Below are 56,413 nucleotides of genomic sequence, written 5' to 3'. Positions count from 1 at the left end.
GTTACCAATCAGATCGTCCGCGGCATGCTGGGCAGCCTGCTGGGCGGACGCAAGCGCTAAAAAAAAGCCCCCTCATCGTTGAGGGGGCTTATACGTTCCGGGCTTAACCCGCTAGGCCTTGCGCATCATCAGCCAGAGGCTTATCAGGAAGAAGCTGGCGCTCGGCAACAGCGCGCCGATGATCGGCGGTATGCCATATACCAGGGTCAGCGGGCCGAAAATCTGGTCCAGCACGTAGAAGATAAAGCCGAAGCTAATCCCCGTCACCACCCGCACGCCCATCGGCACGCTACGCAGCGGACCAAAGATAAACGACAGCGCCATCAGCATCATCACCGCCACCGACAGCGGCTGGAAGATTTTGCTCCACATATTGAGCTGGTAGCGTCCCGGATCCTGGCCGCTGGACTTCAGGTATTTCACATAGTTGTGCAGACCGCTGATCGACAGCGCATCCGGATCCAGGGCAACCACGCCGAGCTTATCCGGCGTCAGGTTGGTTTTCCAGGTGCCGCTCACCATCTGCGACCCGGTCACCTGCTTTGGATCGGTCAGGTTGGATTCATCCACCTGCGACAGGCGCCACACTTTATTTTCACTATCGAACTTTGCCGAGGCGGCATAGCGCACCGACTCTAAACGACGCTCCGGATTGAAGGCATAGATGCTGACGCCCCCCAGCTCATCGTTGCCTTTCACGCGTTCGATATAGACAAAGTTGTGGCCATCTTTCGCCCACAGCCCTTGCTGAGTCGACAGCAGCGAACCGCCGTACATCTGCTGGGCGCGGTAGTTGCGCGCCATTTGCTCGCCCTGGGGCGCCACCCATTCGCCGATCGCCATGGTCAACAGCACCAGCGGGATCGCGGTTTTCATTACCGCCAGCGCCACCTGCAGCCGGGTGAAACCGGATGCCTGCATCACCACCAGCTCGCTGCGTTGGGCCAGCATCCCCAGCCCCAGCAACGCGCCAAGCAGCGCCGCCATCGGGAAGAAGATCTGGATGTCCTTCGGCACGCTGAGGATGGTGTAGAGACCAGCGCCCAGCGCATCGTAACTACCCTGCCCGGACTTTTTCAGCTGATCGACAAACTTGATAATGCCGGAGAGCGACACCAGCATGAACAGGGTCATCATGATGGTGTTGAAAATCGTCTTACCGATATAACGGTCAAGTACGCCAAACGCCTGCATCAGGCCGCTCCTTTATTAAAACGGGCACGGAAGCGGCGCATCGGCACCGTATCCCACAGGTTTAACAGCACCGCCAGCGCAAAATAGAGCAGGTTAATCGCCCACATCCAGATAGCCGGGTCCATTTTGCCTTTGCCGCCATTCGACTTAATCGACGTTTGCAGCAGGAAAAACACCAGATAGAGCAGCATCGCCGGCAGCATCGACAGCACGCGGCCCTGACGCGGGTTCACCACGCTGAGCGGCACGACCATCAGCGCCATAATGAAGACGGTCGCCACCAGCGTGAAGCGCCAGTGCAGCTCGGCGCGCGCGCGGTCGGTGTGGGTTTGCCACAGGGTGCGCATATCCATCTGTTCGGTATTGTCCGGATCGGAGGTCACCGCCTGGTGGCCGATGATAGCCTGATAGTTATTGAAGTCGGTGATGCGGAAGTCGCGCAGCATCGCCGTGCCTTCAAAGCGGGTGCCCTTGTTGAGGGTCACCACCTGCGAACCGTCTTTCTGCTGCGACAGTTCGCCAGAATCCGCGACCACCACGGAGGGGCGCGCATTGCCTTTCGGACGCAGCTGGGCAAGGAAGACGTCATGGAAGCGACTGCCGTTGACGCTCTCGATAAACATCACCGCGTTACCATCGCTGGCCTGCTGGAACTGGCCCTGGGCCAACGCCGCCATGCCGGGGTTGGCTTTGGCTTCGGCCAGCACTTCGTCCTGATGGCGCGACGACCACGGCCCCGCCCACATGACGTTGACCGCCGCCACCGCGCCGGTGAACAGCGCGAGGATCATCGCCGCCTTGATCAGCACGGCTTTGCTCAGGCCGCAGGCGTGCATCACCGTAATTTCACTTTCGGTGTAGAGTTTGCCCAGGGTCATTAGCAGGCCAAGGAACAAACTTAACGGCAGGATAAGCTGCGCCATCTCCGGGATGCCGAGCCCCAACAGCGAGAGCACCAGATTGGTTGGGATATCGCCATCCACCGCAGCGCCGAGGATCCTGACTAATTTCTGGCAAAAGAAAATCAGTAACAGGATGAATAGGATCGCCAACTGGCTTTTCAGCGTCTCACGAACCAGATATCTTATGATTATCACTATAAATACGCCCGTAAAAACCCGTTTTATTGCAGGAAAATTGCTTGTTTCATGGCTTAAACGTCATTTATTCTCTTTGGTCGTCGAAAACATCGCTAAGATTAAATGACTCATCGGTTCTGCATGTCAGGATCTTTTCTGACGAACCCAGGCCTTAATAACGTTAAGATTAACACGAAGTCACCGCAACAGCGGACATGAGTTACGAAAGCTTGCAATTATATACTCAATGGATTTCGAGTTGTAAGAAGGCAGCAGGGCTGTGACCCCCGGCGCGCGCGTTATGCCCGCGTCAGGTAAGCAGGCGCAGCCGGCGCATCTGCAACTTGAAAGGCGACGAGTATAGCCGTAGCCACCACTGTTGTCTTTAAGATTCAGGAGCATAGTGCATGGAGTTCAGTGTAAAAAGCGGTAGCCCGGAGAAGCAACGGAGCGCCTGTATCGTGGTCGGCGTCTTTGAACCACGTCGCCTCTCCCCCATCGCCGAACAGCTCGATAAAATCAGCGACGGCTACATCAGCGCCCTGCTACGTCGCGGCGAGCTGGAAGGCAAACCTGGCCAGACGTTATTGCTGCACCATGTGCCAAACATTCTGTCTGAGCGCATTCTGCTGATTGGCTGCGGTAAAGAGCGTGAGCTGGATGAGCGTCAGTATAAGCAGGTCATCCAGAAAACCATCAACACCCTGAATGATACCGGCTCAATGGAAGCGGTCTGCTTCCTGACCGAGCTGCACGTCAAGGGCCGCAACAACTACTGGAAAGTTCGCCAGGCCGTTGAAACCGCCAAAGAGACGCTGTACAGCTTCGACCAGCTGAAGACCAACAAAAGCGAGCCGCGTCGCCCGCTGCGTAAAATGGTCTTTAACGTGCCGACCCGTCGCGAGCTCACCAGCGGCGAGCGCGCCATTCAGCATGGCCTGGCGATCGCCGCCGGCATCAAAGCGGCGAAAGATCTTGGCAACATGCCGCCGAACATCTGTAACGCCGCCTATCTGGCTTCCCAGGCGCGTCAGCTGGCTGACACCTACAGCAAGAACGTCATCACCCGCGTGATCGGCGAACAGCAGATGCGCGAGCTGGGGATGAACTCCTATCTCGCCGTCGGCAATGGTTCGCAGAACGAGTCGCTGATGTCGGTCATCGAGTATAAAGGCAACCCGTCTGAGGACGCGCGCCCTATCGTGCTGGTCGGTAAAGGCCTGACCTTCGACTCCGGCGGTATCTCCATCAAGCCTGCCGAAGGCATGGACGAGATGAAATACGACATGTGCGGCGCCGCGGCGGTGTACGGCGTGATGCGGATGGTTGCCGAGCTGCAGCTGCCGCTGAACGTCATCGGCGTGCTGGCGGGCTGTGAAAACATGCCTGGCGGTCGCGCCTATCGTCCGGGCGACGTCCTGACCACCATGTCCGGCCAGACGGTGGAAGTGCTGAACACCGACGCCGAAGGCCGCCTGGTGCTGTGCGACGTGCTGACCTACGTCGAGCGCTTCGAGCCGGAAGCGGTTATCGACGTCGCAACGCTGACTGGCGCCTGCGTGATTGCCCTCGGCCATCACATCACCGGCCTGATGTCGAACCATAACCCGCTGGCCCATGAGCTGATCGGCGCCTCCGAACTGGCGGGCGACCGCGCGTGGCGTTTGCCGCTGGCCGACGAGTTCCAGGATCAGCTGGAGTCCAATTTTGCCGATATGGCAAACATCGGCGGCCGTCCTGGCGGCGCCATTACCGCTGGCTGCTTTCTGTCGCGCTTTACCCGTAAGTACAACTGGGCGCACCTCGACATCGCCGGTACCGCCTGGCGTTCCGGTAAGGCCAAAGGCGCCACGGGTCGTCCGGTAGCGCTGCTGTCGCAGTTCCTGCTCAATCGTGCGGGTTTTAACGGCGAAGAGTGATTGCCGTCTGATGCCCGGTGGCGCTACGCTTACCGGGCCTACGGAAAGATGCCGTTTGTAGGCCGGGTAAGCGTAGCGCCACCCGGCTTTGCATTTAAATCCACGACAAGAAGCCCCATATATGAAGAATGCAACGTTCTACCTTCTGGACAACGAAAACACCGTCGAAGGCCTGAGCGCCGTCGAGCAGCTGGTGTGTGACATTGCCGCAGAACGTTGGCGCAACGGCAAGCGCGTCCTGATCGCCTGTGAAGATGAGCAGCAGGCTATTCGCCTCGACGAGGCGCTGTGGTCGCGGCCGCCGGAAAGCTTTGTGCCGCATAATCTGGCGGGAGAAGGCCCGAGAGGCGGTGCGCCGGTGGAGATTGCCTGGCCGCAGAAACGCAACAGCAGCCCACGGGACATTCTGATCAGTCTGCGGCTTAACTTTGCAGATTTTGCCACCGCTTTCACAGAAGTGATAGACTTTGTCCCTTACGAAGAAAATCTGAAACAACTGGCGCGCGAACGCTATAAAGCGTACCGCATGGCTGGTTTCAACCTGAACACGGCAACCTGGAAATAATGGAAAAGACATACAACCCACAAGATATCGAACAGCCGCTTTACGAGCACTGGGAAAAGCAGGGCTATTTCAAACCGAATGGTGATGAAAGCCAGGAGAGCTTCTGCATCATGATCCCGCCGCCGAACGTCACCGGCAGTTTGCATATGGGTCATGCCTTCCAGCAAACCATCATGGATACCATGATTCGCTACCAGCGCATGCAGGGCAAAAACACCCTGTGGCAGGCCGGTACCGATCACGCGGGTATCGCCACCCAGATGGTGGTTGAGCGTAAGATTGCCGCGGAAGAAGGGAAAACCCGTCACGACTACGGCCGCGATGCCTTCATCGACAAAATCTGGCAGTGGAAAGCGGAATCCGGCGGCACCATTACCCGCCAGATGCGCCGCCTCGGCAACTCCGTGGACTGGGAGCGCGAGCGCTTCACCATGGACGAGGGGCTTTCCAATGCCGTGAAAGAAGTCTTTGTTCGCCTGTACAAAGAAGATCTGATTTACCGCGGTAAACGCCTGGTTAACTGGGACCCGAAACTGCGCACCGCCATCTCCGACCTCGAAGTGGAGAACCGCGAATCGAAAGGTTCCATGTGGCACATCCGCTACCCGCTGGCCGATGGCGCGAAAACCGCTGACGGTAAAGATTACCTGGTGGTCGCCACTACCCGTCCGGAAACCCTGCTGGGCGATACCGGCGTGGCCGTTAACCCGGAAGATCCGCGTTACAAAGATCTGATTGGCAAATTCGTGGTGCTGCCGCTGGTTAACCGTCGCATCCCGATCGTGGGCGACGAACACGCCGACATGGAAAAAGGCACCGGCTGCGTGAAGATCACCCCGGCGCACGACTTTAACGACTACGAAGTGGGTCGTCGTCATCAGCTGCCGATGATCAACATCCTGACCTTTGACGGCGACATCCGCGAAAGCGCGGAAGTCTACGACACCAAAGGTAATGAATCCGACGTCTATTCCAACGAGATCCCGGCTGAATTCCAGAAGATGGAGCGTTTTGCCGCGCGTAAAGCGATGGTTGCCGCCGTCGACGCGTTGGGCCTGCTGGAAGAGATCAAACCGCACGACCTGACCGTCCCTTACGGCGACCGCGGCGGCGTGGTTATCGAACCGATGCTGACCGACCAGTGGTACGTGCGCGCGGACGTGCTGGCCAAGCCGGCAGTAGAAGCCGTTGAGAATGGCGACATTCAGTTCGTGCCGAAGCAGTACGAAAACATGTACTTCTCCTGGATGCGCGATATTCAGGACTGGTGTATCTCCCGTCAGCTGTGGTGGGGTCACCGTATCCCGGCATGGTATGACAACGACGGCAACGTCTACGTGGGCCGTACTGAAGACGAAGTGCGTCAGGAAAACAACCTGAGCGCCGACGTTGCGCTGCGTCAGGACGAAGACGTTCTCGATACCTGGTTCTCTTCCGCGCTGTGGACCTTCTCCACCCTCGGCTGGCCGGAAAACACCGACGCCCTGCGTCAGTTCCATCCGACCAGCGTGATGGTGTCCGGCTTCGACATCATCTTCTTCTGGATCGCCCGCATGATCATGATGACCATGCACTTCATCAAAGATGAAGATGGCAAGCCGCAGGTACCGTTTAAGACCGTCTACATGACCGGTCTGATCCGCGACGACGAAGGCCAGAAGATGTCCAAATCCAAGGGTAACGTTATCGACCCGCTGGATATGGTTGACGGCATCACCCTGCCGGAGCTGCTGGAGAAACGTACCGGCAACATGATGCAGCCGCAGCTGGCGGAAAAAATCCGCAAGCGTACCGAGAAGCAGTTCCCGAACGGCATCGAGCCGCACGGCACTGACGCCCTGCGCTTCACCCTGGCAGCGCTGGCCTCTACCGGCCGCGACATCAACTGGGATATGAAGCGTCTGGAAGGTTACCGTAACTTCTGCAACAAGCTGTGGAACGCCAGCCGCTTCGTGCTGATGAACACCGAAGATCAGGATTGCGGCTTCAACGGCGGCGAGATGGTGCTCTCCCTGGCCGACCGCTGGATCCTCGCGGAATTCAACCACACCGTGAAAGCGTATCGCGAAGCGCTGGATAACTTCCGCTTCGATATCGCCGCCGGCATCCTGTACGAGTTCACCTGGAACCAGTTCTGCGACTGGTACCTGGAACTGACCAAGCCGGTGATGAACGGTGGCAGCGAAGCGGAGCTGCGCGGGACTCGCCATACGCTGGTGACCGTGCTGGAAGGTCTGCTGCGCCTGGCGCATCCGATCATTCCATTCATCACCGAGACCATCTGGCAGCGCGTGAAAGCGATCTGCGGTATTACCGCCGACACCATCATGCTGCAGCCGTTCCCGCAGTACGATGCTTCTCAGGTCGATGAAGCGGCGCTGACCGACACCGAATGGCTGAAACAGGCGATCGTCGCCGTGCGTAACATCCGTGCGGAAATGAACATCGCCCCGGGTAAACCTCTGGAACTGCTGCTGCGCGGCTGCAGCAAAGAGGCCGAGCGTCGTGTGAACGACAACCGCAGCTTCCTGCTGAACCTGGCGCGTCTGGAAAGCATTACCGTGCTGCCTGCCGATGATAAAGGTCCGGTCTCCGTGACCAAGATTATCGACGGCGCCGAGCTGCTGATCCCGATGGCGGGCCTCATCAATAAAGAAGATGAGCTGGCGCGTCTGGCGAAAGAAGTGGCCAAAATCGAAGGTGAAATTGGCCGCATCGAGAGCAAGCTGTCCAACGAAGGCTTTGTCGCCCGCGCGCCGGAAGCGGTGATCGCTAAAGAGCGCGAGAAGCTGGAAGGCTACGCGGAAGCGAAAGCGAAGCTGATTGAGCAGCAGGCGGTGATCGCCGCGCTGTAATTGCTCGCGGCTGTCATTGCTCGCGATAAAAAAAGGCCGGAGCTTGCTCCGGCCTTTTTACATTACAGGAACGGCAGCATCGGAAAAAAACCGCCGCACAGTTTGTCAGATACCGTCGGCTGCGGTGGCGCCGCGGGCTGCAGATCGAGCGAATCGAGCTCACCGACCATCGTCGTGTTTTCAGCAATATAGCGCAGCAAATCAATCTTAAACCAGGGATAGGCCAGCCCCAGCGTCATCGGCGTGAGAAACGTCAACGCCAGTAAACGCGGAGTAAGACCGAAAAACGTCAGGGTGGAACGAAAATGAACGCTGTCCCCCAGCACCAGGTTATTCATCGCGTGATTACGTAAAGCCACACGAAGGTATGCCATGGATAATACGATACCGATAGTGAGGAATACATATCCCCCTAATACCGCCCCAAGATGCCGCAATGCCATAAACAGTGCCGAACCTTCACTGCACAGACCAAACATACAGCCCGTCAGCAGTTGAGCGAATGCGGAAAATAAAAAGCCAATAAAAATGACGATAAACGGCAACAAAATCGCCGTTGCCCATAAAAAAATCACCACACAACGCTTAGTACTCACATAAATATTAAATTTATTTTTGCCTAAGGTTGCGCCTTTGCCGATGAGATCAAGCCAGTGGCTGTAAACCACACCGCTGGTTATCGCCATAATAACCAGCGACAGCAAAAACAGCACAACGATCCCCAGCAGCATGCTATTTAGGCCATTGTAAAAGGGACGACTCCCCAGCATGGCGAACACCACCGCCGTTAGCACGTATATCAGCAAGGGTAAGCCGAGCATAATCCACCACCCGCGCAGCAGATGACACTGAACCCCAAAGCGAATATTCGCGAAAGAGGTCATGGTGGCATGGTAGCTTAACCCCTTAATTATCATTACCGGCAGCAGGATAAGAAATGCCAGTGTCTCCAGCCCTTCGCTACCGGGAGAGAAAATGGCAAGCGCTAAGCTGAGTAAAAGCAGCACGACAAATATCAACAGCCAGCTGAGTAAAATCGTGATACCGCGCCCGTGATAGGCAAAGCGGGCGCCATTAACCTCCATATTCTCACAAAGATAACGGCGACTCCGTACCCATGCCCATGGAATAAATAACCCACAAGTTATTACAGAAAAAATAATATTAACCAGACAAATAATAAAATAGCGCCCGGCCTGACCATGAAAAACAAAAGAATGGCCAGAACGCTGCAATTGTCCTGAAATCATACTCATAAAAAAGTCGTCCTTGTACTTTAAAACATATATAAAAATAATAAATAATGCGCATCGGCATTAAGCGAGCAGAATATATTATTTTGAATTTTCCCGGCAATACATTTCACGCGCACCTTGCGCCTGTAAACGAATAATGGTATTAAAGAAATGTATGGTTATTTAAGCTAAAATTGAGTGATTCTATGAATCTTGCCGCGCCACAGACCTTTACTTTACGCCGTATCGCGGTACAGGATAACGCTGCGATAGCGGCCGTCATCCGCCAGGTATCGGCAGAATATGGCCTGACCGCCGATAAAGGCTATACGGTCGCCGACCCGAATCTCGATGAACTGTATGAGCTGTACAGCCAGCCGGGCTCTGCCTATTGGGTGGTGGAGAAAGAGGGTGAAGTGGTTGGCGGCGGTGGCGTCGCGCCGCTCGCCTGCAGCGAGCCGGATATCTGCGAGCTGCAGAAAATGTATTTTATGACCAGCGTCCGCGGCCAGGGGCTGGCGAAGAAGCTGGCGCTGTTGGCGCTGGACTACGCCCGCGAGCAGGGGTTTAAACGCTGCTATCTGGAAACCACCGCCTTCCTGACGGAAGCGATCGGCTTATATGAACATCTCGGCTTCGAGCACATTGACGGGCCGCTGGGTTGCACCGGCCACGTTGACTGTGAAGTACGGATGCTGAAAACGCTTTAACGCCTCGATATCGCAGGTGTCCCCGGTAGCGTTACGCTTACCGGGGCTACAGTTCGGTAGCCCGGCTAAGCGTAGCGCGAGCCGGGGGATGTCCCGTGCTCGCGGTGCCGTTTTTTTGTCGGGTGGCGGCTAACGCCTTGCCCGACCTACGGCCCGTACCATTGCGAGCTGAAGCTCTCAACGCTATCTCTCTCCCCATGGCTACTGAAACTGCCGGTGTTAGTGGCTACCGGGGCTACAGGGCCCGAATACCGAGGGTTACGCCGCTACCGGCACACCGCTGTGAAAGCGGAACTCGGCCTCCGGCCTGAGGATCAGCGCCGCTTCCGCCTCGCCAAGCTGGCGCACCCGCTCGCTAATATCGTCTCCGGCAATCTTCTGCGCCAGATCCAGATAGTCCTGATAGTGACGCGCCTCGGAGCGCAGCAGCGACAGATAAAACTTCTGCAGCTCGTCATCCAGCCACGGCGCCAGCGCCGCAAAGCGTTCGCAGGAGCGGGCCTCGATATAAGCGCCGCAGATCAACTTATCGATCAGCATCACCGGCTCGTGCGAACGCACCTCCCGCCGCATGCCGCGGGCATAGTTGCTGGCGGTGATTTTGACGTAGGGGATATCGCGCGCCAGCATCATCTCCCGCACCTGCCAGAAGTGATGTAGCTCCTCTTTAATCAGCAAAATCATGCTGTCCAGCAACTGGCGGCCCCACGGGTCGTCGGTCTGCGGCATGGCGCTTTTGTTGATCCGCTTATGCAGGGCGACGAAATCCGGCTCCGGCCCCCAGCGGTAGGTGAAGTCTTCATACGGCTTCAGGCAGGCCAGCAGCTCGTCGGCGTCGGCTTTATCAGCCACGTAGCGACGCACCAGCAGCATGGCGTTCTGCGCCGCTTTCAGTTCGCACACCATATGGTCGGTCAGCAGCAGCGGCAGGTTTTCCGGCTTGCGAGCTTCGTCAATCCACGCCTGCGGCGTCGGGCAGTGCAGGAAGTTGATAATCGGGGAGAGTATCTGCGGGTAATCCATGGAGGTTCCTTGCTATACGGCGGCAGGCGCCGCCGTATCCATCTGCGACTTAGTGACGAACACCATCGTCGTCTTCATCGACAAAATCTTCGTCATCGTCGCCGTCTTCTTCACCGTTCGGGTCCTCATAGTAGGTGCCCCAACCGTCATACTCGACGTCATATTTTTCTGCCAGCGTCATCAGCTGTTCTACCTGGGCATCGATCAGGTCTGCGTTCAGTGCGCATTCGCTCAGAATATCGCAGCAGATGACCATGTCACCCTCTTCCACTTCCAGCTCTTCGGGCTCGGTCACTTCATAGCCCAGCTTGAACGCTTCCACCGCCACTTTCTCCAGGGTTTCGAAATCGTCTGCAGAGAGGTGATGCTCAATCGTGTACAGTGCGTCCGGATCGCTGCCATCCTCCAGCAGCTCTTCGATAATCAGACGCGTCTCTTCACGCTGTTCTTCCAGGTGTTCCGGGTTTGCCATGGCTCGTTCCTCATAATGTGCGGCAGTTGTCCCTATTGTCACATACCGCCGTCATTGCCTCCACTTCTCAGTGAAAGATTTCGATCACAGACTTGCAAATGAATATTCATACATATAAATTGAATTTTAATTCAATTAGTGGCCTATGCCAGGTGAGGGAACCATGTCTGCGTTTTACCAGAAGCATTTTTTAAAGTTACTCGATTTTACGCCTGCAGAAATCACCGCCCTGCTCGAGCTGGCGGCAAAGCTCAAAGCCGATAAGAAAAACGGTATCGAAGTCCAGAAACTGGCAGGGAAAAACATCGCGCTCATCTTCGAAAAAGACTCAACCCGTACACGATGCTCTTTCGAAGTTGCCGCATACGACCAGGGCGCCCGCGTGACCTATCTGGGGCCAAGCGGTAGCCAGATTGGCCATAAAGAGTCGATCAAAGATACCGCCCGCGTGCTCGGGCGGATGTACGATGGCATTCAATATCGCGGCCACGGCCAGGAGGTGGTGGAGACGCTGGCGCAATACGCCGGCGTGCCGGTGTGGAACGGCCTCACCAACGAGTTCCACCCCACCCAGCTGCTGGCGGACCTGCTGACGATGAAAGAGCACCTGCCGGGCAAGGCCTTTAACCAGATGACGCTGGTCTACGCCGGCGATGCGCGCAACAACATGGGCAATTCGATGCTCGAAGCCGCAGCGCTGACCGGTCTGGATCTGCGCCTGGTAGCGCCATCTGCCTGCTGGCCGGAGTCTCAGCTGGTGGAGACCTGTACGGCACTGGCCAAACAGCAGGGTGGCAACATCACCCTGACGGAAGATATCGCCGCGGGGGTGAAAGGCGCCGATTTTATCTATACCGACGTCTGGGTCTCGATGGGCGAGGCGAAGGAAAAATGGGCCGAACGTATCGCCCTGCTGCGCGATTATCAGGTTAACAGTGCGATGCTGGCGCTGACCGGCAATCCGCAGGTCAAGTTCCTCCACTGCCTGCCGGCATTCCACGACGACCAGACCACGCTGGGCAAACAGATGGCCGCCGATTACGGCCTGCACGGCGGCATGGAAGTGACTGACGAGGTGTTTGAGTCGGCGGCGAGCGTGGTGTTTGACCAGGCGGAAAACCGGATGCATACCATCAAAGCGGTGATGGTGGCGACGCTGGGTAAGTAGCCCTTCGCTTGTGGCCACATCCCGGATAGCACGGCGCTTATCCGGGATTCGGCTCACCATTTTACGCCATCAACATCTTCACTACCGCTTTGCGCACCTTCGCCGGGGCGCCTACGGCGCACAGCGGTTTATGCACTTCACCGGGATAAAACACCACAAAATCCCCTTCGTTGAGGATCACCGTTTTCTCCTGCTGGCCTTCGGCAAGAAAAGCGATGTCTTTCTCCGCCAGCCAGTCGGTCTGTGGCTCTCCTGCCGGTAAGGCACTGAAAGTCATCCCCTCGATGCCGCGGAGCACAATCTGGATATCGAGATAGCGGGCATGATATTCCGCCCGGCGCGCGGCCTGCGGCTCAGTGGTATCTTCGGAAATCAGATAAAACAGGTTATTGCCGTCGATATCGTGTTTACCCAGCGGCGTCGCCTCGTTGACATGGGCGATGACGTGCTCAATGGCCTCGCGCAGCGCGGCAGGCAGCCATGGCTGCAGATGGTGGATATTGCCAATAATCATCACTTACCTCGAATATAAAACAGCATTTCATTTTACTGTTTTATACCCCCATTGCCACTGCCATACCAGTACAGTTTCACGGTTCTTTGCGCTGGCGCACTTTTCTGCAGGCAAACGATTACCTGTTTGTGAATGAATCGCTTGATCGTCATAACGGTCTGCGTATAATGCCAGTCGTTTTGCCGGGAGGAAGCATGGCCAATTGCGTACGACATTCTGTCTTAGCGCGTCTGAACGCAGACGCTGGCCTGGCGTTTTTCTTTCCGTTGCTCATTGGATTCCCGAAGCCCCTTATTTAAGGGGCTTTTTTTTTGCCCAGGCGTCAGGAGATAAGCATGGCTAACCCGCTATATCAAAAACATATCATTTCCATAAACGATCTCAGCCGCGAAGACCTCGAACTGGTGCTGGCGACTGCGGCAAAGCTGAAAGCCAATCCGCAACCCGAGCTGCTGAAGCATAAGGTTATCGCCAGCTGTTTCTTTGAAGCCTCGACTCGTACCCGTCTCTCTTTTGAAACCTCGATGCACCGTCTGGGTGCCAGCGTGGTCGGCTTTTCTGACAGCGCCAACACCTCGCTGGGCAAAAAAGGGGAAACCCTGGCGGATACCATCTCCGTCATCAGCACCTACGTTGACGCCATCGTGATGCGCCATCCGCAGGAGGGCGCCGCGCGCCTGGCGACCGAATTTTCCGGCGGCGTGCCGGTGCTGAACGCCGGCGACGGCGCCAACCAGCATCCGACCCAGACCCTGCTCGATCTGTTCACTATTCAGGAGACCCAGGGACGCCTCGAGAACCTCAACGTGGCGATGGTCGGCGATCTGAAATACGGCCGTACCGTCCACTCCCTGACCCAGGCGCTGGCGAAATTCAGCGGCAACCGCTTCTACTTCATCGCCCCGGACGCGCTGGCCATGCCGCAGTACATCCTCGATATGCTGGATGAAAAAGGTATCGCCTGGAGCGTGCATAGCGCCATCGACGATGTGATGGCGGAAGTGGATATTCTGTACATGACCCGCGTGCAGAAAGAGCGTCTGGATCCGTCGGAATACGCCAACGTGAAAGCGCAGTTCGTCCTGCGCGCCGCCGACCTCGAAGGGGCGCGCGCCAACATGAAGGTGCTGCACCCACTGCCGCGCATTGACGAAATCACCACCGATGTCGATAAAACGCCGCACGCCTGGTACTTCCAGCAGGCCGGCAATGGCATCTTCGCCCGCCAGGCGTTACTGGCACTGGTACTGAATAGCGAGCTGGCACTGTAAGGGGGAAATGAGAGATGACACACGACAATAAACTGCAAGTAGAAGCCATTAAACGCGGCACCGTGATTGACCATATCCCGGCGCAGGTCGGCTTTAAGCTGCTCACCCTGTTCAAACTGACCGAAACCGACCAGCGTATCACCATCGGCCTGAACCTGCCCTCCGGTGAGATGGGCCGTAAAGATTTAATTAAAATCGAAAATACCTTCCTCACCGACGAGCAGGTCAACCAGCTGGCGCTGTACGCCCCGCAGGCGACAGTAAACCGCATTGATGAGTACGAAGTGGTGGGCAAATCCCGCCCGAGCCTGCCGGATCGCATCAACAGCGTGCTGGTCTGCCCGAACAGCAACTGTATCAGCCATGCTGAACCGGTTTCTTCCAGTTTTGCAGTGAAAAAACGCGCCGATGATATCGCACTCAAATGCAAATACTGTGAAAAAGAGTTTTCTCATTATGTGGTGCTGGCCAACTAAATGCGGTTGGTATTGGTGGTAGGCCTCCCTATAATGGCTACCACCCTACGCTTCGTCCTTCAGGCGGCGTCTGCGCCGGCGGCACAGCGCTTACCCTCTGGCGGCAACCTGAATGATTTTGCGTAACATTACTCAGTTCATCTGGAGATAACATGAGCAAAACTATTGCGACGGAAAATGCACCAGCAGCAATTGGCCCATACGTTCAGGGCGTTGACCTGGGCAGCATGATCATCACCTCTGGCCAGATCCCGGTCGACCCGAAAACCGGCAGCGTCCCGGAAGACGTGTCCGCGCAGGCGCGCCAGTCGCTGAACAACGTGAAAGCGATCGTTGAAGCTGCAGGCCTGACCGTCGGCGACATCGTCAAGACCACCGTTTTCGTGAAAGATCTCAACGATTTCGCTACCGTTAACGCCACCTACGAAGCGTTCTTCACCGAGCACAATGCCACCTTCCCGGCGCGCTCCTGCGTGGAAGTCGCACGTCTGCCGAAAGACGTGAAGATCGAGATCGAAGCCATCGCGATCCGTCGCTAATCGCTTCACTGCCCTCACCCCAGGCGCTTGCGTCATCCACGGGGTGGGGGAATTACCCTATTTTATCTTCGTTGCCCGCAACAGTTTCTCCAGCGGATAGACCGCCGCAATCACCAGTTCATCCTGGGTTTTCGCCGCACTATCCAGTTGCGCCTGAATGGAAGCGTACTCTTTATCGTCCAGCGTTCCCTGCCGTACCACCAGATCGGTCAAGCGCAGCCCCAGACTCGCCAGCTTATCAACCTGCTGCACAACGGGTTTCATCGCTGCCAGCTGATAGTTGCCGTCGGTCAGCGCCAGCGCATCGCCACTGTTGTTCTGCCAGCGGGTAAAGACGTGGCGCAGCGCATCAGCGCTCTCAGTATCCTCGGCATCGCTGATCAGCCGCTCCGCCCACTGATTCAGGCTGCGTACAGTGTCGCTCTCCGCCGGTAGCGCATCGGCCAGCCGGTTAAGCGGTTCGAATTGATGATAATTGTTCGCCTGGAACTTCAGGTGCTGGCGGGTGTAGTAGTGCGCTGGCTCCAGCGCCTCGGCGAGGATCTGCAGCGCCAGCGTATGGCCGCTGTTCGCCAGCCGGGTGAACTGCTCCAGTTGCTGGGCATGTTGCTGCAAGCCGACGGAGACCGTTGACCAGCTATCCATCGCCTGCAGGCGCTGATACATATTGTCGCTGTCTTTGACGTCCTCGGCCGACCAGAGCCGCTCCGCCACCGCAAAAGCCCGCGGCCACAGCTTGATGTCGATCACCGGCGCGGCGACGTTCTCCGCCCACAGCGCCGCCTCACCGCCGAGCAGATTCTTCTGTTGCTGCGCGTCGGGCAGCGTCGGCTGAATGCCCTCCGGCACAGCGTCCAGCCGCTTGCCGTCAACCGGATAGCGCGTGTTGCCGAGGAGGAAGTAGCCGCCGAGCGTGTCGTCGTTAATGGTCAGCACCGGGCGGGTTTCCCCCATCCAGGTATCGACGCGGAATGTCACCTGATTGTCGCCGAGCCATTCGATATCCTGCACCGCGCGGCGTGATTTACCTTTAAAATCAATAAATCCGCGCCAGCCGCTATCGCCTTTTACCAGCGTAAAGCTGCCCTCTACCGCGCTGCCCTTCAGGCGCGACATCGAAAACTGCCAGCTCTGAGCGCTGTCGCTATCAGTTATCGTATCCACACCGTTGAGCCCCTGCGGAATAATTTCATTACGATAGTGATAAGCGGTGTACTGCGGCTGATCGAGATAAAAACCGGTGGAGAGAATGCCGCGATAGCCGTGTTTAGCGACGTCGCCCAATGCGTCCTGCCCCTGCCACGACTGGATCAGAATGCTCTTCGGCAAATCAGGATGGTAAATCTCATCCCAGCCGACCATCTGCCGGTGATGTTTTTCGAGTAGCGTCTCCAGCCGCCGGTTGAAGTACGCCTGCAGCGCGTGGCTGTCCGCCAGCCCCTTCTCTTTGAGGAATTTCTGGATGGCCGGATTGGCGCGCCACTGGCTGTCATCCACTTCATCGCCGCCAATATGCAGATACGGATCGGGGAAGATAGCCGTCAGTTCGCTGACCATCGCCTCGGCAAAGGCGTAGGTCGCTTCTTTCGTCGGATCGAGTACCGGTTTCAGCACGCCCCAGTGGCGCTCCATCGCATAGGGTCCCGGCGCGCTCGTCAGTTCCGGATAAGCCACGGCGATCGCCGAGGCGTGTCCCGGCATATCGATTTCCGGCACCACGCGAATGCCGCGTTCGGCGGCGTAGCGCACGATATCTTTCATCTGCGCCTGGGTATAAAACAGGCCGTCGCTGGCCTGCTGCTGCAGCTTCGGATAGCGGCTGGAGGCGAAACGCCAGCCCTGATCGTCGGTCAGATGCCAGTGCAGCACGTTAAGCTTTGCTGCCGCCATGCCATCAATCTGCCTTTTGAGCGCCGACAGCGGCATAAAGTGGCGGGCGGAATCCAGCAGCAGTCCGCGCCACGGAAAGCGCGGCGCATCATCAATAGTGACGTAAGGAATAGTGGTGCCGTCAGGGCCGTTTTGCACCAGCTGCAGCAACGTTTCCATGCCGCGCAGCGCGCCAAAACGCGTATTCGCTTTCAGGGTAGCGCCCTCAGCGTTAACCTCGAGCTGATAGCTTTCGTCGCTATCCGGCTGCGGCAGGAAAGGCACTTTCTTACTGACGATAACGTTAATGGTTGGGCTTTTCGCCGGCGCCGTCTGCGGCTGTAGCGTCCAGCCCGTTTGCCGCGCAAGGCGTTCTCGCCAGCGGTTAGCCGCCTCGCCCAGATCGTCGCCGCTGACGTTGAGCGTTAGCTGATTATTTAGCGCCAGCGCCCCCTGCGCCTGCGGGCGCTCCACATGGGCGGGCCACGGCATCAGCGGCAGATCGCCGGCCGGGGCGGCAAGCGCCATGCTGCTCAGTACTATTCCGCTGGTTAGCAGACTGTAACGCACGGTGTTAAGCATCAATGTTCCTTTTTATGACGGGCCAAAAAAAAGCAAAACATTGGGTTAACATGCGCACAAAATTGCGTCAACACATGGCGATGACGGACTTCACAACTTGATGAGATTTAAGAGAAATACCGGTAAGCCCCTCTGCCGAACGGCAAAGGGGCGAAACCATTACTGCCAGCCGTAGCGACGGCTGTAGAACCCTTTGACGGTTTGGGTCAACACCATGTAGCCCGCCAGGATCACCACCAGCCACGGGAAGTAGCTCAGCGGCAGCGCCTGCAGCTGCAGGTAGCCCGCCAGCGGCGAGAACGGCAGCGCAATGCCCACGGCCATCACCACCAGCGTCATGGCGAACAGTGGCCACGCGGCGCGGCTCTGAACGAACGGAATACGCCGGGTGCGGATCATGTGCACAATCAGCGTCTGCGACAGCAGCCCTTCAATAAACCAGCCGGACTGGAACAGAGTCTGCATCTCCACTGTATTGGCGTGGAACACCCACCACATCAGGCCGAAGGTGAGGATATCGAAAATCGAGCTGATCGGTCCGAAGAAGACCATAAAGCGCCCGAGATCGGCCGGGTTCCAGCGCTGCGGTTTACGGATCTGCTCATCATCGACGTTATCGAACGGGATCGCCACCTGGGAGACATCGTACAGCAGGTTCTGAATCAACAGGTGCAGCGGCAGCATCGGCAGAAACGGCAGGAAGGCGCTGGCCACCAGCACGCTAAAGACGTTGCCGAAGTTGGAGCTGGCGGTCATTTTGATGTACTTGAGCATGTTGGCGAAAGTGCGGCGGCCTTCGATCACCCCCTCCTCCAGCACCATCAGGCTTTTTTCCAGCAGAATGATATCCGCCGCCTCGCGGGCGATATCCACCGCGCCATCAACCGAGATGCCAATATCCGCCGCGCGTAACGCTGGGGCGTCGTTGATGCCGTCGCCCATAAAGCCCACCACGTGACCTTCGCGTTTCAGCAGCGTCACGATGCGCTCTTTATGCAGCGGCGCCAGGCGCGCGAACAGCGTAGTGCGTTTCGCCAGCGCTGCCAGGTCGTCGTCGCTCATGGCTTCAATCTGGCTGCCAATCACCACTTCGCCCGCATCCAGCCCCACTTCATGGCACACCTTCGCCGCCACCAGTTCGCTATCGCCGGTGAGGATTTTCACCGTGATGCCGCTGGCCTTCAGCGCCTTCAGCGCCGGGGCGGTGGTCTCTTTCGGCGGATCGAGGAAGGCGATATAGCCTTCGAGGATCAGGTCGGATTCATCGGCGCGCTGGTAGTCGCCTTCGCGCGCCGGCAGGTATTTGGTCGCCACCGCCACCACCCGCAGTCCCTGACGGTTCAGGGTATCGGTCACCCGGCGGATGCGGCGCAGCATGGTGTCGTCCAGCGGTACGATTTCGCCGTTATAGCGCACCTGAGTAGAGACGTTGAGGATCTCCTGCAGCGCCCCTTTACAGATCAGCTGATGCGCGTCGTCCTGCTCTTTCACCACCACCGACATGCGGCGGCGTTCGAAGTCGAACGGGATCTCATCCACCTTTTGCCAGCGCTCTGCAAGGCCGCGGGCGGCCTCTAGCTCCACCCCTTCCAGCACCGCGGTATCGAGCAGGTTTTTCAGCCCGGTCTGGTAATGGCTGTTGAGCCAGGCGGTATGCAGCACTCTCTCGCTGGACTTCCCGGAGACATCGGTGTGGTTCTCCAGCACGATCTTGTCCTGAGTCAGGGTGCCGGTTTTATCGGTGCAGAGAATATCCATCGCACCAAAGTTCTGAATGGCGTCGAGGTGTTTGACGATCACTTTTTGTTTCGACAGCTTCACCGCCCCGCGCGCCAGCGTCGAGGTGACGATCATCGGCAGCATCTCCGGCGTCAGGCCGACCGCCACCGACAGCGCGAACAGCGCCGCTTCCCACCAGTCGCCTTTGGTGTAGCCATTAATCAACAGCACCACCGGGGCCATCACCAGCATAAAGCGGATCAGCAGCATGCTGACCCGGCTGATGCCCTTCTGGAAGGCGTTCGGTTCGCTCTCCTGCTCGCTGACGCGCCCGGCCAGCTGGCCGAACCAGGTGTTGCCGCCGGTGGCGTAGACGATGGCCTGCGCCGAGCCGCTCACCACGTTGGTCCCCATAAAGCACAGGGTGTCGCATTCCAGCGGGTTCTGCTGCAGCGGGTCGCGACTGCGCGCGACTTTCTCCACCGGCAGCGATTCGCCGGTCAGCGAGGCCTGAGCGACAAACAGATCGCGTGCCTGAATAATGCGCAGGTCCGCCGGGATCATATCTCCCGCCGACAGCTTGACGATATCTCCTGGCACCAGTTGGTCGATGGGCAGTTCAAGCCAGCGGCTCTCTCCCTGCTCGTTCACCACCCGCAGCACCGTGGCGGTATTGCTGACCATCGCCTTTAGCGCATCCGCCGCTTTGGTCGAGCGCGCTTCCTGGATGAAGTTAAGCAGCGTCGAGATGCCGACCATCAGCGCGATAACGCCCGCGGCGAACAGATCTTCGGTGGAATAGGAGACGATGCCGAGCACCGTCAGCAGCAGGTTGAACGGGTTGCGATAGCAGGTCCACAGATGCACCCACCACGGCGAGGGCTTCTGCGCCGGGATCTGGTTGTCACCATGTTTGAGGATCTTTGCCGCCACTTCGCCTTCATTGAGCCCTTCAGGGTGGCTGTCAAAGGCGCGCCAGATCTCCTGGTCATCCATCGCCGCAACGTCCAGGCAGCGCTTGCCGAGCGAGTCCGGGATCGGCACGCTGGTCAGGTTACGGGCATCAGGCAGCGGATCGCGCTGGACCAAACGGCGTGGCAGATGGCGGCTAAGCTGCGCGAACAGCTGCCGGGTATAATTCTTCAACATAAACAGTCCCTCCGCGCTCGCGCGAGCGAACGCAGCGTTGCCAACAGGCGTAGCAAAGCCTACCTGTCAGGCATGTAATTTTTATGGCAGGGACATCAAGGACGTCACTGCTTTACGCTTTCCGGTAAAGCAGTGTTAAACAGGCTTACCGGAAAGAAAGGTTGCTCCATCGAGGATGAGGAGTGGGATCGGGGTCCATAAATTCTCCGGTAAGTGAATATAAACGGCGCGGATTATAACGCGCTCGTTGAGACATGTGTGGCATTTATGGCGATGATAAGCCCGCGCAACTAAACCGAACGTAAACCAGACTTTGCTCATTGCGGTTTGGTTGAGTAGCATTAGGCTCACTTCTACCATCCCTGACGAGAATTCCGCATGCAGAACCGGCTGACCATCAAAGATATCGCGCGTTTAAGCGGCGTAGGAAAATCGACGGTATCCCGCGTCCTCAACAACGAGAGCGGGGTCAGCGAACGGACCCGCGAGCGTGTCGAAGCGGTGATGCAGAAGCACGGTTTCTCCCCTTCCCGCTCCGCCCGCGCCATGCGCGGCCAGAGCGATAAAGTGGTGGCGATTATCGTCACCCGTCTGGATTCCCTGTCGGAAAACCTTGCCGTGCAGACCATGCTGCCCGCCTTTTATGAGCAGGGTTACGATCCGATTATGATGGAGAGTCAGTTCTCTCCTGGACTGGTGGAAGAGCATCTCGGCATGCTCGCCCGGCGTAATATTGACGGCGTGGTGCTGTTCGGATTTACCGGCATTGATGAGGCGATGCTCGCCCCCTGGCGCGATACGCTGGTGCTGATGGCCCGCGACGCTCCCGGTTTCGCCTCGGTGTGCTATGACGACGAAGGCGCCATCACGCTGCTGATGCAGCGACTCTACGATCGCGGACATCGCCACATCAGTTTTCTTGGCGTCCCGCACAGCGACGTCACCACCGGAGAACGCCGCCATCTCGCCTACCTCGCCTTCTGTAAAAAGCATCGCCTGACGCCCACCGCCGCTCTGCCGGGCTTGGGCATGAAGCAGGGGTATGATACCGTCGCCAGCGTGCTGACGGCCGAAACCAGCGCCCTGGTCTGCGCGACGGATACCCTCGCCCTCGGCGCCAGCAAGTATCTCCAGCAGCAGGGCCGCGCTGCGCTGCAGCTCGCCAGCGTCGGCAGCACGCCGCTGATGAAGTTTCTCCACCCGGAAATCTTGACCGTCGATCCCGGCTATGCCGAGTCCGGACGCCGGGCCGCCCGGCAGTTGATCGAGCAGATCGCCGGCAGCGTCGATCCCCGCCAGATCGTGATTCCCGCCGCCCTGAATTAATCTCGTTCGGACGATTTATGTGATCGTCGCCGGGTTTCGGGAACGTTCCCATTTTGCAAATCAAACGAAACGGTTAGGATGCCCTCAAGGTAAAAAACGGCATCTCTCCCCTCTGTTTTTGAGGCTTCATCATGAGCAAAGTAAACCAGCAGGACATCGATAAACTGATCGAACTGGTGGGCGGGCGCGGCAACATCGCCACCGTCAGCCACTGTATTACCCGTTTGCGCTTTGTGCTGAACGACCCGGCCATCGCCAAACCAAAAGAGATTGAACAGCTGCGCATGGTGAAGGGATGCTTCACTAACGCCGGGCAGTTCCAGGTGGTCATCGGCACCGAGGTGGGCGATTACTACAAGGCCCTGCTGGCTACCACCGGCCAGACCTCCGCCGATAAAGAGCAGGTCAAGCAGGCCGCGCGGCAAAATATGAAGTGGCATGAGCAGTTGATCTCGCACTTTGCCGAGATCTTCTTCCCGCTGCTGCCGGCGCTAATCAGCGGCGGTCTGATCCTCGGTTTCCGTAACGTCATCGGCGACTTACCCATGAGCAACGGCCAGACGCTGGCTCAGATGCACCCGTCGCTGAAAACCATCTATGACTTCCTGTGGCTGATTGGCGAAGCGATCTTCTTCTATCTGCCGGTGGGGATCTGCTGGTCAGCAGTGAAGAAGATGGGCGGCACGCCGATCCTCGGGATCGTCCTTGGAGTCACCCTGGTTTCCCCGCAGTTGATGAACGCCTATCTCCTCGGCCAGCAGGTGCCGGAGGTGTGGAATTTCGGCCTGTTTACGATTGCCAAAGTCGGCTACCAGGCGCAGGTGATCCCGGCCCTGCTGGCGGGCCTGACGCTCGGCTTTATCGAGACGCGCCTCAAGCGCATCGTGCCTGACTACCTCTACCTGGTCATTGTCCCGGTCTGCTCGCTGATCCTCGCGGTGTTCCTGGCGCACGCCATCATTGGTCCGTTCGGCCGCCTGATCGGCGACGGCGTGGCCTTCGCGGTACGCCACCTGTTAACCGGCAGCTTTGCGCCGATCGGCGCCGCGTTGTTCGGCTTCCTCTACGCGCCGCTGGTGATTACCGGTGTCCACCAGACCACCCTCGCTATCGATATGCAGATGATCCAGAGCATGGGCGGCACCCCGGTGTGGCCGCTGATTGCGCTGTCCAACATTGCCCAGGCATCGGCGGTGGTCGGCATTATTATTGCCAGCCGTAAACAGAATGAACGCGAAATCTCGGTGCCGGCGGCAATCTCTGCTTACCTCGGGGTTACCGAACCAGCGATGTACGGTATCAACCTGAAGTACCGCTTCCCGATGCTGTGCGCGATGATCGGCTCCGGCCTCGCCGGCCTGCTGTGCGGCCTGAACGGCGTGCTGGCGAACGGCATCGGCGTCGGCGGCCTGCCGGGCATCCTCTCCATCCAGCCAACCTACTGGCAGGTGTACGCCATGGCGATGGCTATTGCGGTGGTGGTGCCGATTATCCTGACCACCGTGGTGTATCAGCGCAAGTACCGTCAGGGCACCTTGCAGATTGTCTAACTTCTTCTTTCGGGGCGCCTTTGGCGCCCCTCGTTGCAGCAGGAAAGCACTATGAATCATCTTCCCCACTGGTGGCAAAACGGCGTTATTTATCAAATCTATCCGAAGAGTTTTCAGGATACCACCGGCAGCGGTACCGGCGATCTGCGCGGCGTCACTTCCCGCCTCGACTATCTGCAGAAGCTTGGGGTCGACGCCATCTGGCTGACGCCGTTCTATGTCTCACCGCAGGTGGATAACGGCTACGATGTGGCGAACTACACCGCTATCGATCCCTCCTACGGCACGATGGCCGACTTTGACGCCCTGGTGGCGGAGGCGAAGGCCCGTGGTATCCGCATCGTGCTGGATATGGTACTGAACCATACCTCGACCGAGCATGAATGGTTCCGTCAGTCGCTGAATAAGGAGAGTCCCTACCGGCAGTTCTATATCTGGCGCGACGGCGAACCGGACGCGCTGCCGAACAACTGGCGCTCCAAATTTGGCGGCAACGCCTGGCAGTGGCATGCCGACAGCGGACAGTATTATCTGCACCTGTTCGCCATTGAGCAGGCGGATCTCAACTGGGAGAACCCGGCGGTACGCGCTGAGCTGAAAAAGGTCTGCGAATTCTGGGCCGACCGCGGCGTTGACGGTCTGCGCCTGGACGTGGTGAACCTGATCTCGAAAGACCAGACCTTCCCCTGCGATGCGGAGGGTGATGGCCGCCGCTTCTACACTGACGGCCCGCGGGTGCATGAATTCCTGCAGGAGATGAGCCGCGATGTCTTTACTCCCCGTAACCTGATGACCGTCGGCGAGATGTCCTCCACCTCGCTGGAGCACTGCCAGCAGTACGCCGCGCTGGACGGCCGCGAGCTGTCGATGACCTTTAACTTCCACCATTTAAAGGTCGATTATCCCGGCGGTGAAAAATGGACCCTCGCCCGCCCGGACTATGTGGCGCTGAAAGCGCTGTTCCGCCACTGGCAGCAGGGGATGCACAATCGGGCGTGGAACGCGCTGTTCTGGTGTAACCACGATCAGCCGCGCATCGTGTCGCGCTTTGGCGACGAAGGCGAGTACCGGGTGCCGGCGGCGAAGATGCTGGCGATGGTGCTGCACGGCATGCAGGGCACGCCCTATATCTATCAGGGCGAAGAGATCGGCATGACCAACCCGCACTTCAGCAACATCAGCGACTATCGCGACGTCGAAAGCCACAATATGTTTATCGAACGCGCAGCGCAGGGGCAAAGCCCGGACGAACTGCTGGCAATCCTCGCCAGTAAGTCGCGCGACAACAGCCGCACGCCGATGCCCTGGCACGCCGGCGAGAACGGCGGCTTTAGCGACGGTGAGCCGTGGATCGGCCTTGGCGATAATTACCAAGAGATCAACGTTGAGGCGGCGCTGGCGGACCCCGATTCGGTGTTTTATGCCTATCAGCAGCTGATTACGCTGCGTAAAACCCTGCCGCTGCTGACCTGGGGCGATTACCAGGATCTCCTGCCGGAACATCCATCGCTGTGGTGCTATCGCCGTCAGTGGCAGGGGCAGACTCTGGTGGTCGCCGCCAACCTGAGCCGTGAGTTCCAGCCATGGCAGCCGCCAGAAATGTCCGGCGACTGGCGGGCACTGATTGGTAACTATGCGGAAACGTCCAACCGCCCGGCGGCAATGACGCTGCGGCCATTCGAAGCGGTATGGTGGTTGCAGGAGTAAAGCTTTTCCCCGGTGGCGCTACGCTCACCGGGGCTACCGGTTCGTGGGGCTGGAGATTACGCGCGGTCAGCGTCAGGAAGGATAACGCTCGCTTGCGGCTGCGTCGAAGCGTGCTCTTCTTTTGCCTTCAGCCGATCCCAGGCGCGGAAAAACGGATAATAGACCACCAGCGAAATGGCTAAATTCACTACCTGCAGCACCGTGCCGGAGATATGACCACCAGTCGCCAGATAGCCGCTGATGAAAATTGGCGTGGTGAACGGCAGTGCAATCCCCGCAGGCGGCGCCACCAGCCCGATGGCCATCGCGGTATAGGAAACGATCACCAGCAGCACCGGGGTTAAAATAAACGGCAGGAAAAAGTAGGGGTTCATCACCAGAGGGATACCGAATACCATCGGTTCGCTGATATTAAATAGCGCTCCCGGCGCGGCGATTTTCCCCAGCTGTTTCATCTGCTGACTTCGGCTACGCAGCAGCATAAAAATCACCAGCCCCAGCAGCGCGCCGGTACCACCGGGGGCAATCCACAGGTCGTAAAATTGCTGGGTAATGATATGCGGGATCGGCTGGCCGTTCTGAAAGGCCGTCAGGTTCTCTGACATATTCGACAGCCACACCGGCTGGATAAACACCAGCACAATCGCGTCGCCGTGCAGGCCCAGCGTCCACAAAATACCAATCACAATCACCGAAATAATCATCCCCGGCAGCGTACCGCCGACGTGATGCATCGGAATACCGATCAGGGTGGCGATCATGCTGTTGATGTCGCCGAACGGCGAGGCCTCAACCGCCAGGCGCAGCGCCAGCACCACCGCCAGCACGCAGAAGCCGGGGATCAGCGCCAGGAACGATTTCGCCACCGCTGGCGGCACACCGTCCGGCATGCGGATAACGAGATTGCGGCTGGCGACCAAACGGTAAATCTCCGTCGACAGCAGCGAAATGACGATGGCGACGAACAGCCCCTGACTGCCGACCATACTCACCGGGATCACCCCTTTAATCACCTCCGCCGCACCGTGTACCGGGGTAAACAGCGTATTCTGCGGAATCGTCATCATGAAGGCCACCAGCGACATGGCCCCGGCGCTCAGCGGATCGAGGGTACGGTACTTCTCCGCCAGCCGGTAGGCGATGCCGAAGCTGGAAATGAGCGCCATGATGTCGTAGGTCGCTTTCACCGGGTACAGCATTTTATCGCGCCAGACGTCGCCAAACAGGCCGCTCATCATGTCGGCATAGCCGGGGATCGGCAGGTAGGCGAAAATCAGGAAAAACGAGCCAATCAGCATAAACGGCATATTCAGAATGATGCCATCGCGTACCGACAGGACGTGCTTTTGCCCGGCGATTTTCAGCGCCGCCGGCATGACGTAACGTTCAATCCAGCTTGTATTCGACATGGTGTGCTCCCGAGGGAAATAGCGGTCAGTTAAATTGCGTCAGCCATTGACGGTTTATTGTTAACACTTCATCCAGCAGCGCCTGGGCATCGGTGACGTTCCCGACCAGCGGGTTGGTCACCAGCGCCAGCAGCGCGCTTTCGCGGCAGCCATGTACCGCGGCTTCAATCGTCAGCCGCTCAAAGGCTTTCACCTGCTGGGTCAGGCCGTTCATCGCCGGCGGCAGCGGACCGAACGCCAGCGGCCGCGCCCCTTGTGCATCAATAATGCTGTTGGTTTCCACTACCGCATCATCATCCAGGCCGTGAATCGCGCCGTTGTTGCGGGTGTTTACCACCATCTCCGTGCCCAGGTTATTGTGTATCGCGTTGATAAGCTCAACGGCCACTTCCGAGTAGTAAGCGCCGCCGCGGAAGCTCAGTTGCTCTGGTTTTTCTTCCAGCTGCGGGTCGGCATATAACTCAAACAGCGCCTGCTCGACCTTCATCACCTGCTCGGCGCGGGTGCCTTTGGTTTTCGCTGCGGCGATCTCTTCCGCCAGCATCGCCGGCATCAGCCAGAAATAGCGATGATAAGGGCACGGAATCGCCTTCAGCGCGCGTAAGAATTCCGCTGGCCACGGCAGTTCTTTAATGTTGTTCATCGACAGCGCCTTGCCGTCGCACAGCATGTCGATTACCTTGCCGGTCACATCCTCACGCCCCTGCATCACCTTATGCACCCAGACCATATGGTTGAGCCCGGCAAAGCGCAGTTTCACTTCGGACGCCTGCGCGCCCAACATGCCGACGATCATGTGCTGCATGTTGATCGGCACGTTGCACAGGCCGATGATCTTCGCCTTGCTATAGCGACTAACTGCCTCAGTGACGATCCCCGCCGGGTTAGTAAAGTTGAGGATGAAAGCTTCCGGCGACAGCTGTTCCACTTTGCGCGCCACCTCAAGGATCACCGGGATCGTCCGCAGTGCCTTCGCGAATCCGCCAACGCCGGTAGTCTCCTGGCCCAACAGGTGATATTTGAGCCCCAACCGCTCATCGGCGGCGCGCGCCGCTAGCTGTCCGACACGCAGCTGAGTCAGTACAAAGCTGGCACCGCGAATCGCCTCATCAAGCGTAAAGTGGACGCTGACCGCCACCTGCTCCAGCCCTTTATGTTTCAACATCCGCCGGGTCAGCGCGGCAATGATCTCAACCTTTTCCCGGCCGGATTCGACATCCACCAGCGCCAGTTCTGTCACTGGAAGCTGCTCATAACGAACGATAATCCCTTCAATAAGCTCCGGCGTGTAGCTGCTACCGCCACCGATAACGGCGATTTTCAGTGCTTGCATAGTGACCTCTATTGGCATTTTTCGGCATGCAGAGCGCCGCGCGCGATCGCCAGGACCGCACGTGATGATGATAAAAAATAGGGTGAGAAAATTAGTGTTCGAGTAGCGCCAGCGCTTTATCCAGCACCGCGGCGCCACGCATCATGCCGTAGTCGGCCATATCGATCACCGCAACGGCTTTGCCCTGCGGCGCTGCCAGCGCGGTCAGACGTCCGGCTTCGTATTTGACCTGCGGCCCAAGCAGGATAACGTCGGCGTTCGGCAATTCGCGTTCAAATTCCGCCACTGCCACCGCGTAGATTTCCAGCGCCAGCGCGCGTTGCTGGGCCTCCGCTTTCATTTTATTCACCAGCATGCTGGTCGACATGCCTGCGGCACAACAGAGTACGATTCGTGGCATTGCGCTTCCCCTTGGCGTGTTTATCGCTTCAGCCCTCACGGCTAGTGCGACTATATTGTTAATATTGTGTGATAGTGAAGGCTATATGAAAATAATTTTCACCGATGTGATCGAGGCTCAATTTTTGCGCATCTTTTCCGCATCGGCATAACCATTCACAGTCACGACCATAGGAAATGCCGAGCGCGGGTGCTATAAAGAGAGGCAGTCGATAATTGAAAAATATTTTCATTGCCGGGTTCTGCCAAAGGGAACATCAGGATGGATATCGTAGGTCAGTTGCAGGAAGGATTAGTCCGCTTTAGCGCTCAGGAGTCGCGCGTTGCCGCCTTTATTCTGGAAAATCTTAGTTTTACCGCCAGCGCCTCCATTGACGAGCTGGCCGCCAGCGCCGGAGTCAGTCCGGCGACCATCACCCGCTTCGCCCGCTCGGTAGGCTGCGATGATATTCGCGATTTACGTAAACAGCTGGCCCAGGCCAGCGAACGGCGCGCCAGCTGGCTAACGCCGGATAGCGCCGCCCTGCCCGTCGCCTGGCGCGATAAACTGAGCAGCCTCGGCGATACGCTAACCCGCCAGCTCGGCCATACCACGGAAGCGGCGGTGGAAAAGTGTAAATCGCGCCTGCTGAGCGCCCGCGCGGTGCACTGCTTCGCCCTTGGCACGCAGGATGTGACACTGGCCGCCCTGCTCCAGCATCAGCTGCTGCCCTCCGGCATCGCGATTAACCTCTGCCAGGATACGGCGCTGATGCGGATGACCGCCAGCACCCTCAATGACGATCACCTGCTGCTGGTGCTGGCCACGGCTGAGGCCAGCACCGTGTTGCAGAGCGCAACCCTGCAGGCGCGTACGCAAGGAGTGACCATTGTTGCCCTGACGCCGGAACAACACGCGCTTGCCGATATGGCCAGCATCATCCTTCCTCTCCCCGCCAACCCGTTGCAGGCCCGCTACGCCCTGCTGCTGCTGGTCGATCTGCTTAACGATACGTTGATTGCCTGAAAATTCTGCCCGCTCCATGCGTGAGCGGGCCCCATTTTTGCTTGTATTTTAAGCACCTAAATTTACATTTCGTGCCAGCGCCCATCATCCGTACTCTCACCTTTTTACCTTGTTCTGGGTCAATAAAATCGCAAACATCTTTGATGCAAATCACTACATATAGAACTTAAAATGCGTCCCGGCCCTACATGTTGTATTAATCGTCTATTATGTCACCATATCTTGTCGATGTCTGGCGGTGATGAGATGTGGATAAAACGGGCCGGATCTGAAGGCAAACGGCACTAGCCGTAGTGTGGCGCGTCTTTGGAATAACCTCCGCCTCTGTGGATAACCTGTTCTATATATGGAGTGATCATGACACCGCATGTGATGAAACGTGATGGCTGTAAAGTGCCGTTCAAGTCAGAGCGCATTCAGGAAGCAATTCTACGTGCAGCTAAAGCAGCGGGAGTCGATGACGCAGACTATTGCGCCACCGTCGCAGAAGTCGTTAGCCAACAAATGCAGGGCCGCGCCCAGGTCGACATCAACGAGATCCAGACTGCGGTAGAAAACCAGCTGATGTCCGGCCCCTATAAGCAGCTGGCGCGCGCCTACATTGAGTATCGCCATGACCGCGATAGCCAGCGCGAGAAGCGCGGCCGCCTCAATCAGGAGATCCGCGGCCTCGTCGAGCAGACCAACTCCGCGCTGCTCAATGAAAATGCCAACAAGGACAGTAAAGTCATCCCGACCCAGCGCGACCTGCTGGCCGGTATCGTCGCCAAGCACTATGCGCGGCAACACCTGCTGCCCCACGATGTGGTGATGGCCCACGAGCGCGGCGTGATCCACTATCACGACCTCGATTATTCGCCCTTCTTCCCGATGTTCAACTGCATGCTGATCGATCTGAAAGGGATGCTGACCCAGGGCTTTAAGATGGGCAACGCGGAGATCGAGCCGCCGAAGTCTATCTCTACCGCCACCGCGGTGACGGCGCAGATCATCGCCCAGGTCGCCAGCCATATTTATGGCGGCACCACCATTAACCGTATCGATGAAGTGCTGGCGCCGTTCGTCACTGAAAGCTTCAAAAAGCATCGTAAAATCGCCGAAGAGTGGCAGATCCCGGACGCCGAAGGCTATGCCCGCGCCCGTACCGAAAAAGAGTGCTACGACGCCTTCCAGTCGCTGGAATATGAGGTCAACACGCTGCATACCGCCAACGGTCAGACGCCGTTTGTCACCTTTGGTTTCGGCCTCGGCACCAGTTGGGAATCGCGGTTGATCCAGCAGTCGATTCTGCGTAACCGCATTGCCGGCCTCGGTAAAAATCGCAAAACCGCGGTGTTCCCGAAACTGGTCTTCGCCATTCGCGACGGTCTTAACCACAAGTTCGGTGACCCGAACTACGACATCAAACAGCTGGCACTGGAATGCGCCAGCAAGCGCATGTACCCGGATATCCTCAACTACGATCAGGTGGTGAAAGTCACCGGGTCATTTAAAACGCCGATGGGCTGCCGCAGCTTCCTCGGGGTGTGGGAAAACGAGAACGGCGAGCAGGTGCATGACGGCCGCAACAATCTCGGCGTGATTAGCCTCAACCTGCCGCGTATCGCCCTGGAAGCGAAAGGCGACGAAGCCGCCTTCTGGGCGCTGCTGGACGAGCGCCTGCAGCTGGCGCGCAAAGCGCTGATGACCCGTATTGCCCGTCTGGAAGGAGTGAAGGCCCGCGTGGCACCGATCCTGTATATGGAAGGGGCCTGCGGCGTGCGGCTGAAAGCCGACGATGATGTCTCCGAGATCTTCAAAAACGGCCGCGCGTCCATCTCACTGGGCTATATCGGTATCCATGAGACCATCAATGCGCTGTACGGCAATCAACATATGTACGACAGCAAGGCGCTGCGTGAGAAAGGTGTAGCCATCGTCCAGCGCCTGCGCGACGCCGTCGATTTGTGGAAGGAAGAGACCGGCTACGGCTTTAGCCTGTACAGCACGCCGAGCGAAAACCTGTGCGACCGCTTCTGCCGTCTCGACACCGCCGAGTTTGGCGTGGTGGAGGGCGTGACCGATAAAGGTTACTACACCAACAGCTTCCACCTTGACGTCGAGAAGAAGGTCAACCCGTACGACAAGATCGATTTCGAAGCGCCGTACCCGCCGCTGGCCAACGGCGGCTTCATTTGCTACGGCGAGTACCCGAACATCCAGCACAACCTGAAGGCGCTGGAAGACGTGTGGGATTACAGCTATGAACACGTGCCGTACTACGGCACCAATACGCCGATCGATGAATGCTACGAGTGCGGTTTCACCGGCGAGTTCGAGTGCACCAGCAAGGGCTTTACCTGCCCGAAATGCGGTAACCACGACGCTGCCCGCGTGTCGGTTACTCGTCGGGTATGCGGTTATCTCGGCAGCCCGGACGCGCGTCCGTTCAACGCCGGCAAGCAGGAAGAAGTGAAGCGCCGCGTTAAGCACCTGGGCAATGGGCAGATCGGTTAAAGACCAATGCGCTTTTCCCGGATAGCGGCGCGCAGCGCCTTATCCGGGCTACTGTTTTGCACCGTCCGGTAGCCCGGGTAAGGCGGAACGCCGCGACCCGGGAAATGGCCGCATTCCTTCGTTTTCGCAAAGCAATTAGCGTCAGAGCAAGGCGGCAAACGAGGGAATTCCCGGGAGCGTACATTCAGTACGTGACTGGGGTGAGCGAGCGCAGCCAACGCGGCTATGGCGTTAATTGAGAAGCGAAAAATGAATTACCATCAGTACTACCCGGTAGATATTGTCAACGGCCCCGGCACCCGTTGCACCCTGTTTGTTTCCGGCTGCGTCCACGAGTGCCCCGGCTGCTACAACAAAAGCACCTGGCGGGTGAACTCCGGTATGCCGTTTACCACCGAGATGGCCGACCGCATCATTGCCGACCTCAACGATACGCGTATCAAGCGCCAGGGGATTTCACTCTCCGGCGGCGATCCGCTGCATCCGCAGAACGTCGCGGAGATCCTCAAACTGGTTCAGCGCGTGCGCGCCGAATGCCCCGGCAAAGATATCTGGGTCTGGACCGGCTATAAACTGGATGAGCTGAATGAGGCGCAGATGCAGGTGGTGAACCTGATCAACGTGCTGGTCGACGGTAAGTTTGTGCAGGATTTAAAAGACCCGGCGCTGATCTGGCGCGGTAGCAGCAACCAGGTGGTACATCATTTGCGTTAATCCCCTCCGTCAGCCTCTCAAAACCGGCTGACGCACTCCATCGCCACCGTTTTAAACTCATCGAAGCTGCGGGTCGCGGCGAGGCGGCTCATGGCGCGCTCGCGCAGGAAGGTGACGAAGATATCGTAGATGGCCATCGCCTCTTCATACTCGCGCTTACTGATGGCGAGCAGAAAAATGATATGGGCGGTTTCGTCGCCCCAGGCGATACCCTGCGGGGCGATAACGGTATAGACCACCGTCTTTTTGGCCAGCAGTCCCAGGGAGTGCGGCAGCGCAATGCCATCGCCGAGCATGGTGCTGACAATCGCCTCACGCTCGACCACCGAAGCATGAAACTCGGCGTCAACAAAGCCTTCCTGCTGCAGCTGCTGGCACAGCTCAGCGAACAGCGTTTGCTGATCCATCGGCTTATCGACCACCCGGAAGTGGGCGGCATCGAAGTACTTATTCAGCATCCATGGACGGGTACGGTCCACCAGCACCAGCTTGCCGATCTGATCCAGCTGATAGTCGGTGGGAAACGGCGCGATGGTCACCACCGGTTTGTCTTTTTCGCTGATGCGCACCGTGGAGATAACAAAATCCGCCTCGATCGCTTCCCGCTGTTCGTATTCGCGCTGGGAAATCGTAGCGGCGATCTCCAGCTGCGGATATTTGCGCTGCAGGATCGCTTCGATCATCCGCACCATCGCATTGCTGGTATCGCACACCAGCAACACCTGCGGTTGACGCTGGTAGCCGATGTTGTAATGGCGCTCCAGCCCGACGCCGATATGCAGCACCAGGAAGCCAATTTCGTTTTCGCTGATGGTATAAGGCGTGTACTTCCCCCAGCTGGAAACCGCGGCGAGGGTCATATCCCAGGCCATCGGGTAGTGCTGTTTGATGTTATCCAGCAGCGGATTGGGGATCATTATCTGATAGCGCACGCGGGTGATCATGGTCTTAATGTGGGTCAGCAGATCGGCGTGCAGCTGGGCGTCGTCCAGCAGGTTGTAGTTATACTGGCTGTTGATGTAGCGCAGAATGTAATTCACCAGCGCTTCGTCGTCGTCGGCGCTGATGGTTTCCGGGTCGACGTCCTGCACCTGACGGGCGGCGAGATGCACGCACAGCCACTCTTCTTCGGCGGGCGAGAAGGGCTTTCCGGCCAGCCGCTGTAGCTCTCCCGCCAAATCGCGCGCGGCGTCGCGGACGTTTTGCGCCACATCTTCGGCGCTGAAATCGGCCAGCGGATAGCCTTCGCTGACGCGGCGCACCACCACTGCGCCGTACAGGCAGATAAAGCGCTCACCGACATCAGTGAGGCGAATATGGTGCCGGGTGAGCGTCTCCTGCAGCATCGGCTCCAGCAGCGCAGGCACTTCCGCCTCCAGCGCCTCGGCGCCGATCAGCGGATTGATACCGCCCTGTTGGGCCAGCTCCCACAGCAGATCGGTCAGGCAGGCGCGAATCGACACTTCGCTGCCGAACAGCTTCATGCCGTGGCGCGGGCGGGTTTCAAGGGTGAGCTGATAGCGCTGAAAGCGCTCGCGCACCTCGACCATATCATTTTGCAGCGTCGCGCGGCTGATGAACCACTCATCCGCCAGGTCTTCCAGTTTGATAGAGAACGCCGACGTCAGGAAGCGTACCAGCAGAAACGTGATGCGATCCTGGGCGGTTCGCGGCGCGTGCTGCGTCTTAGGCGCGGTCGCCTCCAGCGCCTGAAAGCTCGCCGGGTTATCAATTTTCAGTTGATAACCGCTGCCGCGGTTGAGGATAAACTGCGCGCCATACTGCGCCAGCAGCGCATTCAGGGCGGTAATATCGGCGCGCACGGTACGGGTGGAAACCGACAGGCGTTGCGCCAGTTCATCCTGCGGCAGCGTTTCATTCCGCAGCAGGGTGAAGAGTTGCGCTAAGCGTTGGTTGGGAAATCGCATGTCAGTTCCTTGTGGTTACGGCTCAGGGTTGGGCGGATATCACCATCTGCGATGGGCTACCGACCGGCGTGTAGTCGGAGGCAAAGGTTAATTTGCCATCCTTCGGCGCCACGCTAAAACGGGTAATATTATCGCTACGCTGGTTCATGACGTACAGCCACTGCCCCTGATTATCCAGGGTCAGCGTACGGGGGTAATCCCCACGCGTCCAGATATCCTCTTGGTGGCTCAGGCGGCCATCCGCCAGCACGCTAAAGTGGGCGATGCTGTTGTGCAGGCGGTTGGCGACGTACAGCTGCTTGCCGTCGTTGCTCAGCGCCAGGCCGGCGGCAAAGCTGGTACCCTTATACTCTTTCGGCAGCGCGGAGACGGTTTTGCCTTCGCGCAGCAGGCCGCTTTGCTTATCCAGATGGTAGAAAGTCAGCGTCGACGCTTCTTCGTTGATCAGCCACAGGCCGTCGCCCTTTGGCGTAAAGACGAAGTGGCGTGGGCCGGCGCCCGGCGACGAAGCGGCGATGAACGGCGGATCGTTCGGCGTCAGCTTGCCGCTGGCGCTATCCAGCCGGTACTGATAGATCCGATCCAGCCCCAGATCGGTGGAGTAAACAAATTTCCCGCTGGGATCGGCGGCGATCATATGGGCGTGCGGGCCATTGTGATCGCTGATGGCGAAGCTGCCCTCGACGGCCGCCGCCGGGCGTTCGGCGCCTGCCGGGCCTTCATCCTGATGCTTGTCCACTGCCTCGCCCAGGCTACCATCTTCTTTCACCGGTAGCACCGCGATACTCCCGCTGACGTAGTTGGCCACCAGCAGATGTTTACCATCCGGTGTCAGGGAGAGATACACCGGCCCGGCGCCGCCGGAGGCAACCTGGCTGAGTGCGGTCAACTCACCATTCTTCTCAATGCGCCACGCCTGCACGACGCCTTTTTCGACTTCACTGGCGGCATACAGCGTTTTGCCATCGCGCGACACGGTCAGCTGCGCGACGTTTGGCAACGCGCTCACCAGCGCCCTGTCATGCAGCGCACCGGTGTTGGCATCGACGGTAAAGCGGTACAGACCTTCGCCATTGGGATTATAGGTACCTACCCAGGCATAGTGGGTTTGCGCGGCGCCCGCGGCGGCGGCAAACAGGGACAGTGAAGCGACAAGCAGATGACGAGCGACAGGCATAGCAACTCCTTGATGGTTCGGTGGGATAAGTTGCCCCTCACCCTTTGAGGGTGAGGGGCAATGGCACTACTTCACTAACTGTTTGGTCATCTCCAGCAGCTGGCGCACATCGGCCGGGCGGGTGTTGCCGCTGGCTTTATCGATAATCGAGCTGTAAATATGCGGGATGATTTTGCTCACCCCGGCATCGAGGGCGATTTTCAGGATCTCGCTGTAGTTGTCCAGATCGATACCGCCGGTCGGCTCCAGCCAGAAATCGTGCTCGGCGCAGGCTTTGGCGACAGCTTCGAATTCGGCGCGGTGCTTCAGGCCGCCCATCGGGAAGTATTTGATGGAGCTGCCGCCCATGTCTTTCAGCAGCGCGATGGCGGTTTCCAGCGGCACAATGCCATCCGCCGCGCCGCTGCTCAGCGGGCCAGTTGAGATCTTCACCATTCCCGGCGTACCGGTGGGCGAGACCAGGCCATTCACCACGGTCTCGTTCTGCCCGAGCAGCGCGCGGCTGGTGGCCACGCCGGTGAACACCTGGTTGACGTGCTGCGGCTGCACCTGGCGAGAAATCTCACTCACCATCGCCGACTGGTTTGGATCGCCTGCGCCCAGCCCGACTGAGAGCGCGTTATCGATCAGCTTCGCGTATTCACGCATATCGGCCACCGCGCTGGCGACATCCGGATAGTTTTTGGAGAGCACGCCGACCAGGACGTGGCCTTCCGCCGCGTCGTAGATTTCGCGGGCGTTGTCTTTGCTGCCCGCCAGGACGTTCAGACACACGCGATCACGGTAAAAGTTTGGGGTCAGTTTCATGCTTGTTTCTCCTTGTTTAGCACTTCCGCGATGCGGCGGGCGACCACCGCCAGCTGCTCCGCGTTCACGCTGCGGACATCGGCTTCGATAATGCCTTCGTTAGCTTTGTAGCCGCGGAAGTAGATGGCGTATTCGCCCTGCTTCAGCGCGTTAACCAGATCGCCGGTCTTCACGCCGGTCACCGCTTCGTTGAATTTGATTTCGGCGCGGGCGATATCGCGACCCGCGCTATCCCACACCACCCGGGCGGTCACGCCGTTAAGCGTGTTGAGCTGTTCGATAAACGGCGTCATCTTCGCCACCATCTGCTCGCCGCTCTCTTTGCTCGCCGTCAGGTAGTGTTCAATGGCGCAGGTCAGGCCGAGAATGCCCTCTTTACCCACTTTCATCGCCCGGCCAATCCCCATCGACTGGCGCTTAACCCACTCGACGTACTGGGTTTTGCCGATCACCAGCCCGCTGGTCGGCCCTTCAATCGCTTTCGCGCCGCTGTAGATCACCAGGTCGGCGCCCATGCGGTAGTAGCATTGCAGATCTTCTTCCGCCGCCGCATCGACGATCAGCGGCAAGCCATGCTGGCGCGCCACTTCCGCAGCCTGCGCTACGTTGAGCATGCTTTTCTGTACGCAGTGGTGGGATTTGATGTACAGGATCGCCGCGGTGCGCGGGGTGATTGCCGCCGCCAGCTGTTGGGCAGAACATTCGTTGGCGTAGCCCGCTTCCACCAGCTTACCGCCGCCCAGCGCCACCATGGTGCCGACCGGCGCGCCGAAGTTGACGTTGTGGCCCTTCGGCATGACGATTTCGTTATTCTCTATCGGCGTGACGTGCAGGTTCTCCAACAGCCAGTCGCTGTCTTTCACCAGCACCGCCGCCACCGACTGGGCAATCCCCGCCGACGCGCAGGAGACAACGGTCGCCCCTTCCACGTCCAGCAGCCTGGCAATGTACTCGCCGGTTTTATTCACCAGGTCTTTCATTTCAAAGTACTGGTTCATACCGGCCATCGCGGCTTCCACCACTTCCGGGCGCGGCGTGGAAACGCCCAGCGCCGTCATCCGGCCCGAAGTATTAATCACCTGTTTTAAATGGTATTTCTCAAAAATCGAAGGCATGTTCCGCGCTCCCTTGTTCGGTCAGATAGCCTTTGCCCGCGCGGATCGCGGCCAGCGGCACCAGAATGTTGTCAGCCTGGAGGCTCTCTTTTTCGGCATCCACCAGCAGCGTGGGCCGGTGCTCCAGGCGAAATAGCGTTAAATCGGCGTCGAAGCCCACTTCCAGCCGCCCTTTACGCGACAGGCGCAGCCCCTCGGCGGCGCTGACGGTCACGCAGGCAATCACCTGCGGCAGGGTCATGCCGATGGCGAGGAATTTCGACATCACCAGCGCCAGCGAACGCACCGGGCCGTCGATCCGGTTGCGGCAGTAAATGTCGGAGCTGATGGTGTGCGGCAGAATGCCCAGCGCAATCGCCCGCCGCGCCACTTCAAAGCTGAAGCTGGCGGTGCCGTGCCCAACGTCGAGGTGCACCCCGCGCTGCAGAGCGCGAGTAATCGAGCTACGCAGTTCGCCGGCGGGATTCAGAATGCGGTTCGGCTTGCCGTTATAGCAGTGGGTAATGATGTCGCCGCTGCTCAGCAGGTCGGCGATTTCATCGAGGTTCGGCGGGTTATTGCCGATGTGCACCATCAGCGGAAGATCGCCGTTTTGCTGCTGAATGGTCTTGGCGCGCGCCAGCGGCGTAATGCCGTTTTCGCCCACCACGCTGCTACTCATCCGCGCTTTCAGGCCGACGATAAAATCAGGATGACGCTGCACCGCCTGCTTCACCGCCTCGGCGTCGATATTGGCCATATTGGCCAGTTCGTTCTGCGCAATCAGCCCGACGCGGGAGATATTGAGCAGCGCATAAACTTCCGTCGCCGCTTTGCGGGTCAGCTGATAGAAATCGTCAACGTCGTCGGCACCGGTGCTGCCGGCATCAATCACGGTGGTGACGCCGGTGGCGATACCCACGCTATCCGGCTCATCGTGATAAATCGGCGAATTCGGGTAGCAGTGAACGTGGGAGTCAATCCAGCCGGCGCTAACGTAGCTGTTGCCGTACAGATCGATGGTTTTGCGGGAGGGCGCGCTAATCTCGCCCAGCGCCGCGATTTTCCCGTCCTGGATGGCGATATCAGTCAGGGTATCGTCGACGAGGCGCGCACGGCGCAGGAGTAAATCAAACATAGCTATCTCCTGATGAAAAGAGTGTACGGATGGCGAGGTCATCGGCCTACCAATCACGCTGACGTGTAGGCCTGATAAGCGCAGCGCCATCAGGCGGCTAGCTAATCGCCACCGGGAAGATGGAGCCGAGGATCATCGCGCCGAGGATGGCGCCGCCGGTGATCGGTTTCTGCCAGATGTAGAACAGCAGCGCGCCAACCAGCGAGCCAATCCCGATAGGAATCGAGGCGGTCATCGCGCTGAGGATGATCAAGGGGCCAAGGAAGCGGCCAGAGGCGTTACCGGCCCCCATCATTACGTCGGCACCGTAGGTGGAATCGCTCTGGTTGATGGTGAACTTACGCGCCAGAATGATGATGTAACCCACTGCCAGACCAAGGACCAGGCCGGTGACCAGCGACGCGGCGAAGTTCGCCACCGGGAAGACAAAGCCCGCGCCGAGCAGCAGCGCCGGAACGCCGAGGCCAATACCGGTTTGAATGGCGCCACCGATATCGAGGATCCCCACCAGCGACCCTTCGATAATGCGGGCGAACAGGAAGCTGGCACCAAATGCCGCCACCGCGCCGTACGCGCCAGTATCAATCCCTGCCTTCAGCATGGCCACGAAGGCCACTTCGTTGAAGGCACCGATGCCGTACAGGTAATACATGTGCGTCCCGGCGAAGACACCGGAGGAGAGCAGGCCAACAAAGATCGGGAACGACCAGTCGGCATACCAAAAACCTTTATTCTGTTCCATTATCAGGCTCCCGTTACTTGCCGCTGAGTGAGTTGTGGATCATGTCCAGCCAGTTCGGCACGGTCAGATGGAAGGATTCAATCATCTTCATGTCGAAACCGCGGAAGAAGCCGCTGAGGACAAACAGCGCGACAATGGCGATCATCATCACTTTGGTTACCCGGTTCCAGCCGCTCTCTTCTACCCCTTTACCGATCAGAATACCCAGTACCAGACCCGGTACGGCGTTCCCCATAATCAGTTGCGCCGCGCCGCCGAAAATCGTCGCCCAGAAGCCTGATTTCTTACCGGCATCAATAGCCGCCAGCCAGAAGATCACCGGCATCACGGTATTCACCAGCAGATTTGCCGCCGGCACCAGCACCTTAACCGCGGTGACCTGCAGCGCTTCCGGCACGGAAGAGGCGGTCAGGTTAAGGAAGGCGACGACGATCATGCCGATGATGCCGCAGGCAATCGCCATTCTTTTCGGATCGTGCAGGGTTTCGCCAACGTTACGATTTTTTAGCATCAGCGCCGCCGCGCCCCAGTTAGGGATAATGCGGTGGTCGACGTCCTGGGTGAAGGAGCCTGCTGCAACGGAAGAGGCCCAGGCGTTAAAGAAGAAGCCAAGGCCAAAGGAGAAGTGAGAGGCCGGATCGCCTTCACAGGAGTTAAGCTCGCCCAGGGTACGAAACGCCCCCATCCCCTGCGTGGTGGGGGCGTGAAACATGCGTGCCGCTCCGGCGCCCACGCCGACGCCGACCAGGCCGCCGATAATGAGCGATTTTATTAAAATTATCAGGAACATAGTTAGACCCTTTGCTAACAATCAGGTTTGCGTGACGAAAGCCACTTTATCGAGATCGATGGCGGTCACGTTGACGGTGACGTCCAGCTCCACGCTGTAAGTCCGTCGTTCACGGCGCAAAAAGAAGAACAGAAAGGCCTCTTTTCGTACCGCTTCGCGCGCATGAACAACCGTCACGTCCTGTGGCTCAATACGCAGCAGAATGTGCGATGACGTTTTCATCACCGCAGCCTGCACATGGTTCAGGGCATCGGCGAAGGCCCGTGATTTGCTTTCGCCTTTGCCGGCAACCCTCACCGTGGTGGTGAATTGCTCTTTCATACTTATGCGCCGTATTTCTTTTTCCAGGCTTCAACCAGGCGCTCGCCCAGCTCTTCTTTATCCATAAAGCCGAAGCCCAGCACGTTGCAGCCTTCGTTAATGGCGGTGACGCCCTCTTCAACGGAACGCATGCCATATTTCGCTTTGTAGCCGTATTTGGTCTGCGCGGTGATGGCCCCGGCGCCGCCGCTGCCGCAGAAGGAGATGCCGAAGGTGGCGTTTTCCGCTTTCATCATGTCGCCCAGTTTCATATCGGCAGCAACGCCAGGGACGACCACAGCACGTGCGCCCGCTTTCTCAGCGCCTGCAGCGACTTTTTGTCCTTTGCCCAGGCGGTCGCCAATAACAACGGTGATTTGTTCCATGTTTTGCTCCTTACAGGTTTTCTTTTGCGACTTCGAAATGGACGGACAGCAGCCAGGCCTCTTCATCAGGCAGGTTGCCAAACTGCGCGACCACTTCGCGGGCCAGCATCATTGAATCTGGTGAAATCTCTTCGAACAGGCTGGCATCCACTTCCGGTAGCGGTTCACCGCTGATTGACCGGTGGGCCATGGCCCGCACGTGGGAAGTCAGCATTTGCTCCTGAACGTCGTTAGGGACGATGCCGTGACGGCTTAACAGGGCAAAAACCTGCTGCAGCATCTTGTCAGCCAGGCGTTCGGTCTGCGCTGCCTGCTCCCCTACGTCGTGTATTACCGCTCCGTTATTCACTTCTGATACCCCGCTGATGTCTCTGGGAATCAAAGTAGCGCCGGGGGGAAGGAGTTTGTAGCGAGTTGTTTTCCACTTCGAAGTGGAAAGGGAGACGGCAGGCGTGATCGACCCCACATATTCACAGGGAAAAGGCAAAAACGACGGCTATGGCGTGAGACGTATCACAACAATGAGCGTGGATAAGGCGCCTGCGGCAGCGGAAAGGCCGGAAAAAGAGAGTGGAAAAATGTGATATCGGTAGGCTTTCAGGCGGGAGGCATCGGCTGATGCCTCCCGAAAAGAACGGTTAGCGGTACTTCTGATGGTAGGTGTTGCGGGTGGTTTTAAACTCCTCCGCAGCGGCCTGCGCCTCTTTCACCTTGCCTTCGTTCGCCAGCTTCAGCGCACCGTCGATCTGGCCGATCAGAATATCCAGACCATGACGGTAATCTTTCATCTCAGCGCTGTCGGCCGCTTTGCCTTCCAGCTTCGGCGGCGTCTGTTTCTGGGCATCGACTGCCGCCGTACGCATTTTATTCAGCGCCGCTTTCAGCTCGCCGGCGTCGGTGGTTTTCTGTACCACTTGCAGGTTTTCTGCCAGAGTGTCCATGTCTTCGCCCAGGTCGGCGAAGGCCGATGCTGAACCGAGCGCAAAAGCAGAGACAGCCAGCATCGCTAACAGTTTTTTACGCATTGCTCACTTCCTTTTTATTATTTAAGCAAACAGGTGTTATTGCCCGGCGATTTTCATCTCCGGCAGCAGCACAGAACCACACTGAATGTTGCTGCGCGTTTCAATATCATCGCCAATGGTCACGATATTACGCCACATTTCTTTCAGATTTCCTGCAATGGTGATCTCACTGACAGGATATTGAATTTCGCCGTTTTCTACCCAGAAGCCAGATGCGCCGCGTGAGTAGTCGCCAGTGACGCCACTGACACCCTGCCCCATCAGTTCGGTAACCACAAGGCCGGTGCCCATCTCTTTAAGCATCTTTGCAAAACTCAGGCCGCGGCCATTGATGCGCCAGTTGTGGATGCCCCCGGCGTGGCCGGTGCTTTTCATCCCCAGCTTGCGCGCTGAGTAGTTGGTCAGCAGCCACTGGGTCAGCACCCCGTCTTTGATGATGTCACGACGCTCGGTGCGCACGCCTTCGCTGTCGAACGGCGTGGAGGCCAGCCCTTTCAGCAGGTGCGGATGTTCTTCGATGGTCAGCCACTCAGGCAAAATTTGTGTGCCCAGCGAATCGAGCAGGAAGGTGGATTTGCGGTATACCGAACCACCGGCAATCGCGCCCACCAGGTGACCAAACAGCCCGGTCGCCACTTCGTTGGCGAAAATCACTGGCGCCTTCATGGTCGACAGCTTACGCGGCGCCAGACGCGACAGGGTGCGGCGAGCGCACTCTTCCCCAACCCATTCCGGTGACTGCAGATCCTCTATCGCCCGGCCAATGGTGTAGGCGTAGTCGCGCTCCATATCGCCGTCATCTTCCGCGATGACGCAGCTGGAGAGCGAATGGCGAGTCGAGCAGTAACTTTGCAGCATGCCGTGACTGTTACCGAACACTTTGATGCCGTAGTGGCTGTTAAAGCTGCCGCCTTCGGTGTTAGTGATGCGCTTATCTGCCTTCAGGGCCACTTGCTCCGCGCGAGCGGCCAGTTCGATGGCTTCGTCCGGGGAGACTTCCGCCGGGTGGAACAGGTCCAGATCCGGGGCGTCAAAGGCCAGCAGCTCTTTATCGGCCACACCGGCAAACGGATCCGGGGAGGTGTAGCGCGCAATATCCAGCGCCGCCTGTACGGTGCGGGCGATGGCGTCCGGACTCAGATCGGTCGAGGAGGCGCTGCCTTTACGGTTTTGATGATAGACGGTGATGCCAAGCGCGCCGTCGCTATTGAATTCTACGTTCTCCACTTCGCCATAGCGGGTGCTGACGCCGATGCCCGTCGTTTTGCTGACGGAGACTTCCGCACCGTCGGATTTACCTGCCGCCAGTTCCAGTGCCGTGGTAACGGCTTCTTCCAGCGTCTTACGCTGCTGTGCAACTTGAGAGATGACTTTCATTGCTAATGCCATAATGTAAGAAGGAGTTAACTGAAGTCTAACAGAGAACCGTTTTTCAGTGCGCGCCTTAACTGGTAACATTAGCCTCTTTTTTTAAGGAGCCTGAAGATGACAAAGCAGCCCGATGACTGGCTCGACGACGTGCCCGGTGATGACGTTGAAGATGAAGATGATGAAATCATCTGGGTCAGTAAGAGTGAAATTAAGCGCGACGCGGAAGAACTGAAGCGTCTTGGCGCGGAACTCGTTGACCTGGGGAAAAACGCGCTGGATAAAATTCCGCTGGATACTGACCTGCGTGACGCCATCGAACTCGCCCAGCGTATCAAAAAAGAGGGTCGCCGCCGCCAGCTGCAGCTTATCGGTAAGATGCTGCGCAACCGCGATGTCGATCCGATTCGTCAGGCGCTGGACAAGCTGAAAAACCGTCACAACCAGCAGGTTGCGCTGTTCCACAAGCTGGAGCAGATCCGCGATCGACTGATTGACGATGGGGATGACGCCGTCGCTGAAGTGCTGAACCTGTGGCCAGATGCTGACCGTCAGCAGTTGCGTTCACTGATCCGCAATGCGAAGAAAGAGAAAGAGGGCAACAAGCCGCCGAAATCGGCGCGCCTGATCTTCCAGTATCTGCGCGAACTGGCGGAAAACGAAGGCTAAGTCCCGCTGTTTTTGCCCGCAATAGTCTCCCGGATGGCGGCGCGCTGCGCCTTATCCGGGCTACAGATCCCTATATATCAACCGGTTACTCTGTTTCGTAGGCCCACGCAAGCGCAGCGCCGCCGGGCAACCTGTACCAGACTCCGTTCCCGTCGTTGTGCCGGATGGCGGCTAACGCCTTATCCGGCCTACAGAGCCCTGTATATCAACCGGTTACTCTGTTTCGTAGGCCCGCGCAAGCGCAGCGCCGCCGGGCAAGCTGTACCATGCTCCGTTCCCGTCGTTGTGCCGGATGGCGGCTACGCCTTATCTGGCCTACGGAGCTCTATATATCAACCGGTTACTCTGTTTCGTAGGCCCGCGCAAGCGCAGCGCCGCCGGGCAATCTGTACCAGACTCCGTTCCCGTCATTGTGCCGGATGGCGGCTAACGCCTTATCCGGCCTACCTTCACCCCAGTTCTAAGGCTTGCGCCAGCAGGGGGATTCCCGTCGCATCGGATGAGTCCCCTCATCCGCACGACGATACGTTTGTTTTTTGCCTTGTTGCCAAGCTGAATCGTTAAAGCTAAAAACAATGTAGATCACATATCCTGGTGATAAATACGCATTACTTAGCAAAATAATACGACATCCATCTCATTTAACATCATAAAAACGGCCACTTTCTCACCAGGTGAGGCGCTTCACATTTTAATCACCCCCATGCCGGTAGATTTCACACGTCAATGACACAATCGATTCAGCAAAAAGGGAATAAAAATGAAAAAGACATTGGTTCTGACGACGATCGCCCTGCTGGTTTCTGGCTCAGCCGCGGCAAAAACATGGGTGCTGACGAACGCTGAAGAGGGCATGGATAAAGGAAACTGGCAGATCAGCAGCGATCAGCTGAAGGTAAAAGACCATGCGTTCAGCATTGAGCAAAAAGTCCTGCACGGCGGTAAGCAGGAAGGCAGCAAAATCCTCACCATTCACAGTAAAGACGGCCTGACCATCACCCTGAGCCCGACACGCGGCATGAACTTACTGCGTATTGAGGGTTTCGGCAGCCGGATGGGCTGGGATTCGCCGGTTAAAGAGGTCGTCAACCCGGCGTTTATCAACCTGGAAAGCCGCAATGGACTCGGCTGGCTGGAAGGATTCAACGAGATGATGGTCCGCTGCGGCTATGAATGGACCGGCCATCCGGTGACCGCGGACGGGCAGATTTATACCCTGCACGGCAAGGCGGGCAACACTCCGGCCTCGCGGGTAGAAGTCGAGGTGGCTGACAGCGCGCCGTATGAAATCCGCATCCGCGGCCTGGTGAAAGAGAGCACCTTCAAAAAAGCCGATCTGCAGACCCTGACCGAACTGCGCTACGTGCCGGGCAGCAACAGCTTCAGCCTGCATGATGTCTTAACCAACCATGCTGACTATCCGCATGATTATCAGATTATCTACCACAGCAACTTCGGCACCCCGATTCTGGAAGAAGGCGCGCGCTTCCTCGCCCCGATGTCCAGCATCAGCCCGTTCAATGATTACGCGAAGAGCGGGTTAAAAACCTGGCAGACCTATCAGGGACCGACCAAAGATTTTGACGAGATGGTATTTAATATTCAGCCGCTGGCCGATGAAAATCACCAGACCCTGGCCGCGGTGGTCAACAAAGCGGGCGATAAAGGGGCCTCCATTCAGTTTGATACCCGTCAGCTGCCGGTCCTGACGCTATGGAAAAACACCGACACCATCAAACAGGGCTACGTCACCGGTATCGAACCGGGCACCAGCTACGCCTATCCGGTCACCATTGAACGCGAACAAAAACGCGTGAAGCAGCTGCAGCCGGGCGCCAGCGCGCAGTTTGATCTGACCTACACCCTGCTGCACGACAGCGCTCAGGTGGCCGCCGTTGAGCAGAAAATCGCGCAGATTCAGGGCGACAATAAAGTCGCGGAGAACGAGACGCCGATCGCCAAAGAGTAAGGTTGTAACCAGTGAATTCCCGGAGCGGGGCGACGCCCCGTTCCGGACTACTCCCGCCCCATCACCTCGCGCCCGAGATCCCGGGCAAACTGCTGGTACTGTCGCTCATCGATCGGCTGCGGGTAGCTCAGCACCAGCAACTCATGATCCGCGATGCCCTGATGATAGCTCGGGTGATGATGCGCCCACGCATTGGCATGAAACCCCATCGACTGATAAAAGCGCAGCCGTTTATGAGCGATTGCAGTGGTCAGCGGATCGATTTCCAGAATGGTCAGCGGCGCGCGCGTCAGGATCTGCGCCAGCAGCTGTTTACCATAGCCGCGGGAGCGCAGCGTATCGTCGATCGCCAGATGTTCGATATAACCGTAGCCGGCAAACTGCCAGCAGCCGCTGAGGCCAACAAAGACGCCTTCATCGAACCACGCTTCCAGCGCGTAGCGCGGGTGGCTCAGCGCCTGAAGTTTGGCGTCGCTTTCGCGCTGCTCGTGCCACGGAAAGGCGCGCGCGTAGAGCGCGTCCAGCGTGGCGAAATGGGGCGAGTCGGTAGAACGTAATCTTTCGCAGATCAGCATGGCACAATCCCTGGTGGCGAAAACAAAACTGCCCTCACGCGGAGGGCAGTGATCGGAGGCGTTCGCGCTTATTCTGCCGCGGCCGCTTTTTGCGCCAGCTTATCCAGCAGCTTTTGATGAATGCCGCCGAAGCCGCCGTTGCTCATCACCAGGATATGGTCGCCCGGGTGGGCGGTTTTGACCACCATCTCCGCCAGGGTATCGACGTCGGCGCTCCAGTGGGCTGGCTGGACGCAGGCTTCCGCCACTTCAGCCACCTGCCACGGAATATGCTGCGGCTGCAGGAGAAACACTTCATCAGCGCGACCAAGCGACGGCGCCAGATCGTCCTTGCAAACGCCCATTTTCATGGTGTTAGAGCGCGGCTCCAGCACGGCGAGAATACGCGCGGTGCCGCCCACTTTGCCGCGCAGCGCCTGCAGCGTGGCGAGGATCGCCGTCGGATGATGGGCGAAATCGTCATACACGGTGACGCCGTTGGCTTCACCGCGCAGCTCCAGGCGACGGCGGGCGTTGATAAAGCTGCCCAGCGCGTTCGCGGCATCCGCCGGCAGTACCCCGACGTGACGCGCCGCGGCAATCGCCATCAGGCCGTTATGCATATTATGCTCGCCGACCAGCGCCCACTTCACCTCGCCGACTTTTTCGCCGTCGAGCAGCACTTCCCACTGCGAGGCGTCGGCGTTCAGTTTCTTCGCCTGCCAGTGGCCCTGCTCGCCCACCAGCTCCTGCTCGCTCCAGCAGCCCATCGCCATCACCTGCTTCAGGTTGATATCGTTCTCCGGCAGGATGATTTTGCCTTTGCCCGGCACGATGCGCACCAGATGGTGGAACTGTTTCTGAATCGCCTTCAGGTCGTCAAAGATGTCCGCGTGATCGAACTCAAGGTTGTTGAGGATCAGCGTCCGCGGGCAGTAGTGAACAAACTTGGAGCGCTTGTCGAAGAAGGCACAGTCGTATTCATCCGCTTCAATGACGAAGAACGGGCTGTCGCCCAGACGCGCAGAGACCTCGAAATTACCCGGTACGCCACCGATCACGAAGCCCGGTTTATAGCCGCAGGCTTCGAGGATCCAGGTTGCCATCCCGGCAGTGGTGGTTTTGCCGTGGGTCCCGGCGACGGCCAGCACCCAGCGATCGCGCAGCACGAAGTCGTGCAGCCACTGCGGGCCGGACATATACGGAATATTGTTTTCCAGTACCGCTTCAACGCACGGGTTGCCGCGGGTCATGGCATTACCGATGATCACCAGATCCGGCCGGGGATCCAGCTGGCTGGGGTCATAACCCTGAATTAAATCAATCCCCTGGTTTTCCAGCAGGGTGCTCATCGGCGGATAGACGTTAGCATCCGACCCTGTTACCTCATGACCGAGGGAGCGCGCCAGCATGGCCAGGCCCCCCATAAACGTGCCACAGATTCCTAAAATATGAATGCGCATTCGTCATTTCCTTCTCTTATCCGGGGCACATTTTACCCATATCCCGGGCCCTGGCGAAATGCATTTCAGGCGAATCTGTATTTTGCTGGCGCGATTCACCAGTGCGCACTTTTTTGATTCTTTGTTAAGATTGTTGCGTTCGTTTTACTCAACATAAAAATGCAGGGAACGAGTTATGAAAACGTTAGGTGAGTTTATTGTTGAAAAGCAGCACGAGTTCTCCCACGCCACCGGTGAGCTGACTGCTTTGTTGTCAGCAATAAAGTTGGGCGCCAAGATCATCCACCGCGATATCAACAAGGCCGGTCTGGTCGATATCCTGGGTGCCAGCGGTGCTGAAAACGTTCAGGGCGAGGTTCAGCAAAAACTCGATCTGTTCGCTAATGAAAAATTAAAAGCCGCACTGCGAGCACGCGATATTGTTGCCGGGATCGCCTCCGAAGAAGAAGATGAAATTGTCGTCTTCGAAGGGTGTGAACACGCCAAATACGTGGTGCTGATGGACCCTCTGGATGGCTCCTCTAACATCGATGTTAACGTCTCTGTCGGTACGATCTTCTCTATCTACCGCCGCGTCACGCCTGTCGGCACGCCGGTGACAGAAGAAGACTTCCTGCAGCCGGGTAACAGGCAGGTGGCCGCGGGCTATGTGGTATACGGCTCTTCGACGATGCTGGTATATACCACCGGCTGCGGCGTCCACGCCTTCACCTACGACCCGTCCCTCGGCGTCTTCTGTCTGTGTCAGGAGCGCATGCGCTTCCCGGAGAAGGGCAATACCTACTCCATCAACGAAGGCAACTACATCAAATTCCCGCAGGGCGTGAAGAAGTACATTAAGTACTGCCAGGAAGAGGACAAAGCGACTCAGCGTCCTTATACCTCACGCTATATCGGCTCGCTGGTGGCGGACTTCCACCGTAACCTGCTGAAGGGCGGCATCTATCTCTATCCGAGCACCGCCAGCCACCCGGACGGTAAGCTGCGCCTGCTGTATGAATGCAACCCGATGGCCTTCCTCGCCGAACAGGCGGGCGGTAAGGCCAGCGACGGTAAAGAGCGTATTCTGGATATTATCCCGGAAAGCCTGCACCAGCGCCGCTCTTTCTTTGTCGGTAACAACCACATGGTTGAAGACGTCGAGAACTTCATTAAAGCGTTCCCGGACGCCTGATCCCGGCCCTCCCTTCCCGCCTTGCGGGAAGGGAGTTCCCTGTTAGCGACTCCCCGCTCCGCTCACCCGCGTCACCGCCGCATTCTGCCGATTTTCCCACAGCACGGTCAGCCCACGCTGCAGCGCGATAAAGATAAACAGCAAAATACCGATAGCGATTTTCGTCCACCATGAGCTGAGGGTGCCGTCGAAGTTGATGTAGGTCTGAATTAACCCCTGAATCGCCACCCCGAACAGCGTTCCCAGCACGGTGCCAACACCGCCGCTGAGCAGTGTGCCGCCGATCACCACCGAGGCAATGGCGTCCAGCTCCACGCCGACGCCCGCCAGCGCATAGCCTGCCTGGGTATAAATGGAAAAGACGATCCCGGCCAGCGTCGCCAGCCCGGTGGAAAGCATATAGATACGGATCGTGGCGCTGCGAGTCGAAATCCCCATTAAATTCGCCGACGTGGCGTTGCCGCCGATGGCATACACCTGGTTGCCAAAGCGAGTGCGATGGGCCACAAAAATACCGGCCACCACCACCAGCAGCATCAGTAGCCCCATGGCGCTGAGACGACCGCCGCCGGGGATGGTCCATGCCAGCCCAGACAAGGTGTCGTAGACCGGATGGTTAATCGGAATCGACTCCTCCGACACCAGATAGCTGACGCCGCGCAGAAAGAACATGCCGGCGAGCGTGATGATAAAAGCCGGGATCTTTAGCGCGTCGATAAGCAGCCCCATAAACGCACCGAAGGCACAGCCCATCACCAGCACCAGTGGAAACGCCACCAGCGGTGATATTCCCCAAAAGCCAATCGCTTTGGCGAGGAAGACGCCGGTAAAGGCGATCACCGACCCCACCGACAGATCGATCCCGCCGGAGAGGATCACAAATGTCATGCCGACGGCGATGATCCCAAGGAAGGCATTATCCGTCAGGATATTGCAGATCACCCGCGTTGAGGCAAAGCCGGGGAATTGCGTCAGGCAGTAGAGGTAGCCCAGCACAAACACCGCAAGGGTGATCATCAACGGTAAATTACGTTTTATCATGGCCGCGTACCCCTTTCAGTAAACCGATAAAGCGCGGCGACTGGACAATCAGTACGCACAGCACCACCACCGCTTTCACCACCTGGTTGAGCTCCGGCGGGAAGCCAGAGAGCAAAATCCCGGTATTCATCCCCTGGATAATCAGCGCCCCCACCACCGACAGCAGCAGGTTGAAGCGCCCGCCCATCAGGGAGGCGCCGCCGATGACCACCGCCAGAATGGCGTCCAGTTCGAGCCACAACCCGGCGTTATTAGCATCCGCGCCGCGTATATCCGCCGCCACGATGATCCCGGCAATCGCTGCGCAAACGCCGCTCAGCACATAGGCCAGCATCACCACAATACGAGTATTCACGCCGGCGTTTTTCGCCGCGCGAATGTTGATCCCCACCGCTTCGATAAACATACCCAGCGCCGTTTTACGGGTAAACAGCCAGAACAGCAGCAGCGTGGCGGCGGCGATGATCACCGGCGTCGGAAACAGCAGAAACGATCCGCTGCCGAGCCATGCCAGGGCCGGGGAATCAAAGGTGACGATCTGCCCCGAGGTGATTAACTGCGCCACCCCGCGTCCGGCCACCATCAGGATCAGCGTCGCCACAAAAGGTTGGATCTTAAGGATCGCCACGAGGATACCGTTCCACAGCCCGGCCAGCGCACCGGCCCCCAGCGAGGCCAGCACCACCACCGGCAGGCTGTGCCCGGCGACGGTCATTGAGGCGGCCGTCGCGCCGGCAATCGCCATCACCGCCCCCACCGACAGATCGATACCGCCGGTGGCGATCACCAGCGTCATGCCGATGGCCAGCAGCGCCACCGGCGCGGCGCGGTTAAGAATATCGATCGGGCTGCCAAACAGGCGGCCATCCTGGAGCACCACCTGATAAAAATGGGGCGCGACCAGGCTGTCGACCAACAGAACCAGCAGCAAGGCAATGATCTGCGGGGTGCCCTTCGGCCAGCTGAAGCGTCGCTTCTCAGGGCCGGTTTGCGAAAGAGATCGAGGCATCATGAGTTACTCCTTATGCCGCAATAGCGTTCATGATCGCCGGTACAGAGAGCTCGGCGAGCGGGATCTCCGCTACCTGTCGGCGATCCCGCATGATAATGACCCGATCGGCGTAACCCACCAGCTCCTCCAGTTCAGAGGAGATGACCAGCAGCGCCAGACCATCGGCGCAGAGGGTTTCAATCAGGCGAATAATTTCCGCATGGGCGCCGACGTCGATGCCGCGGGTCGGCTCATCGAGGATCAGGAACTGCGGTTTGGTCAGTAACCAGCGGGAGAGCAGCACCTTCTGCTGGTTGCCGCCAGAGAGAAACTCGATCGGCTGCTCCGCGCTCGGGGTACGGATCCCCAGTTGGCGAATAAAGCGCTCGGCGATCTCGTTCTGCTCACGCCGGGGGATCGGCCGCAGCCAGCCGCGCTGCGCCTGCAGGGCGAGGACGATATTTTCCCGCACCGAAGCGGCGGCGATAATGCCGTCGGTTTTGCGATCTTCAGGACAGAAGCCGATCCCGAGGCAGGAAGCCTGATGCGGGGAGCGCAGGGTCTGCGGTTTGCCTTTGATCCACGCCTTCCCGCTGTCCGCCGTTTTAATGCCGAAGATCACCTCGGCGGTTTCCGTGCGTCCGGAACCCAGCAGGCCGGCGAGGCCCACAATTTCGCCCGGACGGACCTGCAGGTCGAACGGCGCGATGGTGCCTTTTTTACCGTAGCCTTCAAACGCCGCCACCGGCTTATCGCTCAGCAGGGTACGGCCCGCCCGCTGCAGGGCATTGTGGTCCAGTTCGCGACCCAGCATCATTTTCACCAGCTCAATCTGCGGCAGTTCGCGGGTCTCGCGGCAGCCGACGAAACTGCCGTTACGCAGCACGGTGATGCGATCGCTGACCGCATAGACCTGGTCGAGAAAATGGGTGACGAAGATCAGGCTGACGCCGTTATCCCTGAGCTGGCGCATCAGGGTGAACAGCATCTCCACCTCCTGGGTATCGAGGCTGGCGGTGGGCTCGTCGAGGATCAGCACTTTGGCCGACAGGTCGATGGCCCGACAGATAGCGACGATCTGCTGCATCGCCACCGAAAAGCGGTTCAGCGGTTCGCGCACGTCGAGGGAAAAGCCGTAGGAGGCCATCAGCGCCGTCGCCCGGGCCTCCATCTCTTTGCGTCGCAGCAGGCCAAACCGCCGTGGCTCACGGCCGATGAACAGGTTATCCGCCACCGACATATTGGGCAGCAGGTTCACTTCCTGGTAGACGGTGCCAATCCCCAACTGCTGGGCATGGGCGGTATTTTTGGGCGAAATAGCCTGACCTTCCAGCCAGATGGTGCCGCGATCGGCATGGTAAACACCGGTAAGCGCTTTGATCAGCGTCGATTTTCCGGCGCCGTTTTCGCCCAACAGGGCCATGATTTCGCCGCGCCGCAGGCTAAAGTTGACGTTATCCAGCGCCTTAACGCCGGGGAAGAATTTACTGAGTCCTTCGGTGCGAAGGATCTCCTGGTGTGCCTCGGCGCTCATAATCGATGTCACCTTCAAATGATGTCAGGTTACCCCGGGTCGCACTGGACTTCCCGGGGTTACTGGAACGCTGCTTTTCACCCTCTCCCACTGGGGAGAGGGATGGAATGAGGGGCTCCCCACTCAGTAGCCCATATTTTTCTTCTTCTCTAACTCTTCTTTCGCCGTATCCGGCAGATACAGCGTCGATTTGGTAATGGTCAGCTTCTCAGGCAGGGTGCCGTCTTTTTTGTATTTCTCCAGCGCATCAAACGCCGGGCCGGCCATGTTTGGCGTCAGTTCGACGCTGGCGTTGGCTTCACCAGCGATCATGGCTTTATAGATATCCGGCACGCCGTCGATGGAGCCCGTGAGGATATCTTTGCCCGGCTTCAGGCCAGCCTCTTTAATGGCCTGGATGGCGCCGATCACCATGTCATCGTTATGGGCGAAGACCATGCAGATGTTTTTGCCGTTATTCTCAGCTTTGATAAAGCTCTCCATCACCTCTTTCCCTTTGCTGCGGGTGAAGTCGCCGGACTGAGAGCGGATAATTTTGATATTCGACGCTTTGGCAATCGCGTCGGCGAACCCTTTCTTACGATCGATAGCCACGCTGGCCCCAACGGTGCCCTGCAGTTCAACGACGTTACACGGCTTACCGTCGACGGTTTTCACCAGCCAGTCGCCAATCAGCTGGCCTTCCAGCACGTTGTTGGCGGTCACGGTGGTCATGTAGAGATCTTTATCTTTAACATCAATGGAACGGTCGAGAAGGAAGACCGGGATCTTGGCCTCTTTCGCCTCTTTCAGCACCGGTTCCCAGCCGGTGGCCACCACCGGTGCAATGAAGATCGCGTCTACCCCCTGAGCGATAAAGGAGCGCACGGCTTTGATCTGGTTTTCCTGTTTTTGCTGACCATCTGCGATCTTCAGGGTGATACCGCGCTTGGCGGCCTCCTCTTTCGCAACGCTGGTTTCCGCCGCACGCCAGCCAGATTCAGAACCGACCTGCGAAAAACCTACGGTTAGCGGGGCAGCTATCGCCATAGACGACATAGCTGCGGAAACTGCTGTGACAAGAAGTAAGCGCTTCCACATAAGGGTATCCTCGTAGGGTTATTGTTGGTTAAAGTCTCACCTGCGAACAAACTATAGACAATCGGTGATGTAACTGAATGCGTTACATCACACTTCAAAAAAGTAAATGAAATGTTAATGCTCGCCTCTTTGCCCAGCGGAGAGCCGATAAGGCTTCGCGAGGAGCGCGGCTGTTGCGGTTTATGACGTTTTTTTAAGCGGTTTGATAAATCAATCACATGCAATGAAAACGTTTACATAAATTTATTCATGATGTAGCTATGTTTATGGATTTTCATGTCATTTTTGCGCGCAAAATTCAGAGCACTCCGCGGCGATATGGGGAAAAAGAAGCGAAGACTTTCGATGTGAGTTGGCTATAATACCGAGCACTTGTTTGCCATACATTTTAAAGGAAACAGACATGAGCTTACTCAACGTACCTGCGGGCAAAGATCTGCCGGAAGACATCTACGTCGTGATCGAAATCCCGGCGAACGCAGACCCCATCAAATACGAAGTCGACAAAGAGAGCGGTGCACTGTTCGTTGACCGTTTCATGTCCACGGCGATGTTCTATCCGTGCAACTACGGTTACATCAACCACACCCTGTCCCTGGACGGCGACCCGGTTGACGTGCTGGTCCCGACACCGTACCCGCTGGAACCAGGTTCAGTTATCCGCTGCCGTCCGGTTGGCGTTCTGAAGATGACCGACGAATCCGGTGAAGATGCGAAACTGGTTGCCGTACCGCACACCAAGCTGAGCAAAGAATACGATCACATCAACGATGTGAACGACCTGCCGGAACTGCTGAAAGCCCAGATCACTCACTTCTTTGAGCACTACAAAGATCTGGAAAAAGGCAAGTGGGTTAAAGTCGACGGTTGGGACAACGCGGAAGCAGCGAAAGCTGAAATCGTTGCCTCTTTCGAGCGCGCTAAGCAGAAGTAATTCTGTCTCAGGCAGGGTCATGCCCTGCCTGATTGCGGCACGGATAGCCGCGATAACACCATGGAGGGTGTCCCGTGAAAAGCGTTCGCTATTTCACTCTGAACTATACCGGTTTCACCACCGCCGCCTGTGAAAAACAGGGGTATCTGCGCTTTATCGCTGGCGAACATGTCTTTTATACCGATAAACGCTATTTTAAAGACCCCGCGCTTTTTGACCGCCTGAAGATCAATCAGCCTCTGCATCTTGGCGCCCGCCGCCTGGACAACGGCAGTTACTGGATCCACTGGCTCAGCGATGGCGAAACGCTCCTTGAGCCCAGTCAACGCGTAAAGCGCTGGGCCCGTCCGTTACTGCTTATCAGCTTGCTGACGCTCATCGTCTCCCTTATCCCGCTCTTGATGAGCACCTCAGAATGGGGAAGATTCGGCTGCGGCATTATCGCGATACTGGCCTTCATCGCGCTGTTAACAGGACTCTGCGAGCGACTGTTCCACCCGGCGCTAAAACGGCACCCCGCCATGCGCGATCTGCTGGCGAAGATGGCAATGGCCCGCCGCCGCGACTTTTCGTTTTGCCAGCGGCTACCTGCAACGGCGCGGGCCGTCCGCCAGTCGGCGATGCCTGTTACGCAAGCCCTGCCGAAACGCTATGCCGTTAAGACAGAAATTATCACCGATACCCACTTTAAGAAGTGGTATGCGGGCAACCCAACCCGGGAATATCACGGCCTCGGGATACAATGCGGCTCCGTACCGCTGGCTTTCTGGTGGCAGGCAGGCTGCGCCAATTTCGCGCTGCATCCCGTTCTCTATCGACGTCAGCCACCGTTTATCGCCAGTGGCGATCGCCTCGTCGCCGTGTACGAGCGCGACAGCCGTGCGATCCACGCGCTATACAATGCCAGCGACGGCGCGGCTTATATAAAAAACCATCCACTCTATCCAGGCCGCCGACAACTGGCGCTGCTCTATTACCTGTTTTACGGCCTCACGCTGGTGATGTATCTGCTATTTCTCGCTGTTGAACTCATCAGTGCCCGTCAGTCAGGCCGGAGCGTCTGGTGGCAGGTTCAGGATTCACTGGACATGCTGTCCCTATTGTTACTCTGCTTTGGCGGGATACTGGCGGTACTGGAGCTGATTGGCCCAACGGCCTGGTTATTGTCACACCGGGTGGCTGACTGGCTGAAGATGCGCTCGGCGATGCGGCGTTACCTCCGGCATATCGCCCCCCATACCACGCTTGAGGAGGTCATGTAATGTTCAGCACCCCAACACGACGATTATTATTTCTCGCGCTGACGACGCTGGCTTCCGCGATGTGGCTGGCAAAGGATCGTCTGCCACTCTGGTAGGTGCGGGGCATAAAAAACAACGCCACCCGAAGGTGGCGCTGTCGTGGTTAGTACTGGTCGCGATCCAACCAGTTGCCGTTCGCTATCAACGTGCATCCCTCAACGGAACGTTGATACACATACATCCATGCGCTGCCGTAAGGCGTCTGAATGAGGTGGCGCGCATACTCGCCCCCCTTCGTGCGTAGCGCATCCAGTTCGGCTAGCGTCGATGCATCAATACGATAAACTTCACCATGTACTGTGCCTTCGCCGGGCACCGCGCCTGGATAGTGGCCCAGGCTGTACAGCTGATAATCGTTGACACTATGAGCGCCCAGCCACTGAGCGTTGGTCATCCAGTGGCTGTTGCCTTGTTTGCGTCGTAAACTGCCGTAAACAAATATTCGCATTGCTAAAACTCAAACTGATAGAGCAAATCGAGCGCCTGGTCAATGCCAGACACCGCTTCCACATATAGCCTAGGCATCAGGCGATAACGTAAAGTCAGCGTCGCCAGGGAATCGAAAATACCGACCCCATATTTTACCTGCAGACCCGGCAGTACATAGCCGCTGACCACCACCTGGGAAGAGTCGCCTACCCCTTCGGTGTCCAACGCCAAATTGCTTAC

Annotated in this window: 56 protein-coding genes and 2 pseudogenes (2 of these 58 cut by a window edge); 25 read left to right on the top strand and 33 right to left on the bottom strand. The window is 58.0% G+C overall.

The features are described 5' to 3' along the window. A protein-coding gene (locus CWM53_RS29010) for a helicase HerA-like C-terminal domain-containing protein (RefSeq protein ID WP_100730141.1) crosses the window boundary here: on the top strand, positions 1-60 show its 3' end. 1,443 nt of this gene lie to the left of the window's left edge; 60 of the gene's 1,503 nt are visible here — the last part of the coding sequence; its start codon lies off the left edge, out of view; the stop codon is at positions 58-60. 51 nt (positions 61-111) lie between these two features. Here the strand turns inward: CWM53_RS29010 and lptG are convergent, their stop codons facing one another. Both lptG and lptF read right to left on the bottom strand, forming a co-directional pair. After that, positions 112-1,194: an LPS export ABC transporter permease LptG gene (gene lptG / locus CWM53_RS29005; protein ID WP_008807120.1), complete on the bottom strand. Its 1,083-nt coding sequence runs from the start codon at positions 1,192-1,194 to the stop codon at positions 112-114. Then, positions 1,194-2,291 (bottom strand): LPS export ABC transporter permease LptF, encoded by a 1,098-nt coding sequence (gene lptF / locus CWM53_RS29000; protein WP_061155955.1) that lies wholly within the window; start codon positions 2,289-2,291, stop codon positions 1,194-1,196. Before lptF ends, lptG begins: the two co-directional genes overlap by 1 nt. A 389-nt stretch (positions 2,292-2,680) precedes the next feature. On the opposite strand from lptF, the gene pepA reads away from it, so the two are divergent. The 3 genes from pepA to CWM53_RS28980 all read left to right on the top strand — a co-directional run bounded on the left by pepA (position 2,681) and on the right by CWM53_RS28980 (position 7,612). After that, a complete protein-coding gene (gene pepA / locus CWM53_RS28990; RefSeq protein ID WP_008807121.1) occupies positions 2,681-4,192 on the top strand; it encodes a leucyl aminopeptidase in 1,512 nt (503 codons plus the stop codon). A 121-nt stretch (positions 4,193-4,313) separates the two neighbouring features. Next, positions 4,314-4,757: a DNA polymerase III subunit chi gene (gene holC, locus CWM53_RS28985; RefSeq protein ID WP_008807122.1), complete on the top strand. Its 444-nt coding sequence runs from the start codon at positions 4,314-4,316 to the stop codon at positions 4,755-4,757. Continuing rightward, positions 4,757-7,612 carry a valine--tRNA ligase gene (locus CWM53_RS28980; protein WP_100730140.1) on the top strand — a complete coding sequence of 952 codons (2,856 nt, stop codon included), beginning with the start codon at positions 4,757-4,759 and terminating at the stop codon, positions 7,610-7,612. Before holC ends, CWM53_RS28980 begins: the two co-directional genes overlap by 1 nt. A 62-nt stretch (positions 7,613-7,674) precedes the next feature. On the opposite strand, the gene CWM53_RS28975 is transcribed toward CWM53_RS28980, so the two are convergent. Continuing rightward, positions 7,675-8,868: a YjgN family protein gene (locus tag CWM53_RS28975; RefSeq protein ID WP_100730139.1), complete on the bottom strand. Its 1,194-nt coding sequence runs from the start codon at positions 8,866-8,868 to the stop codon at positions 7,675-7,677. A 185-nt stretch (positions 8,869-9,053) separates the two neighbouring features. Here CWM53_RS28975 and CWM53_RS28970 point away from each other — a divergent pair, with 185 nt between their 5' ends. Beyond that, positions 9,054-9,557: a GNAT family N-acetyltransferase gene (locus tag CWM53_RS28970; RefSeq protein WP_061155958.1), complete on the top strand. Its 504-nt coding sequence runs from the start codon at positions 9,054-9,056 to the stop codon at positions 9,555-9,557. A 258-nt stretch (positions 9,558-9,815) separates the two neighbouring features. Here the strand turns inward: CWM53_RS28970 and miaE are convergent, their stop codons facing one another. Beyond that, positions 9,816-10,580, bottom strand: coding sequence for a tRNA isopentenyl-2-thiomethyl-A-37 hydroxylase MiaE (gene miaE, locus CWM53_RS28965; protein WP_100676151.1), 765 nt, complete (start codon positions 10,578-10,580; stop codon positions 9,816-9,818). A 49-nt stretch (positions 10,581-10,629) separates the two neighbouring features. Further along, complete coding sequence (gene rraB / locus CWM53_RS28960; protein WP_008807126.1) at positions 10,630-11,052, bottom strand: ribonuclease E inhibitor RraB; 423 nt, start codon at positions 11,050-11,052, stop codon at positions 10,630-10,632. 98 nt (positions 11,053-11,150) lie between these two features. On the opposite strand from rraB, the gene argL reads away from it, so the two are divergent. Further along, positions 11,151-11,246 carry a putative translational regulatory protein ArgL gene (gene argL, locus CWM53_RS32450; RefSeq protein WP_370736902.1) on the top strand — a complete coding sequence of 32 codons (96 nt, stop codon included), beginning with the start codon at positions 11,151-11,153 and terminating at the stop codon, positions 11,244-11,246. Then, positions 11,216-12,220: an ornithine carbamoyltransferase gene (argF, locus tag CWM53_RS28955; RefSeq protein ID WP_016160171.1), complete on the top strand. Its 1,005-nt coding sequence runs from the start codon at positions 11,216-11,218 to the stop codon at positions 12,218-12,220. The genes argL and argF overlap by 31 nt, the downstream gene beginning before the upstream one ends. A 61-nt stretch (positions 12,221-12,281) precedes the next feature. Here argF and CWM53_RS28950 read toward each other — a convergent pair whose 3' ends face one another. Beyond that, positions 12,282-12,734, bottom strand: a complete 453-nt coding sequence (locus tag CWM53_RS28950) for a YhcH/YjgK/YiaL family protein (RefSeq protein WP_061155962.1) — start codon at positions 12,732-12,734, stop codon at positions 12,282-12,284. A gap of 194 nt (positions 12,735-12,928) precedes the next feature. Between CWM53_RS28950 and CWM53_RS28945 the strand changes: the two genes are divergently transcribed. The 5 genes from CWM53_RS28945 to ridA all read left to right on the top strand — a co-directional run bounded on the left by CWM53_RS28945 (position 12,929) and on the right by ridA (position 15,020). Beyond that, on the top strand, positions 12,929-13,033 hold the full coding sequence (locus tag CWM53_RS28945) for a pyrBI operon leader peptide (RefSeq protein ID WP_012969080.1): 105 nt from the start codon (positions 12,929-12,931) through the stop codon (positions 13,031-13,033). Next, positions 13,008-13,067: a pyrBI operon leader peptide gene (locus CWM53_RS32445; RefSeq protein ID WP_227650304.1), complete on the top strand. Its 60-nt coding sequence runs from the start codon at positions 13,008-13,010 to the stop codon at positions 13,065-13,067. The genes CWM53_RS28945 and CWM53_RS32445 overlap by 26 nt, the downstream gene beginning before the upstream one ends. Before the next feature lie 2 nt (positions 13,068-13,069). Further along, positions 13,070-14,005: an aspartate carbamoyltransferase gene (gene pyrB, locus CWM53_RS28940; protein WP_100631254.1), complete on the top strand. Its 936-nt coding sequence runs from the start codon at positions 13,070-13,072 to the stop codon at positions 14,003-14,005. A 14-nt stretch (positions 14,006-14,019) separates the two neighbouring features. Continuing rightward, positions 14,020-14,481 carry an aspartate carbamoyltransferase regulatory subunit gene (gene pyrI / locus CWM53_RS28935; protein WP_061155964.1) on the top strand — a complete coding sequence of 154 codons (462 nt, stop codon included), beginning with the start codon at positions 14,020-14,022 and terminating at the stop codon, positions 14,479-14,481. A 152-nt stretch (positions 14,482-14,633) separates the two neighbouring features. After that, a complete protein-coding gene (ridA, locus tag CWM53_RS28930) occupies positions 14,634-15,020 on the top strand; it encodes a 2-iminobutanoate/2-iminopropanoate deaminase (protein ID WP_061155965.1) in 387 nt (128 codons plus the stop codon). Positions 15,021-15,077: 57 nt separating this feature from the next. On the opposite strand, the gene CWM53_RS28925 is transcribed toward ridA, so the two are convergent. From CWM53_RS28925 to mgtL, 3 genes are all read right to left on the bottom strand, one after another. Beyond that, a complete protein-coding gene (locus CWM53_RS28925; RefSeq protein WP_100631253.1) occupies positions 15,078-17,471 on the bottom strand; it encodes a beta-N-acetylhexosaminidase in 2,394 nt (797 codons plus the stop codon). Between the two features lie 159 nt (positions 17,472-17,630). Further along, positions 17,631-20,339, bottom strand: coding sequence for a magnesium-translocating P-type ATPase (gene mgtA, locus CWM53_RS28920; protein ID WP_074387242.1), 2,709 nt, complete (start codon positions 20,337-20,339; stop codon positions 17,631-17,633). 145 nt (positions 20,340-20,484) lie between these two features. Beyond that, entirely contained in the window at positions 20,485-20,538 is a 54-nt protein-coding gene (gene mgtL, locus CWM53_RS32440; protein WP_219340445.1) for a mgtA regulatory leader peptide MgtL, read from the bottom strand. A gap of 179 nt (positions 20,539-20,717) precedes the next feature. Here mgtL and treR point away from each other — a divergent pair, with 179 nt between their 5' ends. From treR to treC, 3 genes are all read left to right on the top strand, one after another. Then, positions 20,718-21,665, top strand: coding sequence for a trehalose operon repressor TreR (treR, locus tag CWM53_RS28910; protein WP_100631252.1), 948 nt, complete (start codon positions 20,718-20,720; stop codon positions 21,663-21,665). A gap of 131 nt (positions 21,666-21,796) precedes the next feature. Beyond that, positions 21,797-23,215 (top strand): PTS trehalose transporter subunit IIBC, encoded by a 1,419-nt coding sequence (gene treB / locus CWM53_RS28905; protein ID WP_008807131.1) that lies wholly within the window; start codon positions 21,797-21,799, stop codon positions 23,213-23,215. A 51-nt stretch (positions 23,216-23,266) separates the two neighbouring features. After that, entirely contained in the window at positions 23,267-24,922 is a 1,656-nt protein-coding gene (gene treC, locus CWM53_RS28900; RefSeq protein ID WP_100730138.1) for an alpha,alpha-phosphotrehalase, read from the top strand. A 56-nt stretch (positions 24,923-24,978) separates the two neighbouring features. On the opposite strand, the gene celB is transcribed toward treC, so the two are convergent. The 3 genes from celB to CWM53_RS28885 form a co-directional block, all read right to left on the bottom strand. Continuing rightward, a complete protein-coding gene (gene celB, locus CWM53_RS28895) occupies positions 24,979-26,331 on the bottom strand; it encodes a PTS cellobiose transporter subunit IIC (protein ID WP_074387245.1) in 1,353 nt (450 codons plus the stop codon). A gap of 25 nt (positions 26,332-26,356) precedes the next feature. Further along, positions 26,357-27,664: a 6-phospho-beta-glucosidase gene (locus CWM53_RS28890; RefSeq protein WP_100730137.1), complete on the bottom strand. Its 1,308-nt coding sequence runs from the start codon at positions 27,662-27,664 to the stop codon at positions 26,357-26,359. Positions 27,665-27,755: 91 nt separating this feature from the next. Further along, on the bottom strand, positions 27,756-28,064 hold the full coding sequence (locus CWM53_RS28885; RefSeq protein WP_012737232.1) for a PTS sugar transporter subunit IIB: 309 nt from the start codon (positions 28,062-28,064) through the stop codon (positions 27,756-27,758). A gap of 85 nt (positions 28,065-28,149) precedes the next feature. Here CWM53_RS28885 and CWM53_RS28880 point away from each other — a divergent pair. From CWM53_RS28880 to nrdG, 4 genes and pseudogenes are all read left to right on the top strand, one after another. Beyond that, positions 28,150-28,338: pseudogene (locus CWM53_RS28880) on the top strand (hypothetical protein). Then, on the top strand, positions 28,326-29,069 hold the full coding sequence (locus CWM53_RS28875) for a MurR/RpiR family transcriptional regulator (protein ID WP_074387247.1): 744 nt from the start codon (positions 28,326-28,328) through the stop codon (positions 29,067-29,069). Before CWM53_RS28880 ends, CWM53_RS28875 begins: the two are co-directional and overlap by 13 nt. A gap of 357 nt (positions 29,070-29,426) precedes the next feature. Then, the gene (nrdD, locus tag CWM53_RS28870; protein ID WP_100631250.1) at positions 29,427-31,565 is read left to right on the top strand and encodes an anaerobic ribonucleoside-triphosphate reductase; all 2,139 of its coding nucleotides are present in this window, start codon (positions 29,427-29,429) and stop codon (positions 31,563-31,565) included. Positions 31,566-31,814: 249 nt separating this feature from the next. Then, positions 31,815-32,279, top strand: a complete 465-nt coding sequence (gene nrdG / locus CWM53_RS28865; protein WP_023319597.1) for an anaerobic ribonucleoside-triphosphate reductase-activating protein — start codon at positions 31,815-31,817, stop codon at positions 32,277-32,279. 17 nt (positions 32,280-32,296) lie between these two features. Here nrdG and CWM53_RS28860 read toward each other — a convergent pair whose 3' ends face one another. The 10 genes from CWM53_RS28860 to CWM53_RS28815 form a co-directional block, all read right to left on the bottom strand. Beyond that, positions 32,297-34,207: a BglG family transcription antiterminator gene (locus tag CWM53_RS28860; protein WP_100730136.1), complete on the bottom strand. Its 1,911-nt coding sequence runs from the start codon at positions 34,205-34,207 to the stop codon at positions 32,297-32,299. Positions 34,208-34,229: 22 nt separating this feature from the next. Then, positions 34,230-35,384, bottom strand: a complete 1,155-nt coding sequence (locus tag CWM53_RS28855) for a lactonase family protein (RefSeq protein WP_074387251.1) — start codon at positions 35,382-35,384, stop codon at positions 34,230-34,232. A gap of 66 nt (positions 35,385-35,450) precedes the next feature. Then, a complete protein-coding gene (gene dagF, locus CWM53_RS28850) occupies positions 35,451-36,191 on the bottom strand; it encodes a 2-dehydro-3-deoxy-phosphogluconate aldolase (protein ID WP_100730135.1) in 741 nt (246 codons plus the stop codon). After that, positions 36,188-37,306 carry a DgaE family pyridoxal phosphate-dependent ammonia lyase gene (locus CWM53_RS28845; RefSeq protein ID WP_100631247.1) on the bottom strand — a complete coding sequence of 373 codons (1,119 nt, stop codon included), beginning with the start codon at positions 37,304-37,306 and terminating at the stop codon, positions 36,188-36,190. The genes dagF and CWM53_RS28845 overlap by 4 nt, the downstream gene beginning before the upstream one ends. Then, on the bottom strand, positions 37,290-38,423 hold the full coding sequence (locus tag CWM53_RS28840) for an amidohydrolase/deacetylase family metallohydrolase (protein ID WP_074387253.1): 1,134 nt from the start codon (positions 38,421-38,423) through the stop codon (positions 37,290-37,292). Before CWM53_RS28840 ends, CWM53_RS28845 begins: the two co-directional genes overlap by 17 nt. 97 nt (positions 38,424-38,520) lie before the next feature. Next, positions 38,521-39,165: a DUF4310 family protein gene (locus CWM53_RS28835; protein WP_061155982.1), complete on the bottom strand. Its 645-nt coding sequence runs from the start codon at positions 39,163-39,165 to the stop codon at positions 38,521-38,523. 13 nt (positions 39,166-39,178) lie between these two features. Then, the gene (locus CWM53_RS28830; protein ID WP_061155983.1) at positions 39,179-39,955 is read right to left on the bottom strand and encodes a DUF4311 domain-containing protein; all 777 of its coding nucleotides are present in this window, start codon (positions 39,953-39,955) and stop codon (positions 39,179-39,181) included. A gap of 21 nt (positions 39,956-39,976) precedes the next feature. Then, entirely contained in the window at positions 39,977-40,276 is a 300-nt protein-coding gene (locus CWM53_RS28825) for a DUF4312 family protein (RefSeq protein WP_061155984.1), read from the bottom strand. A 2-nt stretch (positions 40,277-40,278) separates the two neighbouring features. Then, complete coding sequence (locus tag CWM53_RS28820; protein ID WP_004206501.1) at positions 40,279-40,641, bottom strand: SFCGS family glycine-rich protein; 363 nt, start codon at positions 40,639-40,641, stop codon at positions 40,279-40,281. 10 nt (positions 40,642-40,651) lie between these two features. After that, a complete protein-coding gene (locus tag CWM53_RS28815) occupies positions 40,652-40,990 on the bottom strand; it encodes a PRD domain-containing protein (RefSeq protein ID WP_043519318.1) in 339 nt (112 codons plus the stop codon). A 103-nt stretch (positions 40,991-41,093) separates the two neighbouring features. On the opposite strand from CWM53_RS28815, the gene CWM53_RS31535 reads away from it, so the two are divergent. Then, positions 41,094-41,225, top strand: coding sequence for a hypothetical protein (locus tag CWM53_RS31535; RefSeq protein ID WP_165785148.1), 132 nt, complete (start codon positions 41,094-41,096; stop codon positions 41,223-41,225). Between the two features lie 54 nt (positions 41,226-41,279). Here the strand turns inward: CWM53_RS31535 and cybC are convergent, their stop codons facing one another. Together cybC and pmbA are read right to left on the bottom strand one after the other, a co-directional pair. Next, positions 41,280-41,666, bottom strand: coding sequence for a cytochrome b562 (gene cybC / locus CWM53_RS28810; RefSeq protein WP_061155985.1), 387 nt, complete (start codon positions 41,664-41,666; stop codon positions 41,280-41,282). 36 nt (positions 41,667-41,702) lie between these two features. Continuing rightward, positions 41,703-43,055: a metalloprotease PmbA gene (gene pmbA / locus CWM53_RS28805; RefSeq protein WP_061155986.1), complete on the bottom strand. Its 1,353-nt coding sequence runs from the start codon at positions 43,053-43,055 to the stop codon at positions 41,703-41,705. Between the two features lie 96 nt (positions 43,056-43,151). Here pmbA and yjgA point away from each other — a divergent pair, with 96 nt between their 5' ends. Further along, positions 43,152-43,703 (top strand): ribosome biogenesis factor YjgA, encoded by a 552-nt coding sequence (yjgA, locus tag CWM53_RS28800; protein ID WP_074387255.1) that lies wholly within the window; start codon positions 43,152-43,154, stop codon positions 43,701-43,703. Between the two features lie 460 nt (positions 43,704-44,163). Here yjgA and CWM53_RS31530 read toward each other — a convergent pair. Beyond that, positions 44,164-44,279, bottom strand: a pseudogene (locus CWM53_RS31530) (hypothetical protein). Positions 44,280-44,463: 184 nt separating this feature from the next. On the opposite strand from CWM53_RS31530, the gene CWM53_RS28795 reads away from it, so the two are divergent. After that, positions 44,464-45,672 (top strand): aldose 1-epimerase family protein, encoded by a 1,209-nt coding sequence (locus CWM53_RS28795; RefSeq protein WP_023323523.1) that lies wholly within the window; start codon positions 44,464-44,466, stop codon positions 45,670-45,672. 47 nt (positions 45,673-45,719) lie between these two features. On the opposite strand, the gene CWM53_RS28790 is transcribed toward CWM53_RS28795, so the two are convergent. Continuing rightward, entirely contained in the window at positions 45,720-46,247 is a 528-nt protein-coding gene (locus CWM53_RS28790) for a GNAT family N-acetyltransferase (protein WP_074387256.1), read from the bottom strand. A gap of 68 nt (positions 46,248-46,315) precedes the next feature. Further along, complete coding sequence (gene mpl, locus CWM53_RS28785) at positions 46,316-47,689, bottom strand: UDP-N-acetylmuramate:L-alanyl-gamma-D-glutamyl-meso-diaminopimelate ligase (RefSeq protein ID WP_100631244.1); 1,374 nt, start codon at positions 47,687-47,689, stop codon at positions 46,316-46,318. Between the two features lie 175 nt (positions 47,690-47,864). Between mpl and fbp the strand changes: the two genes are divergently transcribed. Continuing rightward, positions 47,865-48,863 (top strand): class 1 fructose-bisphosphatase, encoded by a 999-nt coding sequence (gene fbp / locus CWM53_RS28780; protein WP_025712316.1) that lies wholly within the window; start codon positions 47,865-47,867, stop codon positions 48,861-48,863. Positions 48,864-48,905: 42 nt separating this feature from the next. Here fbp and yjfF read toward each other — a convergent pair whose 3' ends face one another. From yjfF to ytfQ, 4 genes are all read right to left on the bottom strand, one after another. Next, positions 48,906-49,904, bottom strand: coding sequence for a galactofuranose ABC transporter, permease protein YjfF (yjfF, locus tag CWM53_RS28775; protein WP_002886825.1), 999 nt, complete (start codon positions 49,902-49,904; stop codon positions 48,906-48,908). Beyond that, positions 49,891-50,916 carry a galactofuranose ABC transporter, ATP-binding protein YtfT gene (ytfT, locus tag CWM53_RS28770; protein WP_023323521.1) on the bottom strand — a complete coding sequence of 342 codons (1,026 nt, stop codon included), beginning with the start codon at positions 50,914-50,916 and terminating at the stop codon, positions 49,891-49,893. Before ytfT ends, yjfF begins: the two co-directional genes overlap by 14 nt. Positions 50,917-50,926: 10 nt before the next feature. Beyond that, the gene (ytfR, locus tag CWM53_RS28765) at positions 50,927-52,429 is read right to left on the bottom strand and encodes a galactofuranose ABC transporter, ATP-binding protein YtfR (protein WP_008807146.1); all 1,503 of its coding nucleotides are present in this window, start codon (positions 52,427-52,429) and stop codon (positions 50,927-50,929) included. A gap of 123 nt (positions 52,430-52,552) precedes the next feature. Beyond that, a complete protein-coding gene (gene ytfQ / locus CWM53_RS28760) occupies positions 52,553-53,509 on the bottom strand; it encodes a galactofuranose ABC transporter, galactofuranose-binding protein YtfQ (protein WP_008807147.1) in 957 nt (318 codons plus the stop codon). 403 nt (positions 53,510-53,912) lie between these two features. On the opposite strand from ytfQ, the gene ppa reads away from it, so the two are divergent. Both ppa and CWM53_RS28750 read left to right on the top strand, forming a co-directional pair. Then, on the top strand, positions 53,913-54,443 hold the full coding sequence (ppa, locus tag CWM53_RS28755; protein ID WP_061155991.1) for an inorganic diphosphatase: 531 nt from the start codon (positions 53,913-53,915) through the stop codon (positions 54,441-54,443). Between the two features lie 74 nt (positions 54,444-54,517). Further along, positions 54,518-55,705 carry a hypothetical protein gene (locus tag CWM53_RS28750; protein ID WP_100631243.1) on the top strand — a complete coding sequence of 396 codons (1,188 nt, stop codon included), beginning with the start codon at positions 54,518-54,520 and terminating at the stop codon, positions 55,703-55,705. A 142-nt stretch (positions 55,706-55,847) separates the two neighbouring features. Here CWM53_RS28750 and CWM53_RS28745 read toward each other — a convergent pair whose 3' ends face one another. Both CWM53_RS28745 and tamB read right to left on the bottom strand, forming a co-directional pair. After that, positions 55,848-56,192, bottom strand: a complete 345-nt coding sequence (locus CWM53_RS28745) for a gamma-glutamylcyclotransferase (RefSeq protein ID WP_008807149.1) — start codon at positions 56,190-56,192, stop codon at positions 55,848-55,850. A gap of 2 nt (positions 56,193-56,194) precedes the next feature. Beyond that, positions 56,195-56,413: the 3' end of an autotransporter assembly complex protein TamB gene (gene tamB / locus CWM53_RS28740; RefSeq protein ID WP_100730134.1), read on the bottom strand. Its footprint extends 3,558 nt past the window's final position; the window shows 219 of its 3,777 coding nt (coding positions 3,559-3,777); its start codon lies off the right edge, out of view; it ends in the stop codon at positions 56,195-56,197.

Origin of the sequence: Klebsiella sp. A-Nf5, assembly GCF_002810545.1 — a bacterium.
Lineage (GTDB): Bacteria > Pseudomonadota > Gammaproteobacteria > Enterobacterales > Enterobacteriaceae > Klebsiella > Klebsiella variicola.
Note: the sequence above shows the minus strand (reverse complement) of the source record. Positions and strands in the feature narration are given on the sequence as shown.

Excerpts from the sequence above, each read along its gene's own strand:
- pmbA (WP_061155986.1), bottom strand. The coding sequence starts at position 43,055 with ATGGCATTAGCAATGAAAGTCATCTCTCAAGTTGCACAGCAGCGTAAG.
- treC (WP_100730138.1), top strand. The coding sequence starts at position 23,267 with ATGAATCATCTTCCCCACTGGTGGCAAAACGGCGTTATTTATCAAATC.
- ytfR (WP_008807146.1), bottom strand. The coding sequence starts at position 52,429 with ATGAGCGCCGAGGCACACCAGGAGATCCTTCGCACCGAAGGACTCAGT.
- CWM53_RS28840 (WP_074387253.1), bottom strand. The coding sequence starts at position 38,423 with ATGTTTGATTTACTCCTGCGCCGTGCGCGCCTCGTCGACGATACCCTG.
- CWM53_RS28845 (WP_100631247.1), bottom strand. The coding sequence starts at position 37,306 with ATGCCTTCGATTTTTGAGAAATACCATTTAAAACAGGTGATTAATACT.
- CWM53_RS28825 (WP_061155984.1), bottom strand. The coding sequence starts at position 40,276 with ATGAAAGAGCAATTCACCACCACGGTGAGGGTTGCCGGCAAAGGCGAA.
- pyrB (WP_100631254.1), top strand. The coding sequence starts at position 13,070 with ATGGCTAACCCGCTATATCAAAAACATATCATTTCCATAAACGATCTC.
- pepA (WP_008807121.1), top strand. The coding sequence starts at position 2,681 with ATGGAGTTCAGTGTAAAAAGCGGTAGCCCGGAGAAGCAACGGAGCGCC.
- CWM53_RS28835 (WP_061155982.1), bottom strand. The coding sequence starts at position 39,165 with ATGGAACAGAATAAAGGTTTTTGGTATGCCGACTGGTCGTTCCCGATC.
- mgtA (WP_074387242.1), bottom strand. The coding sequence starts at position 20,339 with ATGTTGAAGAATTATACCCGGCAGCTGTTCGCGCAGCTTAGCCGCCAT.
- nrdG (WP_023319597.1), top strand. The coding sequence starts at position 31,815 with ATGAATTACCATCAGTACTACCCGGTAGATATTGTCAACGGCCCCGGC.
- CWM53_RS28945 (WP_012969080.1), top strand. The coding sequence starts at position 12,929 with ATGGCCAATTGCGTACGACATTCTGTCTTAGCGCGTCTGAACGCAGAC.
- CWM53_RS28790 (WP_074387256.1), bottom strand. The coding sequence starts at position 46,247 with ATGCTGATCTGCGAAAGATTACGTTCTACCGACTCGCCCCATTTCGCC.
- CWM53_RS28890 (WP_100730137.1), bottom strand. The coding sequence starts at position 27,664 with ATGCAAGCACTGAAAATCGCCGTTATCGGTGGCGGTAGCAGCTACACG.
- dagF (WP_100730135.1), bottom strand. The coding sequence starts at position 36,191 with ATGAAACTGACCCCAAACTTTTACCGTGATCGCGTGTGTCTGAACGTC.
- cybC (WP_061155985.1), bottom strand. The coding sequence starts at position 41,666 with ATGCGTAAAAAACTGTTAGCGATGCTGGCTGTCTCTGCTTTTGCGCTC.
- ytfT (WP_023323521.1), bottom strand. The coding sequence starts at position 50,916 with ATGATGCCTCGATCTCTTTCGCAAACCGGCCCTGAGAAGCGACGCTTC.
- CWM53_RS28885 (WP_012737232.1), bottom strand. The coding sequence starts at position 28,064 with ATGCCACGAATCGTACTCTGTTGTGCCGCAGGCATGTCGACCAGCATG.
- lptG (WP_008807120.1), bottom strand. The coding sequence starts at position 1,194 with ATGCAGGCGTTTGGCGTACTTGACCGTTATATCGGTAAGACGATTTTC.
- miaE (WP_100676151.1), bottom strand. The coding sequence starts at position 10,580 with ATGGATTACCCGCAGATACTCTCCCCGATTATCAACTTCCTGCACTGC.
- CWM53_RS28950 (WP_061155962.1), bottom strand. The coding sequence starts at position 12,734 with ATGATTATTGGCAATATCCACCATCTGCAGCCATGGCTGCCTGCCGCG.
- CWM53_RS28830 (WP_061155983.1), bottom strand. The coding sequence starts at position 39,955 with ATGTTCCTGATAATTTTAATAAAATCGCTCATTATCGGCGGCCTGGTC.
- CWM53_RS28745 (WP_008807149.1), bottom strand. The coding sequence starts at position 56,192 with ATGCGAATATTTGTTTACGGCAGTTTACGACGCAAACAAGGCAACAGC.
- ytfQ (WP_008807147.1), bottom strand. The coding sequence starts at position 53,509 with ATGTGGAAGCGCTTACTTCTTGTCACAGCAGTTTCCGCAGCTATGTCG.
- ridA (WP_061155965.1), top strand. The coding sequence starts at position 14,634 with ATGAGCAAAACTATTGCGACGGAAAATGCACCAGCAGCAATTGGCCCA.
- CWM53_RS28980 (WP_100730140.1), top strand. The coding sequence starts at position 4,757 with ATGGAAAAGACATACAACCCACAAGATATCGAACAGCCGCTTTACGAG.
- yjfF (WP_002886825.1), bottom strand. The coding sequence starts at position 49,904 with ATGATAAAACGTAATTTACCGTTGATGATCACCCTTGCGGTGTTTGTG.
- mpl (WP_100631244.1), bottom strand. The coding sequence starts at position 47,689 with ATGCGCATTCATATTTTAGGAATCTGTGGCACGTTTATGGGGGGCCTG.
- CWM53_RS28925 (WP_100631253.1), bottom strand. The coding sequence starts at position 17,471 with ATGCTTAACACCGTGCGTTACAGTCTGCTAACCAGCGGAATAGTACTG.
- nrdD (WP_100631250.1), top strand. The coding sequence starts at position 29,427 with ATGACACCGCATGTGATGAAACGTGATGGCTGTAAAGTGCCGTTCAAG.
- fbp (WP_025712316.1), top strand. The coding sequence starts at position 47,865 with ATGAAAACGTTAGGTGAGTTTATTGTTGAAAAGCAGCACGAGTTCTCC.
- treB (WP_008807131.1), top strand. The coding sequence starts at position 21,797 with ATGAGCAAAGTAAACCAGCAGGACATCGATAAACTGATCGAACTGGTG.
- pyrI (WP_061155964.1), top strand. The coding sequence starts at position 14,020 with ATGACACACGACAATAAACTGCAAGTAGAAGCCATTAAACGCGGCACC.
- CWM53_RS28795 (WP_023323523.1), top strand. The coding sequence starts at position 44,464 with ATGAAAAAGACATTGGTTCTGACGACGATCGCCCTGCTGGTTTCTGGC.
- CWM53_RS28975 (WP_100730139.1), bottom strand. The coding sequence starts at position 8,868 with ATGAGTATGATTTCAGGACAATTGCAGCGTTCTGGCCATTCTTTTGTT.
- CWM53_RS28875 (WP_074387247.1), top strand. The coding sequence starts at position 28,326 with ATGGATATCGTAGGTCAGTTGCAGGAAGGATTAGTCCGCTTTAGCGCT.
- CWM53_RS28970 (WP_061155958.1), top strand. The coding sequence starts at position 9,054 with ATGAATCTTGCCGCGCCACAGACCTTTACTTTACGCCGTATCGCGGTA.
- CWM53_RS28820 (WP_004206501.1), bottom strand. The coding sequence starts at position 40,641 with ATGGAACAAATCACCGTTGTTATTGGCGACCGCCTGGGCAAAGGACAA.
- argF (WP_016160171.1), top strand. The coding sequence starts at position 11,216 with ATGTCTGCGTTTTACCAGAAGCATTTTTTAAAGTTACTCGATTTTACG.
- treR (WP_100631252.1), top strand. The coding sequence starts at position 20,718 with ATGCAGAACCGGCTGACCATCAAAGATATCGCGCGTTTAAGCGGCGTA.
- celB (WP_074387245.1), bottom strand. The coding sequence starts at position 26,331 with ATGTCGAATACAAGCTGGATTGAACGTTACGTCATGCCGGCGGCGCTG.
- CWM53_RS28855 (WP_074387251.1), bottom strand. The coding sequence starts at position 35,384 with ATGCCTGTCGCTCGTCATCTGCTTGTCGCTTCACTGTCCCTGTTTGCC.
- argL (WP_370736902.1), top strand. The coding sequence starts at position 11,151 with ATGAATATTCATACATATAAATTGAATTTTAATTCAATTAGTGGCCTA.
- holC (WP_008807122.1), top strand. The coding sequence starts at position 4,314 with ATGAAGAATGCAACGTTCTACCTTCTGGACAACGAAAACACCGTCGAA.
- rraB (WP_008807126.1), bottom strand. The coding sequence starts at position 11,052 with ATGGCAAACCCGGAACACCTGGAAGAACAGCGTGAAGAGACGCGTCTG.
- ppa (WP_061155991.1), top strand. The coding sequence starts at position 53,913 with ATGAGCTTACTCAACGTACCTGCGGGCAAAGATCTGCCGGAAGACATC.
- yjgA (WP_074387255.1), top strand. The coding sequence starts at position 43,152 with ATGACAAAGCAGCCCGATGACTGGCTCGACGACGTGCCCGGTGATGAC.
- CWM53_RS28860 (WP_100730136.1), bottom strand. The coding sequence starts at position 34,207 with ATGCGATTTCCCAACCAACGCTTAGCGCAACTCTTCACCCTGCTGCGG.